This is a genomic window from Methylobacterium oryzihabitans, assembly GCF_004004555.2.
Taxonomy (GTDB): domain Bacteria; phylum Pseudomonadota; class Alphaproteobacteria; order Rhizobiales; family Beijerinckiaceae; genus Methylobacterium; species Methylobacterium oryzihabitans.
This window is the reverse complement of the sequence record NZ_SACP01000017.1, coordinates 1-55,284: the sequence shown is the minus strand read 5'-3', so window position 1 is coordinate 55,284 and position 55,284 is coordinate 1. Positions and strand designations below refer to the sequence as shown.

Here is a 55,284-nt window from a genome sequence, read left to right as displayed (position 1 = left end):
GGCGATGCTGTCGCGGATCGAGCGCGGCGAATCGAGCCCGACCGCACAGCTCCTCGGCAAGGTCTGCGGCGGGCTCGGCATCGCCCTGTCGCGGCTGTTCGCCGAGGCCGAGACGGCGGCGAGCCCCCTGCTGCGACGGGACGCGCAGCCGCTCTGGCGCGATCCCGGCTCGGGCTACCTGCGCCGGGCTGTGTCGCCGTCCGGAACCGGCTCGGCGGTCGACATCGCCGAGATCGTGTTTCCGGCCGGCGCCACCGTCGCGTTCGACAACCGGCGCCTGCCCGGCGCCGACCAGCACGTCTGGGTGCTCGACGGCACCCTGGAGGTCGACCTCGACGGCGAGCCCGTGAGCCTCGCGACCGGCGACTGCCTGCTGATGCGCTTCGACCGGCCCGTCGTGTTCCGCAACCCGACGGCGCAGCCGGTGCGCTACGCCGTCATCCTCAGCCACGGAGCCTCCCGACCATGACCGCCCAGGACACCATGATCCGGCCGGTGCCGGCGGAGGAGGCCGAGGCGCGGCTCGGCGACCTCGCGGAGATCCTGGTCGACGCCGTCGCGCACGGCGCCTCGGTCAACTTCCTGGCCGGCTTCGGTCCCGCGGAGGCCGAAGCGTTCTGGCGCGGCCAGTTGCCGGGCCTGCGCGACGGCGAACGGCGGCTCGTCGCGGCCTTCGACGGGGAGCGCCTCGTCGGCACCGTGGTGCTCGCCTTCGCGCCCCAGCCCAACGCCACGCACCGGGCCGAGATCGGCAAGATGCTGGTCCATTCGGCGCAGCGCCGGCGGGGGCTCGGCCGCCGCCTGCTCGCCGCCGCGGAGGCGCAGGCCCGGGCGGCCGGCCGCACCCTGCTGATGCTCGACACCGAGACCGGCAGCGCCGGGGACCGGCTCTACCGCGCCTGCGGCTGGGTTCCGGTCGGCACCGTGCCGGACCACGCCTACCGCCCGGACGGGCGCCTCGCGGCAACCACGGTGTTCTACAAGTCGCTGGCCTGAGGACCCGCTCCCGCGGCATCGAGGCCGCTCAGGGCCGCTTCCAGGCCGGCCCGCGACGCGGCCAGTTCCTCGTGCAGCCGGTCGCAGAGCTGCTGCATCTGGCACCGTTCCGGCGTGTCGCCGGCCACGAGGACGCGGGCGGCGGCGAGGCTCGCCTCGGCGTCGGCGTAGCACGTCAGGAGGCTGGCATGGAGTTCGGCGATGTGGCCGCGCCGCGAGCCGAGATCGACGCCGAGGCGGATCTGCTCGCCCATCTGCCGGACCACCTGCTCGCATTGCGCGAGATTCATGATCGGCCGCAGGACGCGGACCCGCTCGTCGCCCGCTCCGGTCGGCGAGGGCGCGACCGTCGGGGGGCGTCGGCGCTCCGCGGAGGGGTCGTCCGATAGCATCCGGATCCCGGACGTGCCGTCGCCTGCGGTGTTCCGCCACATGATCGATCCTTGGTCTGCTCGTTCCTCTACGTCATTCAAACCGCGCAACGTTAAGATTATCTGTCGCCGACGGGGCGTCGATGTCTTCCGGTGACGGCGCGATTTCAACCTTCAGACCCTGATGTGCTGAAAATCCCGCGGGGAAGGCAATCGACAGTTTTGGCGTGGATCGGACCCATGGTCGCCTCCCGCGCAGGGGCCCGGCCGGCGGCGCGCGGCCTCTCCGGAGGCCCGGAACGACGAAGGCCAGCCTCGCGGCTGGCCCCGGTCGTCGCAGGTCGGGACGTCGCGCCTACTCGGCGGCGCTGATCTCCGGCGAGAAGTGGCCGCACCAGTCGCCGGCCGAGACCACCGGCCACAGGCCATGATCCTGGGGTCCCGGCTGGCTCACCGGCGGGTTGAACCGGCACAGGCCCTCGTCGCCCTGCGCGGCGGCGCCGTTCAGCTTGTGGTCGTCGTAGAACCGGCAGCTCCGGCACTGGGCGCTGGTCGTGGTGGCCATCGGGCTCTCCTGTCGTGGCCGGCTGCTCCGCCGGCCTCAGTTGCGAATTAGAATGATTTGAAACTGCGAGTCAAGCGACGCGGCGAGCGGCCGCTCGCCGGCCGGGTCGGGCGGAGCGCAGCTTTCCCCCACTCCGGCGATCCTCTAAGCCGCAGGTCCGATTCCGCCGCCCGCTGCACCGGGCTTCCATTCCCGGCGCAGGGGTCGGCCCGCACAAGGCCGCCGATGGACCGTGACCCCGTCGCCTTCGCGTGGCGCACCGCACCGCGCCAGCACGCCGCCGCCATCGTGACGGCGGTCGGCCTCGGCGGGCCGCTGGTCGGGCTCGGGCTGATGCTGCTGCGCGACCTCGTCGACGACCTGCTCGGCGGCCGCGATCCGTCCGAGCGGGCGAACTTCCTGCACCTGCACCTGCCGCTGCCGGACCGCCTCGGCGGCGGCATCCTGACGCTCGTCCGCGGCTGGCCGCTCGCCGACGGGATGCTGGCGGCCTGGGCGCTCGGCGGGCTCGCGGCGATCGCGCTGGCCCTGGCGGGGCTCGGCTGGGTCGTCGGGCGGCTGTGCTTCGCCGCCCAGGGGCACGCCGTGCGCCACCTGCGCGAGCGGGCGACGGCGGCGATCCTCGGCTCGGGCCCGGCCGGGCGCGAGGAGGCGCGGGCGCTGGCGGCGCAGGTCGGCGAGGGACTGCGCAGCGTCGACGGGCTGCTGGCAGTCGGGATCCTGGTCCCGGCCCTGGCGGGCGGCGCGGCGCTGCTCGCTGCCGCGGTCGCGGCGGTGGTGGCGCCGCGGCTGGTGGCCGCCGCCGCGGTCGGGCTCGTCGCCATCACCCTGGCGCGCCTGCTGCTGCTCGCCCGCGGCCGGCGCCGGGCGACCCTGCGCGGCCAGGAGGCGGAGGCGATCGCGCTCGCCCTCGGCGACCTCGTGCGCCGGCTGCCGGCGGTGCGGGCGCACGGCACCGGCTCGTTCGAGACCGCGCGCCTCGGCCACGCCGCGACGGCGGCGCGGCGGGCGCTGGCGCGGGCCGAACTCGCCCTCGCCCGGGCACGCGCGCCGGCGCTGGCGCTAACCGTGCTGCTGCCGACCACCGTGATCGCCACCGCCCTGTGGCGGGGCGAGGGGCCGGGGGTCAGCGCCGGCGGCCTGGCGGCGCTGCTGGGGGCGCTGACGCTCGCCGCGAGCCTCATCGCGACGCTGCTGCGCCAGGGGGAGCTGCGGCAGGCCGCCCTGCCGGCGTTCCGGGAGATCGCCCGGCTCGTCGCCGCCCTGGAGGGCCGCGCCCGCAACGCCCGCCGCACCGGGCCGTTCCTTCCGCTGCCGGCCGAGGGCGCCCTCGTCCTGTCGGGGGTCGCCGCCTACGATCCGGCCTCCGGCGAGCGCCTGACCGGGCTTGACTTCGCCCTGACCCTGCCGGCCCACGTCGCGATCGTCGGCCCGCCCGGCAGCGGCGGCCGGGTGCTGGCGGCCCTGTTCACCGGACAGCTCGAACCGACGGTCGGCGCCGTGACCTATGCCGGGACCGACCTGCGCCGCACCGACCCGGCCGAGCGCGCCCGCCGCCTCGCCTATGTCGGCGGCGAGCCGGTGCTGATGGCCGGCAGCCTGCTCCAGAACCTGCTCTACGGCGACCTCGCCTTCGCGGACGGCACGGTGCCGGACGCCGCCGCGGAGGCGCCGCCGCCGCAGGCCGCCCACCTCGAGGAGCGGCTGGTCGAGGCGCTCACGGTGACCGGCCTCAACCGGCTGGTCTACGCCCGCGGCCTCGCCAACCAGGTCGCCCGCACCCTCGACCCGGCGACGGTGGCGGCGATCGTCGAGACCCGGATCGCCCTGCGCGAGGCCCTGGCGCGGGAGGGCGCGGCCCACCTGATCGAGTCGTTCGATCCCGGCCGCTACAACCGGCAGGCGACGGTGGGCGAGAACCTGCTGTTCGGCGAGCCGGTCGGCGCCACCTTCTCGGAGGCGCAGCTCGCCGGCCACCCCTTCACCCGGGCGGTGCTGGAGGCCGAGGGCCTGACCCGGCCGATGGCCGAGATGGGCCTCTCCATCGCCCGCGCCTCGGCCGAGATCTTCTCCGACCTGCCCGACGACCACCCGCTGTTCGAGGACTTCTCGCTGTTTCCGGCCTCGGAGCGCGGCTTCTTCGAGGATCTGGTGGCGCGCCAGCCCGAGGCGACCGGCTGGCGCCGGGGGCCGGCCGGGCAGCGCGACCGCGCCCGGCTGATCGGCCTGTCCCTGCGCTACAGCGAGATCCGCCACCGCTTCGGCCTCATCGACGACGCCTTCGAGGGGCGGCTGGTGGCGGCCCGGCGCACCTTCGCGTCGCTGCTGCCGGCCTCCCTGCGTCACGCGGTCGAGTTCTACGACCCGGATCAGGTCACCGCCGCGGCGAGCCTGGAGGAGAACCTGCTGTTCGGCCGCATCGCACAGGGCGAGGCCGGGGCCGGCGCGCGGGTGCGGACCCTGATGCGGCAGGTCCTCGCCGAGCGCGGGCTGGAGCGGACGGTCTACCGCCTCGGCCTCGCCAGCCGGGTCGATCCCCGCGCCGCCGAGAGCAGCCTCGCCACCCGCGAGGGCGCCTTCTCGCCGGCCGAGCGCGTGGCGATCGACATCGCCCGCTGCCTCGTGCGCCGGCCCGACCTCATGGTGATCGGCATCCCGCTCGAGGAGCGCGGCCCGGCGGAGATCCAGGCCGGCCTGACGCGCCTGCGCGCCGCCTGCGCCGGCCGCGGCCTCGTGGTGTGCCTGCCCGACGAGCGCGGCCTGCCGCCGGACCGGCCGTTCGACCTCGTGCTGCGCACCGAGCGCAACACCGTGGTGGGGACGGCGGACGCGCCGCCCGCCCGACCCGAGGCCGCACCCGGCGAGCCCCTCGCGGCGGCGGGCGGTGCTGCACTCGGCTGACGCGTCGCGGTCAACCCGACGCGGCCAGCGGCTCGGACAAGGCCGGCTCCTCCCCGTGCTGCGGCGTGTAGTAGACCATCGCCTCGCCGCGGCCGCGCAGCGGCGAGCGGCCGACCTCGCGCCACGACCCGCCCTCCGGCCCCGCCGCCGCCCGGGCGGCATGCGACGCCAGGATCGGGACGCCGTGGGCCTTGGTCGCCTGCTCCAGGCGGGCCGCGACGTTGACCGTGTCGCCGAGCACGGTGAATTCGAGGCGCGCGTCCTCGCCGATGATGCCGCAGAACAGCTCGCCGTAATGGATGCCGACCCCGATCCGGACCCCGGGATGGCGCGCGCTGCGGGCGCTCCAGCGAGCGACGACCGCGACGAGGTCGCGCGCGAAGGCCAGCGCCCGGGCGGCGTCGTCCGGCCGCGGCTCCGGCAGACCGAACACGATCAGGGCGCCGTCGCCGATGAACTTGTCGACCACGCCGCCCCGCAGGCGGGCCACGCGCATCACCCGGCGGCGATACGCGGTGAGGAAGACCGAGAGTTCCTGGGGGTCGAGCCGCTCGGCGAGGGTGGTCGAGCCCCGCATGTCGACGAAGACCACCGCCGCCTCCTGCCGCCGGCCGGTGCGCAGGCTGTCGTCCTCGTCGGCGAGGCGCCCGGACAGCTCCGCCGGCAGGAACCGCGCGAGGCTCGCCCGCCGGCCCGCCTCCCGGACCGCCGAGGCGGCGAGGATCACGAGGAGCATTACCACGGCCGCCACCACGCCCCAGATCGCCAGGGCGACGCGCGACACCGCCGCCTGCCGCGCGTCGAGCAGGTTCGCCTCGTGCGCCTCCATCTCGCGGATCAGGGCCCGGATCGCGTCCATCGTGCGCTTGCCCTGGCCCTCGCCGACGAGCCGGGCGCTGCCGGCCGCGTCGCCGGCCCGGCGCAGGGCGATGCTGACGTCGAGCTCGTCCTGGAACCGGGCCACGAGGACGCGCAGGCGCACCAGTTGCGCGAGCTGCTCGGGATTGTCGCGCACGAGATCGCCGAGGCGGTCGAGGCTGCCGCCGAAGGTCGCGCGGCTGTCGCGGTAGGGGCCGAGGAAGCTCTCGTCGCCGCTGATGACGAACCCGCGCTGCCCGGTTTCGGCGTCCTGGAGCGAGGACAGGACGCGGGCGAGCCGGGCGTCGACCTCGATCGTGTGGCGGACCGCGTCGCTACCGTGCTGCTGGTAGAGGAAGCCGGCGACGGCGATGGCGATCATCAGGATGAGGGCGCCGAAGCCGGCGCTCATCCAGGTGACCGTCCTCGACCGCAGGAGATTGAGCCGGCGCGTCATGCTGCGGAACACTCCCGGCCGCTCCATCCTGCGGCCGCGCGCCCCAGTCCGTCGACGATCAGGCGGGTGTGGCAAGCCACGAGGCATCAAGCGGCGCCGGGACGACCGGTTCCCACCGATGAGCGCCGTCGGTCCGAGCCGGAGCGTCGCGGGCGATACGTCCGGGGTCTTCCCCCGAACCGGACCCGCATGTGCGGTGCCGCACGTGCCGGACACGGCCGATCCCGGCAATGTCGCGGAGGTCATGCTGTCGCCGCGATCGCACATCCCCCTCCTCGGCAGCGTTTCGGGACACGGGAAGACCATGTCGAACGGCACCGTGACCTTCTGGATCGTCATCCTGGCGATCGGCGCCGCGTTCGGAGCGTTGCACGGCGCGCTGTTCAACGACGGTCCGACCCTGCCCGGGATCATCTACGGCGCGGGGATCGGCTCCCTGGTGATCGCCTACGAACGCGGCGTGTTCCTGGCCGGCTACCGCGACCGCCTGCGGCGCCTGCCGACCCTGGCCTATCTCGCCGCCGCCGCGGTCAGCTCGGTCCTGGTGATCGTCGTGGCGATGTCGGCGACCGGGCTTCTCGTCTGGGCGCTCGGCATCGCCGACAAGACCCTGGCGCAGGCCGTCACCCCGAAGCTGCCGACGATACCCTTCGCGATGGCGGTCTCGCTGGTCCTGGTCTCCGTCCTGCGCGTCCGGGACCTGATCGGCGCCGAGACGTTCGCGAACCTCATCCTCGGCCGCTACCATCGCCCGGTCAGCGAGGAGCGGATCTTCCTGTTCCTCGATCTCGCCGGATCGACGGCCTATGCCGAGACGCACGGCGACCTCGCGGCCCAGGACCTGCTGAAGGCGGTGTTCTCGGCGATCGCCGAACCGGTCCGGCGCCATCGCGGGCAGGTCGACGACTACGTCGGCGATCAGGTCATCGTCTCCTGGCCGATCGCCCGCGGCCTCGACGGAGCACGGTGCGTGGCCTGCGTGTTCGCGATCCGCCGGGCCCTCGACCGGGACCGGAAGCGCTGGATCGCGCGCTTCGGCCTGTTTCCCGAACTGCGCGCCGCCCTGCACGGCGGCACCGTGGTGACGGCGGAGGTCGGCGTCGACCGGCACAAGGTCGCGTATTTCGGCGACGTGATGAACGCGACGGCGCGACTGGAGGGCCTGTGCCGGGACACCGGGCGGTCCGTGCTGATCTCGGACGCCGTCCTCGCCCGGCTGCCGGCGCTTCCCGACGGCGTCGAGGCGGAAGCCCTCGGGGCGCACCGCCTGAGAGGGCGCAGCGAGATGATGGTGGTCCACGCGCTCACGGAGCGGCGCCGGCTGGCGCTGGTCGACGAGACGCGGCGGCGCGCCGAGGCCGAGCGGCGCTACGCCGTGGCGCGCGGGTAGGCCGGGCCCCGGCGGCCACCGGGGGCCGAGGGGCTCCCGAGCCCGGAGCGGACTACGCCGGCAGCACCACCACCTTCGTCTTGACCGGCGTGCGCGAGTACAGGTGGATCATGTCCTGGCTCAGCAGGCCGACGCAGCCGCTGGTGATGCCGCTGCCGATCGATTCGGGGTCACTGCTGGCGTAGATCGTGTAGAGCGTGTAGGCGCCGTTGCGGTAGAGATGCAGCGTGCGGGCGCCGAGCGGGTTGTCGAGGCCGCCCGGCATGCCGCGGGCGTACTTGGCCGTCTCGGGCTGGCGCTTGATCATCTCCCTGGGCGGAGTCCAGGTCGCCCATTCGGACTTGCGGCCGACATAGGCGTCGCCGTTCCACAGGAACCCGTCGCGGCCGACATTGGCGCCGTAGCGCGTCGCGTTGCCGTCGCCCTCGATGCGGTAGACGTAGAAGTTGCCGGGATCGACCACGATCGTGCCGGGCGCCTCCTTGGACTCGTAGCGGACCGTCCGGCGGTAGTATTTCGGGTTGACCTTGCTGACGTCGACCGCCGGGATCGGAAACTTCTCTTCCGGCACCGGCCCGTAGAGCTTGGTCGCCTCGGCGAGGAGCACCCCGTCGGAGGTCACGCAGCCGCCGAGCCCGAGGGCACCGAGGCCGGCGGCCGACCCGGCCAGGAACGACCGGCGGTCGAGCAGCCGCGCCCGCCGTCCGGTCGGCGCGGTCTGGTTGCGTCCGCCGGCATACCGATCATCGACCATCATGATACCGAACTTCCCGGGTCGCCCGCCCTGTCGCCCGCGGTCCGAAAGGGGACCGCGCCGACCGGCAGGCGTCGTTCCTGTCGGCCCGAGATTGTCGGGAACCGATCCGGCTGGCAACCTCGGCCGCGGACGCGCAGGTGCGATGCGCCCGCGACTGCGGCAGCGGCGACACAGGTGTGTCGGGAGACGCGCCCGACGGTCCGCGGTTCACGGGCCGTGGGGTGGAAGCCGGACCGCGACCTCGTTGCGACGCAGGAACGGCACCGAGAAGGGCGGATCGTATCCCATGAAGAAGGCCGGCTCCCCCGGCCGTCGTCCGCTTCCCTCGATCACCCGGACGAGGATCCCGGCCTGCGCCTGCCGGACCTCGGGCGTGGCCCGTCCGGAGAAGCGCAGGACCGCCAGCCGCTCCGGCGGGATGCGGACCAGCCGGACACCGGCTTCGGTCGGCGCGGGCGCTCCTGCCTCGGCGACGGCCCGCGGCAGATAGAACCGCATCGTTCCCCCGGTCCCCTGCTCGACCGGCACCGTCATGGCGATCAGGCGGCCGCCGGTCTCGACCGGCGCCGTCATGGCGATGCGGTCGCCGCCGCGATTCGCCCCGGTGATGTAGCGGAACAGGCGCCCGAACGCCTCGCCGTCCTGCCGGCCGCCGGCATCGGTCTCGACCGCCACGCGCGCCTCGTAGGCCCGGATCTCGACGCCGCGATCGAGGCGCTCGACCACCTCGTAGCGCGGCTGCTCGTAGGTGGCCCGGATGCCGACGACCGACAGCGCCGATTCGAGGAGGGTGACGAGGTAGTACAGGAACGTGTCCACGGCCCGCGATCCGATGCTCGGCTGACGAGCCCGCAAGATCGGGATTCGTCCGCCGCCGCAAAAGAGCCGGGCGGTCAAGGAACCGCATGGTGCGCGGACGCCGCATCGGGTTGTGTCGCGGACCGCCCGTCAGGAAAGCGACCATGGCCCACGTCCTCGTCATCGGTGCCAGCCAGGGCATCGGCCTGGAAACCGTGAAGGCGGCCCTGGCGGCTGGGCATCGGGTGCGGGCCTTCGCCCGCTCGGCCGCGGGCATCGCCCTGTCCGATCCCGGTCTGGAGCCCTTCGCCGGGGATGCCCTGAACGGCCGCGACGTCGCCGCCGCCCTCGACGGGATCGACGTGGCGGTGCAGGCCCTCGGGGTGCCGGCGAGGACCCTGCTCGGCCCGGTGACCCTGTTCTCGGACGCGACCAACCTGCTGGTGCCCGCGATGGAGAGGGCGGGCGTCCGGCGCCTCCTCGCCGTCACCGGGTTCGGCGCCGGCGACAGCCGGGACGCGATCGGCCTGCTCCAGCGCCTGCCCTTCCGCCTCGTGTTCGGGCGCGCCTACGACGACAAGGACGCGCAGGAGATGCGCATCCGCCGGAGCAGCCTCGACTGGACGCTGGTCAGGCCGGGGATCCTGACCAGCGGGGCGGCGACCGGGCGCTTCGAGGTCCTGGCCGATCCGGCCACGTGGCGGAACGGCCTGATCTCCCGGGCCGACGTGGCGCAGTTCATCGTCGGGCAGATCGACGCCCCGACCCATCGCGGGCAGGCGGTCGTGCTGGTCGGCTGATCCGGGACCCGCCCGGCCGGTCAGCCGCGCCCGCTCTCCAGCAGCCGCGACACCACCCGGGCGGTGAAGTCGACCATCGGGACGATGCGGGCGTAGTTGAGCCGGGTCGGGCCGATCACCCCGACGACGCCGACGATCTTCTGCTGGCCGTCGCGGAACGGCGCGGCGATCATCGAGGAGCCGGAGAGCGAAAAGAGCTTGTTCTCAGAGCCGATGAAGATCCGCACCCCCTCGCCGCCCTCGGCCCGGGACAGGAGGTCGATCACGTCCTTCTGGCTCTCGAGGTCGCTGAACAGCAGGCGCAGGCGCTCCAGGTCCTCGGCGGCGCGCAAGTCGTCGAGGAGGTTGGCCTGCCCGCGCACGATGAGCTGGCGCTCCTCGCTCGGGCCGACCGAGCGGGCGAGGCCGGCATCGACCAGCCGCTCGGTCAGGGCGTCGAGCTCGCGGGTCATCGCCTCGCGGGTGGCCTCGATCTCGGCCCGCAGCGCCCCGAGGGTGCGGCCGCTGATGCGGGCGTTGAGGAAGTTCGAGGCTTCCTGCAGCGCCCCCGCGGGCAGGCCCGGCGGCAGGTCGACGAGGCGGTTCTCGACCGAGCCGTCGTCGGAGACCAGCACCACCAGGGCCCGGCCGGCGTCGAGGCGCACGAACTCGATGTGGCGCAGATGCAGGGTCTGCTTGGTCGTCACCACCACCCCGGCGCCGCGGGAGATGCCCGACAGCATCACCGAGGCTTCGGTGAGCGCGCTCTCGAAGGTGTGGCGCGAGGCGGCGGCGCGCATCTGCGCCTCGATCCGCCCCTGCTCCTCCTGCCCGACGTCGCCGAGTTCGAGCATCGCATCGACGAAGAAGCGCAGGCCGGTCTCGGTCGGAAGGCGCCCGGCGCTGGTGTGCGGCGCGAAGATCAGCCCGGCCTGTTCCAGGTCGACCATGACGTTGCGGACCGAGGCCGGCGACAGCGCCATCGGCAACAGGCGCGACAGGTTGCGCGAGCCGACCGGCTCGCCGGTGGCGAGGTAGCTCTCGACGATCTGGCGGAAGATCTCGCGGGAGCGCTCGTTGAGTTCCGCGACGACGCGGGCCTGGCCGGTGCCGGTGACGAGGGGAGGGAAATCGCGACTGTTCATCGGTGCTGCGGCGGGACGGCAGGCCAGTGTGGGGGCTGCCGGCCGTGCGCGCAAGCGCGGGGCCGAGGGTGGGGCGATGCGGACGAACACCGAGGCCCTCAGCCCGCCGGAGCGCGCCGGCGCATCACGCCGCCCCGACGCGGATGCAGCGGGCGGCGTGGCCCGGGGCGAGGGCGACCCGCTCGGGCAGGCCGTCGTCGCAGGCCGGCACCGCCAGGGTGCAGCGGGGCGCGAACGGGCAGCCCGGCGGCGGGTCGGCGAGGTCCGGCGGCGAGCCCGGAATCGTGACGAGCCGCACGCCCTTGGGCGAATCCGGGGTGATGCGCGAGGCGAGCAGGCCGCGGGTGTAGGGATGGGCCGGGGCGCCGATCACCTCGCCGCTCGACCCGACCTCGACGAGGTGGCCGCCATACATCACCGCGACCCGGTCGGCGACCTGCACCGCCACGCCGACGTCGTGGGTGACGAAGATCACCGCCAGCCCGAGGTCGCGCTGCAGCTCGCGCAGCAGCAGCAGGATCTGGATCTGCACCGTGGCGTCGAGCGCCGTGGTCGGCTCGTCGGCGAGCAGCACCTTGGGCCGGCAGGCCAGCGCCAGCGCGATCATCGCCCGCTGGCGCATGCCGCCGGACATCTCGTGCGGGTAGTTGTCGAGGCGCCGCGCGGCGGAGGGGATCTGCACCCGCTCGAACAGTTCGAGCGCCCGCGCCCGCCCTTGCGCGTGCGAGGCGCCCTCGTGGCGCACCACCGCCTCGGCGATCTGGTCGCCGATCCGGTAGACCGGATCGAGGGCAAGGCCGGGATCCTGGAAGATCATCGCCACGGTGCCGCCGCGGAACGCCGCGAGGCTTTTTTTCCGCAGGGCCAGCACGTCCTGGCCGTCGATGCGCAGGGTGCCGCCGATGCGGGTGCGCTTCTCGGGCAGGAGCCGCATCAGCGCGCGCAGGGTGACGCTCTTGCCGGAGCCGGATTCGCCCAGCAGCGCCAGCGCCTCGCCGGCCTTGAGGTCGAGGTCGACCCCGCCGACCGCCCGGACCGGCTTGCGGCCGCCGAGGAAGTCGACCGTGAGGCCGCGGACATGGACGAGGGCCGCGTCGGCGGCCACCTCGGGATGGCGAAGGGGAGCGTTCATGGTCAGGCCGCCATCGGCAGGGTCGGGGCTTGCGGGTGGCCGGAGCCCTCGACCGCCATGTGGCAGGCGGCGAGGTGGGACGGCGCGACCGGGTCGAGCCCCGGCTCGCGGGTGCGGCAGAGGTCGGCGGCGAAGCGGCAGCGGGTGTGGAAGCGGCAGCCCGGCGGCGGGTTGATCGGGTTCGGCGGGTCGCCGGTGAGCGGCGCCTCCTCGATCCGGGCCGCGGGGTCGGTCGAGGGCTGCGAGGCGAGCAGAGCCGCGGTGTAGGGGTGGCGCGGCGCCTTGAGGATGTCGTCGGCCGGGCCGATCTCGGCGATCTTGCCGAGATACATCACCATCACCCGGTCGGACATGAACCGCACGACGTTGAGGTCGTGCGAGATGAACATGTAGGTGAGGCCGAAGTCGCGCTTGAGGTCGTCGAGCAGGTTGAGCACCTGCGCCTCGACCGACTTGTCGAGGGCCGACACCGCCTCGTCGAGGATCAGCAGGCGGGGCTCCAGGGCGAGCGCCCGGGCGATGTTGACCCGCTGGCGCTGGCCGCCCGAGACCTCGTGCGGGTAGCGGCCGCCGAAGCGGCGCGGCTCCAGCCCGACCCGGCGCAGGAGGTCGTGGGCCCGCGCCAGCGCCGCCCCCGCCGACAGGCCGTGCGCCTTCGGGCCGAACGCCACCGTCTCCTCGATGGTCAGGCGCGGATTCAGCGAGGCGTAGGAATCCTGGAAGACCATCTGCACCTGCCGGCGGTAGGTCTTCAGGTCGAGGGCCCGGGTGCCGAGCTTCTCGCCGTCGAACACGATGTCGCCGGCATCCGGCCGGTTGATCTGCATCAGCAGGCGGGCGGTGGTGGACTTGCCGCAGCCCGACTCGCCGACGACGCCGAGGGTCTCGCCCTTGGCGATGGCGAAGTCGACGCCGTCGACGGCGCGCACCACCGGGCCGCGGCCGAGCAGGCCGCCCTTGCCGCCGAAATGCTTGACGAGGCCGGAGACGCTGAGCAGGGGCTGGGCCGGGCCGCCGCGGTCGCGGGGATCGAGGGTCATTGCCGCACCTCCATCGCCGAGCGCAGGCCGTCGGACAAAAGGTTGAACGAGATCGAGGTGAGGAAGATCATCACCCCGGGCAGGGCCGCGACCAGCGGATTGACGTAGATCGCGGTGCGCAGGGTGTTGAGCATCAGGCCCCATTCCGGCTCCGGCGGCTTCACCCCGAGGCCGAGGAAGGACAGGCCCGAGGCCAGGATCATCGAGACCGAGATCAGGCTGGTCGAGTAGACGAAGACCGGGCCGAGCACGTTGCCGAGCACCTGCACCCGCACCACCGTGACCGGGTGGGCGCCCGAGACCCGGGCCGCCTCGACGTAGTCGCGGCCGCGGATCTGCACCGTGACGCTCTCGGCGACGCGGGTGATCTGCGGCACGAACACGACGGTGAGCGACACGATGGCGTTGAGGATGCCGGCGCCCAGCGCGCCCGACAGCGCGATGGCGAGCAGCACCGACGGGAAGGCGAAGAACACGTCGACCACCCGCATGATGAGGGTGTTGACCCAGCCGCCGGCATAGCCCGCCAGGATGCCGAGCCCCGAGCCGATGAAGAACGCGATGATGACCGGCAGCACGCCCATGAACAGCGACAGCCGGCCGGCGTAGAGCAGGCGGCTCAGCATGTCGCGTCCGAGCTCGTCCGAGCCGAGCCAGTAGGTCGCGTCGCCGACATGGCGCAGGCGGCGCACCATCGAGCCCTTGAACGGGTCCATCGGGGCGATCAGCGGCGCGAAGATCGCCGCCAGCACGATGCACAGGATCACGATCCCCGCCCCCATCGCGACGGGATCGCGGGCGAGGCGCGACAGGACGCTGCCCCAGTAGCCGCGCCCGGCCTGGACCGGTGCCGCCTCGGCGAGGTCCACCGGCGGCAGGGGAGCGCTGGCGGTGGCCTCGACCGGCGTGAGGGTCGTCGTCATGGCGGCTCAGGCCCTCTCGATGCGGGGGTCGAGGGCGGTCTGCACCACGTCGACCAGGAGGTTGAGGGTGACGAAGAACATCGCCAGCACGAGGATCGTCCCCTGGAGCAGGGGCAGGTCGCGCTGGAAGATCGCCGCGTTGAGCAGGAAGCCGGTGCCCGGCCACGCGAACACCGTCTCGACCAGGATCGAGCCGCCGAGCAGGTAGCCGAGCTGCAGGCCCATGATGGCGATGGCGGTGGGCGCCGCGTTCTTGACCACGTGGCGGAACACGCCGAACTCGGACAGGCCCTTGGCCCGGAGCGCCTGGACGAAGTCCTGGTGCAGGATGTCGCCGACCAGTGCCCGCACGGTGCGGGAGATCACGCCCATCGGGATCACCGACATCGTGACCGCCGGCAGCACGAGGTAGCGCAGGTGCTCGAGATCGGGCCACCAGTTGCCCGAGCCCTGCGGCCCGGCCCCGGTCGGCGGCAGCCAGCCGAGATTGGCCGAGAAGATGATGACCAGCACGATGCCGAGCCAGTAATGCGGCACGCTGACCCCGAACACCGCGACCGCCGAGGCGACCCGGTCGAGCCAGGAATCGCGGGCGTAGCCGGCGACGAAGCCGAAGAAGGTGCCGAAGGTGAAGCCGATCAGGGTCGCCGAGGCGGCGAGGATCAGGCTGTTGCCGACCGCCCGCGACACCTCGGCCAGCACCGGCCGTCCGGTGGCGATCGAGTTGCCGAGGTCGCCGTGCAGCACCTTCCAGAGCCAGATCCCGTACTGGACCGGCAGCGGCTTGTCGAAGCCGTAGGCGGCGCGCATCTGCGCCTGCATCTCGGCGGTGGCGTCGACCGGCAGGATCGCGCTCAGCGGATCGCCCGGGGCGAGGTGGACCAGCAGGAAGCACACGAGGCTGACCCCGAGGGCGACCGGGGCGGCGTAGCCGATGCGCTTGAGGATGAAGAGAATCATGGGATCAGCCCGGTTGCGGGACGCGGAACTTGCGCGGTCCGAACCCTCCCCTCTCTGCGGGGGAGGGTGGCGAACGGAGTGAGCGCAGCGGGACGACGTCCCGCCGAGAGGGGAACCACGCTTCCGGAAAGGTCGGAGCCTTTCTGATAGGCGCCACCTCCGGCACCGTCGCGTTCCCCTCTTGCGGGACGATCGTCCCGGCCCGCCCGGCATCCGCCGGGCACCCTCCCCCGCAGAGGGGGGAGGGTCATGATCGCGTCGGCCGCAGCGACGATCGTCGGCGCTACTTCGCCATCGTGATCGGCGTCAGGTCCTGGTACCAGCTCTGGGCCTGGACGAAGCCCTTCACCTTCGGGCTCATCGCCCGCGGGTTGACGTCGTGGGTGACCATCAGGAACAGCGCGTCGTCCACGAACTTCTCGTGGACCTTCTGCAGCACCGTCAGTTGCTCCTTCGGGTCGAAGGTGGTGCGGACCGCATCGAACAGCTTGTCCATCTCAGGGTCGCAGTAATAGCCCCAGTTGGTGCCGTTCGGCGGCGCGAGGTTGCACTGGGCGTGACGGATGAAGGCGGTGAACGGATCCTGGATCAGGTAGGAGTAGTTCATCGCCGTGCCGCCGCGGGCGGAATCGGCCTTGGCGCCGGCGCGCCAGATGTTGATGAGCGTGTTCCACTCGGTGACCTCGAACTCGACGTTGATGCCGACCTCGGCGAGGTTCTGCTGCAGGAACTCGTTCATCGGCAGCGGCTGCATCTGGCCCGAGCCCGAGGCCGAGATCAGCACCTTGGTCTTGATCGGCTTGTCGGGGCCATAGCCGGCCTCCTTCAGAAGCTTCTTGGCTGCCGCCGGGTCGTAGCCGAGCTTGAAGGTCGGCTTGCCGAACCACGGATGGCCCGGGGTCATGAAGCCCTGGGCCGGCGTCGCGAGGCCGCCGAGGAACTCCTTCAGCCCCTCGCGGTCGACCGCGAGGTTGGCCGCCTTGCGCACCCGGATGTCGTTCCAGGGCGAGCCCTCGGCCCGCGACAGGTGCCAGGTCCAGTTGTGCGGGTAGAGGTTGGTGACGATGACGAGCCCGGCGGCCTTGAGCGACGGCACCGCGTCGGGGGCCGGCGCCTCGATCCAGTCGACCTGCCCCGAGCGCAGGGCGGCGACGCGGGCATTGGCCTCGGGCAGCGGCACCAGCACGAGCCGGTCGAGCTTGGGCACCCGGTTCTTGTCCCAGTACTCCTTGTTGGGCACGAGCTCGGCCCGCTCGCGCGGCACGAATCCGGTCAGCTTCCACGGCCCGGTGCCGGAGGGCGCCTTGGCGACCGCGTCCCAGTTCTTGCCGAGCTTCTCCCAGTTGGCGGGAGACGACATCATGATCCAGGCGATCTGGTAGGGGAAGGTCGCGTCCGGGGTCTTGGTGGTGATCTCGACCGTCATCGGGTCGAGGGCCTTGTAGCCGGTGACGCCCGGGATGCGGATGCGCCCCTGCGCCGACTGGCGCGGATCGTATTGCGGGCTGTCGGTCTTGAGCAGCTTGTCGAGGTTCCACACCACCGCGTCGGCGTTGAAGGCGGAGCCGTCATGGAACTTGACGTCCGGGCGCAGGGTGAAGATCCACTTGGTCTTGTCGGCGTCGTCGGTCTTCCACGAGGCGGCGAGGCCCGGAATCAGCTCCGAGGCCTTGTCGGCGCTGCTGAGGTCCCAGTTGATGAGCGCGTCGTAGGCCGTGAAGCCCATGAATCGCATCCCCTCGCCGCCGTTGTCCGGCTGGCCGGTGGTGAGCGGGATGTCCGACGCCGTCATACCGATGCGGAGCACGCCCTGCGCGACCGCCGGGGCGGACAGGACCAGGGCGAGGGCGAGCCCCAACAGGGGGCCGCGGTGAACCTTGCGCATCGACGACAGCCTCGTTCGTGGTTTCAGGAACACCGTTCGCAAGAGGCTTGCCATCACGATTTCGCTTTTTTCGACAGTATCTTACGACTGAATTCGTGACGGCACGGCGACGACCGGCCGGCACCCGCCTATTCTGCAGGCAGATCCGGAAGCAGGTTGGCATCGCTGCCGCCGGATCGCGCATTGGCCCGTCCGTCCCTGCTTGCCGGCACGCGGGTCCGACAACCCCGTTCATGCACGACGCAGCGTTTCATGTCTTGAAACGGGGACAAGCGCTTAAAATTTCCTTAGAACTCCCCAATTAGTCCTCGCTGCATGCAGACTTTTCAGAGGTTAGGAGTTCGGTATGCTGGATTTCGGGAGGACTGCCCTTACGTCAGCCGGGATCCTGATTGCCTTGTCCGGCGTGGCGGCCGGCGGGAGCGAGAGCCTCAAGGCGCAGTACAGGCGGCCGGATACGATCCCGTTCCCCGCGGAGGCGCCCTACTCGCCGCAACTGGCGACGCTCGGAAAGATGCTGTTCTTCGATCCGCGCCTGAGCGGTAAGCAGAACCTCAGCTGCGCCAGCTGCCACAATCCGTCCTTCGGCTTCGAGGTTCCGGTCGCCGGGGCGATCGGCGCGACCAACACGCCCCTGGGGCGCAAGGCTCCCACCGTCCTGAACGCGGCCTGGATCCCGACCCTGTTCTGGGACGGGCGGGCGCCGACTCTCGAGATGCAGGCGATGGGCCCGATCACCGCCGAGGCCGAGATGGACGCCACGTTCCCGCAGATCGTGGCCCGGTTGAGCGGCGTGCCGGCCTACAGGACCGCCTTCGAGGCGATCTTCCCGCAGGAGGGCGTCACGACGGACACGATCCTCAGGGCGATCGCGACCTACGAGCGGACGGTGGTGGCCGGATCCGCTCCCTTCGACCGCTGGATCGACGGCGACGAGGCGGCGATTCCGGCGGCGGCCAAGCGGGGCTTCGTCCTGTTCAACGGCAAGGCCGGGTGCGCGGGCTGCCACACCGGATGGAACTTCACCGACAACAAGTTCCACGACCTCGGGATCGCGACCGCCGATCCCGGCCGCGCCACCTTCGAGCCCGACAATCCGCTCGCGCAGCATGCGTTCAAGACGCCGGGCCTGCGCAACCTGACCTACCGGGCTCCCTTCGGCCATGCCGGCCAGTTCTCCGATCTCGCGGCCATCGTCGCCTTCTACGAGACCGGCGGCCTGCCCCGGCCGTCGAAGTCGCCGCTGATGCGGCCGCTCGACCCCCGCTGCCGAGGAGCGGTCCGACCTCATCGCCTTCCTGCAGTCGCTGACGGCCGAACAGACCCGTACCGCCCTGCCCAACCTCCCGAACTGAACCGGGCCACGGAAGGTCTCGCGAGAAGGTCCCAGCATGTCGATCCGCTACAAGCTCCTGCTTCCGCTTCTCGGCTTCCTGATCCTGGCCGGCCTGCTGGCGGGTGCCACCGGGCTCGCCAGCTTCGAGGCACTCGACGACGTCGCGACGGTGGCCGAGCGGGCGGCCGAGGCGAACGAGTCCGGCCGCGCCGCGCGCGACCATTTCCGGCAGGCCGAGGAGATGGTCGCGCACGTCACCGCAATGACCGATCTCGCCGATCTGGCGCCGGTCCGTGCGCGCTTCACGCGATCGAACGACGGGCTGATGGTCCTGCTCGGGCGCCTGAACGCGGCGGCCTTGTCGGATCCGATGCGGAGCCTGGCGCAGCGGGCCGAGGCCGAGGCGCGCCGGTGGCGCGGCGATGCCGAGGTGCTGCTCGGGATCGGGAGCGCGCGGGAGGTCCCGACCCAGGAGCGGATGGCGCGGCAGAGCCGGAACGTGCAGCAGCGCTTCGACGAGATCGTGGCGCGCGCGGCGGAGGATGCGCGGATCCAGATGCAGGCGATGCGCAGCGCGACCGAGCGGAGGATCGGGGTGATGCTCGGCCTCGCCGCGGCGGTGGTGCTGCTCGGGTCGGCCACGGCATGGTGGCTCGCCGGAACCCTGGCGAAGCCGCTGGTCCGGCTGACCGACGACACGGCCCGGCTCGCCCGGGGCGATACCGGCGTGCAGCTCCCGGCGGCCCAGCGGCGCGACGAGATCGGCGACATCGCCCGCGCGGTCGTGGCGGTGCGGGACCGGTCGCAGACCGAGGCCGCGCGCCAGATCGAGGAGACGCAGGCCGCGCGCCGTCGCGAGCAGGAGGCGCGCCAGGCGATGCTGCGCGACCTCGCCGGCCGGTTCGAGCAGACCGTCGGCCTGATCGTCGCCGAGGTCGCACAGGCCGTCGACGGGCTCCAGGGCCACGCGGCGTCGATGCGCTCGGCCGTGGCGGGAACCGCCCGGCGCTCGGCCTCGGCGGCGGATGCGGCGCAGCAGACCAGCGCCAACGTCAATGCCGTGGCCGCCGCGGCCGAGGAGATCAACGCGACCGTCGGCGAGATCGGGCGGCAGGTCGAGCAGGCGAGCCGGATGTCGGACTCGGCCGTGCGCACCGCCGCCCGCACCGAGGAGATCGTCGCGGCGCTCGGCGACGCGGCGACGCGGATCGGCGGCGTCGTCGAGATCGTGTCCTCGATCGCCGGCCAGACCAACCTGCTGGCGCTGAACGCGACGATCGAGGCGGCGCGGGCCGATGAATCGGGGCGCGGCTTCGCGGTCGTCGCCGCCGAGGTCAAGGAACTCGCCTCTCAGACGACGCGGGCGACCGGGGAGATCGGCCGGCAGATCGACGCGATCCGGGCGGCGACGGTCGAGGCCGGGCAGGCCATTCAGGCGATCGCCGGCGAGATCCAGTCGATGAACGCCGTGACGACGGGCATCGCCGCGGCGGTCCAGGAGCAGAGCGCGACCACGCAGGAGATCGCGCGCGGCATGAGCGAGGCCTCGACCGGCACCGATGCGGTGAGCGCCAACATCGCGGCGGTCGCCCGCTCCGCGACGGGGGCTGGAGACACCGCGCAGGCGGTCGCGACCGCCGCGGCCGCCCTGGCCGATCGGTCCGGTGCCCTGCGCGGCGAGGTGGAGCAGTTCCTCGTCGGCGTCCGGGCGGCGTGAGCCCGGCGCCGGACGACGCCGGTTCGGTCCGTCACGGCCGCGCCAGGACCCCGCCGGTCATTTCGCGGCCGACCCCGGTGGTGCGCGGGAAGGTGATCGGCAGGCCCTGCATCGCGCGGACCGCCAGATGGGCGAAGGCCTGGGCCTCGAGATAGGCCGCCGACCAGCCGATGGCGTCGGCGGTCGTGATCTCGCAGCGCAGGTGGTAGTGGAGCTGGCGCAGCAACTCGCCGTTGCGGGCGCCGCCGCCGGCGACGATCCAGCGGGCGGGCGGCTCGGCGACGTGGTCGAGGGCGCGGGCGACCGCCCGGGCGGTGAAGGCGGTCAGGGTGGCGGCCCCGTCCTCGGTCGAGAGCTGGCCGGCGAGCTTGTGCGAGAACCAGTTGCGGTCGAGGGACTTCGGCGGCCGGCGGGCGAAGAACGGATGGATCAGCAGCCACGCCAGCAGCGCCTCGTCGGGCCGGCCGCGGGCGGCGGTGCGGCCGCCGTCATCGAGGGGCCGGCCGGTGCGCTCGCGCATCCAGTCGTCGATCAGCGCGTTGCCCGGCCCGGTGTCGAAGGCGAGGAGGTCGCCGTTCGACCCGATCAAGGTCGCGTTGGCGACGCCGCCGATGTTGAGGATGCCGAGGCTCTCGGTGAAGCCGGAGGCCCGGGCGAGCGCCCGGTGGAACACCGGCACCAGCGGCGCGCCCTGGCCGCCGGCCTCGATGTCGGCGAGGCGCAGGTCCGACACCACCGGGATGCCGAGGCGGCGGGCGAGCGCGGCGCCGTCGCCGATCTGCACGCTCATCTTCTGGTCGGGGCGGTGGACGACGGTCTGGCCGTGGAAGCCGATCACGTCGACGTCGCCGGGCGTCAGGCCGTTCTCGGCGAGGAACGCCTCGACCGCCTCGGCGTGCAGGCGCGTGACGAGGTCCTCCGCCGCCGGCAGGCAGCCCGGGCGCTCGTCGCGGGCGGTGATCGCCTCGGCGTCGGACAGCGCCCGGCGCAGCAGGTCCCGGTCGTCGTCGGAATAGGCCCGGTAGCCGGTCGGGCCGAGGGGTTCGAGGAAGCCGTTATGGCCCTGGACCACCCGGATCGACTCGCCGTCGGTCTCGATCAGCGCCACGTCGACCCCGTCGAGGGAGGTGCCGCTCATCAGTCCGATCGCCCGCACCATCCGCCGCCCCCGTGCCTTTCCGGGCCGGCGCTGCTATGAGCCGGCCCATCGTCCATGCGGAGCTAGCATGTCGGCCCGGGGCCTGTCGCCTCGGCGCCCCTCCGCCGCGGGAGACCGAACCAGACCCATGGCCGCGCCCCTCGACTTCACGCCGCGTTCCGACTTCCTGAGGATCCTGTCCGAGCGCGGCTACCTGCACCAGTGCTCGGATTACGAGGGCGTCGACGCCGCCGCCCGCGAGGGCCGCCTGACGGCCTATGTCGGCTACGACTGCACCGCGGCCTCGCTGCATATCGGGCACCTGCTCTCCATCATGATGCTGCACTGGCTCCAGGCGACCGGCGGGCGGCCGGTGGCGCTGATGGGCGGCGGCACCACGCGGGTCGGCGACCCCTCCGGCCGCGACGAGAGCCGCAAGATCCTCACGATCGAGCAGATCGAGGAGAACAAGCAGGGGATCAAGAAGACCTTCGACCGCTTCCTGCGCTTCGGCGACGGCCCGCAGGACGCGATCATGGCCGACAACGCCGAGTGGCTGACCAAGCTCAACTACATCGAGATGCTGCGCGACGTCGGGCGGCACTTCTCGATCAACCGCATGCTGACGATGGACAGCGTGCGGATGCGGCTGGAGCGCGACCAGGAGCTGTCGTTCCTGGAATTCAACTACATGATCCTGCAATCCTACGACTTCACCGAGCTGAACCGGCGCTACGGCGTGACGCTGCAGATGGGCGGCTCCGACCAGTGGGGCAACATCGTCAACGGCATCGACCTCGGCCGCCGGCTCGGCACGCCGCAGCTCTACGCCCTGACCTGCCCGCTGATGACCACGGCGTCCGGCGCCAAGATGGGCAAGACCGCCGGCGGCGCGGTCTGGCTCGATGCCGGGATGCGCTCGCCCTACGAGTACTGGCAGTTCTGGCGCAACACCGAGGACGCCGATGTCGGCCGGTTCCTCAAGCTGTTCACCCTGCTGCCGCTCGACGAGGTCGCCCGGCTGGAAGGGCTCGGGGGGGCCGAGATCAACGAGGCCAAGAAGGTGCTGGCGACCGAGGCGACGGCGCTGATGCACGGCCGCGAGGCGGCCGAGGCCGCCGCCGAAACCGCCCGGCGCACCTTCGAGGAGGGCGCGCTGGCCGAGACGCTGCCGAGCGTCGAGGTGGCGCGCGCCGCCTTCGAGGTCGGCCTCGGCGTGCTCGCCGCCTTCGGGCCCGACCACGCCGCCCTGGTGCCCTCGACCAGCGCCGCCCGGCGCGAGATCCGGGCCGGCGGCCTGAAGGTCAACGACGCCGCGGTCAGCGACGAGAAGGCGGTGATCGGCCTGTCCGACCTCACCCCGGAGGGCGTGGTGAAGCTGTCCTTCGGCCGCAAGCGGCACGTGCTGCTGCGGGCGGTGTGAATCGGGGCCTGGCTGCGACGCGCGACCGGAGGCGCCGGCGGGACCGTCGCGGGCCGTGGTCCGGCCCCCCGCCGGCCCCGACGGGGGACGGCGTCCTCCCTCGGACAGGTGTCCGGCCGGATCGGCGGGGATCATCCCCGCGGCCGCCGTTGCCGGACGGTCACGCCCGGCCTACCTAACGCGCGGGTCCTGCGCCGCCGCGCGACCGACGTCGCGCGGACGAGCCCCAAGACTGACGAGCCCCAAGACTGGAGAGTCCCGATGGCCTTCACCCTGCCCGAACTGCCCTACGCCTACGACGCGCTCCAGCCCTACATGTCCAAGGAGACGCTGGAGTTCCACCACGACAAGCACCACAAGGCGTATGTCGACACCGGCAACAAGCTGCTGGAGGGCTCGGAACTGGCGGGCAAGAGCGTCGAGGAGGTGGTCAAGGCCTCCTACGGCCAGAACCAGCCCCTCTTCAACAACGCCGGCCAGCACTACAACCACATCCACTTCTGGCAGTGGATGAAGCCGAACGGCGGCGGCGCCATCCCGGGTGCGCTGGAGAAGAAGATCGCCGAGGATCTCGGCGGCACCGACAAGTTCAAGGCCGACTTCATCCAAGCCGGCGTGTCGCAGTTCGGCTCCGGCTGGGCCTGGCTCGCGGTGAAGAACGGCAAGCTCGAGATCATGAAGACCCCGAACGGCGAGAACCCCCTCGTCCACGGCGCCAAGCCGATCCTCGGCGTCGACGTGTGGGAGCACTCCTACTACATCGACTACCGCAACCGCCGTCCCGACTATCTCAAGGCGTTCATCGAGAACCTCGTGAACTGGGAGCACGTCGAGAAGATGTACGGCGAGGCGATCGCCTGATCGGCGTCTCACGCAGCCGAACCCTCCCCCCGCTGCGGGGGGAGGGCTCAGAAGGGTCGCGCCACCAGCCTGAACCGCTCCCGCGCCAGGAACTCGGGAAAGCGCGGCGAGGCGAGATAGGCGAGTTCGAGCGGCCGGCTCTCCACCACCGGATCGAGCGCCCGTACCTCGTCGTCGACCTCGCCCGGGTGGCACATCACCACCGGCGCCGGCCCGGGCCGGGCGAAGGCGCGCTCGAAGGCGTCGGGGACGCTCCCGCCGGGGGCGAAATCCGAAAAGCCCGAAAAGCCCCGGTTGGTCGGAAACCCCGCCCGCGCCGCCGCGGCGGCGAAGCCGGCCGCCAGCCCGGCCACGAGGGCGGCCTTCGGCGCCGACGGCCGGGCGAGCAGCACGCCGGGCCGGTCGGACGGGTCGCGCAGCCAGATCCGCCCCGACAACCGGCGCTCGGCTAGCACCGCGAGCAGCGCGCCGCGGATGCCCGGCAGGACGTGGACGTGCTGGTGGCCGTCGACGAAGTCCGGCGGGCGGCCGACCGCCGCCGTGAAGGCGTCGCACTGGCGCGCGATCTCGGCCAGGATCTCGGCCCGGTCGAGCCGCCCCGACAGCGACAGCGCCATCAGCCGCCCCAGGGACGGCAGCCGGCCGTCCGGCGCGAGGCGCGGCATCGGCCCGAGCGGTGCGCCCGCGGTGAGCGTCAGGTGCAGCCCGAGCCCGACCGTGCCGGCGAGTTCCTTGAGCGCCGGGGCGCCGCGGCGGAAGCCCGGCAGGTTGGTCATCGATCCGGTCGCCGACAGGCGCCCGGCGCGCGCCAGCCGCAGGATGCCGCGGTTGACGCCGTCGCCGAGGCCGAAATCGTCGGCGCACAGCACGATCGGGCGCCGTTCAGGTGACATGGCCTAGATCCCCGCTTGTACCGCCGGGCGAAACCGGCTCCTGATTTACGCGCCGGCACCGTGCCGGCCGTCAGACGAGGGACAGCAGGTGGAGCTGTTCAGACCCGCCGGTCCGGTCGGCCTCAGCGTCGTCCTACCGGTCTACAACGAGAGCGCCAATATCGGCCCGCTCCTCGACCGGCTGCTGCCGGTGCTGGAGCGCATCACCGAATCCTACGAGGTGGTGTTCGTCGACGACGGCAGCGCCGACGCGACGCTGGCGGCGATCGCCGGCCACCACGCCCGCGAGCCGCGGGTCGGGGCGGTCTCGTTCAGCCGCAACTTCGGCAAGGAGATCGCCATCGCGGCCGGGCTCGACCACGCCCGCGGCGACGCGGTGGTCATCATGGATTCCGACCTCCAGCACCCGCCGGAGCTGATCGAGACCTTCGTGGCGCACTGGCGCGAGGGCAACGTGATGGTCTACGCCCAGCGCCGCGACCGCGACGACGAGACCGCGATGCGCCGCGGCTTCGCCCACCTGTTCTATCGCCTGTTCGCCCGCTTCGGCGAGATGCCGCTGCCCGAGGGCGCCGGCGACTTCCGGCTCATCGACCGCAAGGGCGTCGAGGTGCTGCGCTCGCTGCCCGAACGCGCCCGCTTCTCCAAGGGCCTGTATTCCTGGATCGGGTTCCGCTCGGTCGGCGTGCCCTACACCGTCGAGGAGCGCGCCCACGGCAGCTCGAAATGGAGCTTCCGCAAGCTGTTTCGCTTCGCCTTCGACGGCATGACCTCGTTCTCGACCGTGCCGCTGCGGGTCTGGACCTATGTCGGCGGCGCGGTCGCGACCCTGGCGCTCGCCATGGCGGTGTACTTCATCGCCGAGACCCTGCTGCGCGGCCCCGACGTGCCGGGCTACGCCTCGCTGATCGTCTCGGTGATGTTCTTCTCCGGCGTGCAGCTGATGTCGCTCGGCATCATCGGCGAGTACATCGGCCGCATCTTCGCCGAGGTGAAGCGCCGCCCGCTCTACGTCGTCGCCGACCGCGTCGGTCCCGCCGCCCTGGGCCGGACCGGGCCGGTGCGCGAGGAGCGCACCGGACGCGCGGGCTTCACCGGCGCCATCTGAGCGGCGTTCTGCCGGCGGTTCACGACCGGTGCCGGAACGGTCAACGTTTCGGCGGCGAGAACGATGCGAGAGCAACGATCCAGGCAGAGTCGCCCTGTGCGCCTCCGCCGAGGGTCGATAACCGGGCAGCTCGACCGTGCGAGGGGATGCTGTCGGCCTCGATGGCCCACGACCGCCGGCGGCTTCCCCCCGAGCGTTCGCCGCGCCGCCGATCGGAGTTCCGTCCCGAGAGGAGGCAGGAGCAGCTTGACGCGACCGACACCCCGCCTGCATCATACAGCGCCTAAAAAGACAGCGATGCAGGTATGGTGACAACCTGCGGTCTCCTCGGAGACAGTCACGCTTGAGCGGGTGATGCCGCTCTTGGCCATGGCCGGACACAGCGAAGGCAGAATCCTTCGCTCGTGATCGGTCGTGGTCGCGTCAGCCGCAGCCGGTCCGTGTCCGTTCCTCGAACGGAAAGGGACGACCGTGAAGCTGAACCACATCAACCTCTACAGCCGCGACACCGAAGCCGATCGTGCGATGTTCGAGCGGTATTTCGGTCTGCATACGCTCGTGGCACGCGGGACGACGATGGCGATCATGCAGGATGACGACGGCCTGGTGCTGATCGTCAACCGCTTCGAGAAGAAGCTGGACGGCTTCGAATATCCCAGGGAACTCGACGTCCTGCACATCGGCTTCATCCAGGAATCGCGCGAAGCCGTCGACGCCCTGCATGCCCGTCTGACGGCGGACGGCTGGGAGATCCCGGCGGCGCACAACGCGCATGGTGCGTGGTGCTTCTACTTCCGGGCCAAAGGCGGCTACTTCATCGAGGTGACGACGTCGACCCCGGTCCATCCCGCGGAAGCGTATCGAGGTCACCAGCAATAGCCTCGATCCCGGCCGGTGGAGCCGTCCGCCGGCCCGTCCGGTTCTCCTGGTCGTTCGGGGACCGCTCGCCGCACGGCCCGAGGGCGGTTGTCTGCGCAGCCGTACCGGAACCGGACAGGTCGGTTTCCACCCTGAACAGCCGCCGGACCGTCAGGCCGGTCGGGTTTGGACCCTGGACAATCCGCCGCCGGACCCCGAACGGTTCCGCGCATGATTCGCAGCATCCTCTCGGTCGGCGGCTGGACCCTCGTCTCCCGGGTCACCGGGTTCTTCCGCGACGTCGTGATGGCGGCGGTGCTCGGGGCGGGGCCGGTGGCCGACGCTTTCGTTGTCGCCTTCCGCCTGCCCAACCACTTCCGGGCGATCTTCGGCGAGGGCGCGTTCAACGTCGCCTTCGTGCCGACCTATGCCGGGCTCGACGGCTCCGGGGATACCCAGGCGGCGCGCGCCTTCGCCGACCGCGCCTTCACGCTGATGCTGCTGGTGCAGGTGGCGCTCCTCGCCCTCGCCCTGCCGCTGATGCCGTGGATCGTGCGGGCGCTCGCCCCGGGCTTCGCCGACGAGCCCGAACAATTCGCGCTCGCGGTGGCGCTGACCCGCATCACCTTTCCGTACCTGCTGTTCATCACCCTGGTGACGCTGCTCTCGGGCGTGCTCAACGCCCGGCGCCGCTTCGCCGCCGCCGCGGCGGCGCCGGTGCTGCTCAACCTGTCGCTGCTCGCCGCCTTCGCGCTGGCGTTCCTGTTCCCGAACGCCGCCTACGCGGCGGCCTGGGGCGTGGCGGTCTCGGGCGTGCTGCAGTTCGGGCTGGTCTGGGCCGACGCCCACCGCGCCGGCCTCGGGCCCCGCCTGCGCCGCCCGACCCTGCGCGACGCCGGCATGGTGCGGTTCTTCCGCATGCTCGGCCCGGCGGTGATCGGCTCGGCCGGGGTGCAGATCGCGATGTTCGCCGACACCATCCTGGCGTCGTTCCTGCCGACCGGGGCGGTGTCGTCGCTGTGGTACGCTGATCGGCTGTACCAGTTGCCGTTCGGGGTCATCGGCATCGCCGCCGGCACGGTCCTGCTGCCGGAGATGAGCCGTCGCATCGCCGGCGGCGACGTCGCGGGCGCCCACGCGGCGCAGAACCGCGCCATCGGCTTCTCGCTCGCCCTGTCGGCGCCGTTCGCGGTGGCGTTCCTGCTGGTGCCGGAGCTGACCATGACCGCCTTGTTCCAGCGCGGCGCCTTCGACGCCGAGGCCGCGGCGCGGGCCGGGGCGGTGCTCGCCGCCTACGGGCTGGCGCTGCCGGCCGCCGTGCTGATCCGCAGCATGGTGGCGAGCTTCTACGCCCGCCAGGATTCGCGCACGCCGGTCATGGCCTCCCTCGGGGCCGTCGCGGTCAACGTCGCGCTGAAGGTCGTGCTGACCGGACCCTTCGGCGTCGTCGGCCTCGCGCTGGCGACGGCGGCCGGCACCTGGGTCAACGTGCTGGCGCTGTTCGTGCTCGCCCGGCGCCGGGGCTGGACCGCGCCGAGCCGCACCCTCGTGGTCACGGCGGGCGGGGTGCTCGCCGCCTGCGCGGTGCTCGCCGCCGGGACCCTCGGCGGCCTGCCGCTCCTGGAGCGGCTGATGCCGGCGCTGCCGCGCTTCCGCGAACTCGCGATCCTGGCCGCCCTCGGGATCATCGGCGTCGTCGCCTATGGGGCGACGCTGCTCCTGGCGCTGCGGCTGTTCGGGGTGCGGCTGCGGCGGGTGTAGCCGGTCATCGCAGGTCGATCGGGTAGGCCCGGCGCACGCCACGGGCGATCAGCGCGGCGACCACCGCCTTCACCACGTCGCCCGGGACGAACACCGCACTCCCGAGCGCCGCCTTCGACAGGCCCATGCCGGTGACCGCGGCGAGCCACGGGATGCCGAGGGCGTAGACCGCGCCGATCCCGCCGAGGAGGCAGGCCAGGACCGCGAAGGCGGTCTCGCGCCAGCCCCAGGGGCCGGGGGCGAAACGCCGGACCAGCGCGCCGGTGACGACCGCGCCGAGGAACCAGCCGAGCAGGAATCCGCCGGTCGGCCCGACCACGACGCCGAAGCCGCCGCGCCCGCCCGACAGCACCGGCAGGCCGAGCACCACCAGCAGCACGACGAGCGCGACCGCGAGGCCGCCCCGCACCGGGCCGAGGATCAGCCCGGCCAGCATCACCCCGAGGGATTGCGGGGTGATCGGCACCGGCAGCGCCCCGACCGGGATCGCGGGGATCAGCCCCAGCGCCACGATCAGGGCGGCGAACAGCGCGGACAGCACGAGGTCTCGGGTCGTCATCGGGGCGTTGTGTCCTTCTCCGGCGGGTAGGAACGGGCCTCGATCGCCTCCGCCACGGCGTCGGCCCGGATCAGCGTGCGCACGATCAGCGGCACGATCAGCGTGACGGGGTTGGCGCGCAGGCCCCGCGCGGCCTGGGCCTCGCGCAAGGCCGCGGCCTGCCCGGCGATCTCGGGCACGAAGCGCAGCACCAGCGCCACCGCGAGGCCGACCCGGTCGGCGCGCAGCCAGCCGCGGCGCTCCAGCGGCGCCAGCGCCCGCTCCAGGGCGTCGAGCAGGTCGCTCGCCCGCGTGGTCAGCGTGACGGCGAGCGCCGCCAGGACCAGGGCGAGGAGGCGCAGACCCGCCGCCGCGGCCTGATGCGGCCCGTCGAGGACAGCGGTCGCCGCGACCACGACGCCGAGCACCCAGGCCAGCCCGGTGACCTGGGGGCGCAGGGCGCGCAGCGGCGCGCCGGTCGCCCGCACCAGCCCGGCCCCGGCGAGGGCCGCCCCCGCGAGGACCGGCAGCGAACCCGTCAGCACCAGCGCGATGCCCGCGGCGGCGAGCGCGGCGAGCTTGAGCCCGGCCGGCGCCCGGTGCAGGCGCGAGGTGCCGGGCCGGTAGAGCGAGGGCGTCACGACAGCCGGTCCACGTACCAGCGCAGGGCCGGGGCCGGGGCGTCGTCGGCGACGATCCGGCCCTCGTCGACCACCAGCACCCGGTCGAAATCCGCGATCAGGTCGAGGTCGTGGGTGACCACCACCGCGGCCTGGGCGAGGCCCGCGATGGCGGCGCGCACCCGGTTGCGCTGGCGCAGGTCGAGGAGCGTCGTCGGCTCGTCGAACACCACGAGGTCGGGCTCCATCACCAGCACGGCGCACAACGCCACGAGCTGCTTCTCGCCGCCGCTGAGGCCGTGGCTCGGCCGCTCGGCGAGGTGGGCGAGGCCGAACCGGTCGAGCACCGCGGCGGCCCGCCGGGCGGCCTCGGCCTTCGGCAGGCCGAGGTTGCGCGGCCCGAAGGCGAGGTCCTCGGCGACCACCGGAAACACGATCTGGTCGTCGGGATTCTGGAACACGAAACCGACCCGCCGGCGCACCGCCCGGGTCTGGGTGCGGGTGTCGAGGCCGCAGACCCGGACCCGGCCGGAATCCGGCAGCAGCAGCCCGTTGAGCAGCCGGGCGAGGCTGCTCTTGCCCGAGCCGTTGGGGCCGACGATGCCGACGCGGCGCTGCGGGATCTCGGCGCCGAGCCCGTGCAGGACCGGACGCCCGGCGCGGGACGCGCTCACCGCCTCGAGGACGATCGCCATGGCGGACCGGCGCGCCGTCAGACCCGGAAGCGGGCGGCGTGGCTGCCGATCTCGTCGAGGGCGGCGGCCGGCGCCCCGGCGCGGGCGAGGTCATCGCGAAAAACCGCCGGCGCGACGCTGCCCGGCACGGCGACGAGCTGGCTCAGGCCGCCGCCGGCGCCGGCGCTCGCCACCACCTCGGCCCCGGCCTCGGCCAGGACGGCGCGGGCGCCGTCGTGCCAGCGCTCGAACCGGGCGGCGTACAGCACCCAGTCGCGCTGGGCCGCGCTCGGGTCGTCGAGGGGGCGGGCGACGACGAAGACCGGCGTGCCGGCCGGATGGCCGGGCCGCTCGATGAAGGGCAGCCGGGCGATGACCTTCGGGCGGCCCTCGCCCGACAGGCTCTCCCACCACGGCCCGGCGGTGACGCCCTGGTCGAGGCGGAAGATGCCGAGGTCGCCGCGGGAGGCCGCGACCGCCGCGATCACCGCCGCGGCGCTCGGATGCGGCCGGTACGGCACCGTGAAGCCGAAGTGGAACCGGGCCGAGTCCCGCATCGGCGGGTCGCCGCCCGAGATGTCGGCATGGACCGCGAACGGCGCCTGGACGTAGGTGAAGGTCGCGATGATGACCCGCCAGATCCCCTCGACAGTGTCGAGCGGCAGGATGCCGGCATGGCGCTCGGCGATCATCCGCATCATCGACGCCTCGCGGCCGGGGCGGAAGGCCGAGCCCGAGGCCGAGGTCTTCTTCACCGCGATCAGCCGGTCGATGATCCGCCCGCGCTCCATCAGCAGGTCGTGCATCGCGGCGTCGATGCGGTCGATCTCCGCCCGCAGGCTGGCGAGGTCGGGGGTCGGCGGTGGGGCGGTCATCGGCGGCCGGGGCGTTGGGGACACGGGTGGCGGGTGTCATACGCCGCGAGGCGGCGGAAAGTCAGCACCAACCGATCGCCCTCCGTATGCGGCGCCTCCCCGTTCGGGGTGGTCGGCGACCGTGCGGGCTACCCTGGCTTGGCCGGATCGGCTCGGCAGGCCGCGGTCAGTTCAGGCGGTTGGACGACGATCGGATGTGGACGACGAGCCAGTTCACGATCGAGATCGATGAGGTCCACGGCGATATCGTCCTGGCTCGCATCATCACGCCAGCCGGTCGGTTGGAGATCCTGGCCAGGGTCGAGTTCCATGGGCGGGCGCTGCATGTCACAACCGCCCATATCGAAGGACTGTCACCGGGCGTCCTCGGACGCGAGGGCCTCAACTGCCTCGGCCGCAAGATTCTGGAGACCTGCGATGTCGACAGCCTCTCCGTTGAGGGAGCGTCTCGGACGACCGGTCGAAATCCCGGGCGACCGCCCAAGCCCTTCCGGTATCCGCGCCGTCGTCGAGCTTCGCGCGATCCGGGAGATCCCTGAGCCGGTCACCCTCGCCCGCGCTCTCCGGCGGTTCGGCCTCGACCTGACCGAGACGCACCGTGTCGTCACGGCCCTGGTCGATGGACAGACGGCGCGGGCCGAAGGTCACCTGACGATCGACAACACCGTCCTGGCCGCGATCAGCGAACTGGGCGTCGTGATCGTCATTCAGGTCGGCGAGCGTCCGGCCGGGGCCGGTCCTGCGTATCCCCCAAATGGCGACGCGCACCAGAAGCGGGCCTGACGCCCCCCGCCGCTCCGCCCCGGCTTGACCCCCGTCGGGGATCGGCCTACCTCCCTCGTCCGATCAAGCGGATTTTTCGGCTGCTTTAGCGGCCGGTCCGGTCTGAAGAACGTCGCAGCGTCGGAACTGCGGAGCCGCCCCCGGGCGGACAGGGCGGGGATCCGTTCAAGCTCATGGCCACCTTGCTGCTGAAACCCGGCCAGGACGTCACGCCGCAGGCGGTCGAGCCGGCGAGCCCGGTCGCGCTGTTCGGACCCGACGAGCCGCTGCCGATGGATGCCGGCGGGGCGCTGGCGCCCTGGCAGATCGCCTACCAGACCGCGGGCACGCTCAACGCCGCGCGCAGCAACGCGGTGCTGATCTGCCACGCGCTGACCGGCGACCAGCACTTCGCCCACCGCCATCCCGTCACCGGCAAGCCGGGCTGGTGGGAGAGCCTCGTCGGGCCGGGCCTGCCGGTCGACACCGACCGCTACTTCGTGATCTGCGCCAACGTGCTCGGCTCGTGCATGGGCACCACGGGACCGGCCTCGGCCAACCCGGAGACCGGCCGCGCCTACGGGCTCGACTTCCCGCTCGTCACCATCCGCGACATGGTGCGGGCGCAAGGGCGGCTGCTCGACCGCCTCGGCATCCCCGACCTGTTCCTGTGTATCGGCGGCTCCATGGGCGGCATGCAGGTGCTGCAATGGGCGGCGAGCTTTCCCGACCGGGTCTTCGCCGCGATGCCGATCGCCACCGGCCCGCGCCACTCGGCGCAGAACATCGCCTTCCACGAGGTCGGCCGGCAGGCGGTGATGGCCGATCCCGACTGGCACGGCGGGCGCTACCTCGAGGCCGGCACGCGCCCGGCCAAGGGGCTCGCCGTCGCCCGCATGGGCGCCCACGTCACCTACCTCTCGGAGATGGCGCTGCACCGCAAGTTCGGCCGCAGGCTCCAGAACCGCGACGAGCGCACCTTCTCGTTCGATGCCGACTTCCAGATCGAGAGCTACCTGCGCCACCAGGGCAGCACCTTCGTCGAGCGGTTCGACGCCAACGCCTACCTCTATCTCACCCGGGCGATGGACTACTTCGACCTCGCGGCCGACCATGGCGGCGTGCTCGCCAACGCCTTCCGGGGCACCCGGACGCGGTTCTGCGTGATCTCGTTCACCTCCGACTGGCTGTTTCCGACCGCCGAATCGCGCGCCGTCGTCCACGCGCTCAACGCCACCGCGGCCCCGGTCGCCTTCGTGGAGATCGAGAGCGACAAGGGCCACGACGCCTTCCTGCTCGACGAGCCGGCGATGGTCTCGGCCGCCCGCGGCTTCATCGCCGCCGCCGCCCGGGAGCGCGGCCTGTGAGCGCCGTCGACGCCACCGTCGCCCCGGCCGACCTGCCGCAGGAGCCCGGCCTCGGCCAGGGCCGCATCGACCACCTCGTGGTGCTCGGCCTCGTCGAGCCCGGCGCCCGGGTGCTCGACGTCGGCTGCGGCGACGGCTCGCTGCTGGCGCTGCTGCGCGACCGGCGCGGGGTCAGCGGCCGCGGCATCGAATTGTCGCGCGAGGGCGTCAACGCCTGCCTCGCCCACGGCCTGTCGGTGATCCAGGGCGACGCCGACACCGACCTCGCCGCCTATCCGGACGACGCCTTCGACTACGTCATCCTGTCCCAGACGATCCAGGCGACGCGCCACCCGAAGGTGGTGCTGGAGCACCTCCTGCGCATCGGCCGGCGCGCCATCGTGTCGTTCCCGAATTTCGGCCACTGGCGCATCCGCACCGAGTTGCTGCTGCGCGGCCGGATGCCGGTGACCGAGTACCTGCCCGACACCTGGTACGAGACGCCCAACATCCACCACTGCACGATCCGCGACTTCGTCGGCCTGTGCCGGCTGGTCGGGGCCAGGATCGAGAAGGCCACGGCGCTCGACGCGAGCGGCCACCCGATGCGGTTCTCGCTGCCGTGGTGGGCCTGGAACCTCGCCGGCGCGCAGGGCGTGTTCCTGCTGCGGCGGGGCTCGGGCCGGTAGGTCTGCGCCGCCGGTGCGCCGGCGCACGCCGGACCGCACCGCCCGCCCGGCCGGCCCGGATCGGCGTGCGCGCCCGCACCGCGCCGCCTCCTCCCACGTCCGATGGATGACACCCGTCGCCGGCCGCTCCATAGCGCCGGCCGGATCCACCAGCCCCCCGCGGGGGTTACGGACATCGGGAGCGGACCATGGCCACGGGAACGCGGTTGACGGGCACCGACGGCGCCGAGAGCCTCGGCGGCGGCGCCAACGACGACACCCTCAAGGGCGCCGGCGGCAACGACACCCTCTACGGCTACGCCGGCAACGACTGGATCGACGGCGGCGCCGGCGACGACACGCTGAAGGGCGGCGGCGGCGCCGACACCCTGGTCGGCAGCACGGGCATCGACACCGCGAGCTACTTCGACTCGGCGAGCGGCGTCACCGTCAACCTCGAGACCGGCAAGGGCGGCGGCGGCGACGCCGAGGGCGATACCCTGACGGGCATCGAGAACGTCCAGGGCAGCAGCTACGCCGACATCCTGATCGGTGACGCCGGCGCCAACAGGATCCAGGGCCTGAACGGCAGCGACATCCTGAAGGGCGGCGGCGGCGCCGACACCCTCGACGGCGGCGCCGGCATCGACACCGTGAGCTACAGCAATGCCACCGCGGGCGTCGCGGTGGACCTCGGCACGGGCCAGGGCACGGGCGGCGACGCCGAGGGCGACCGCTACATCGGCATCGAGAACGCGGCCGGCAGCGCCTTCGACGACACGCTGATCGGCGACGGCAGCGCCAACACGCTGTCGGGCGGAGCCGGCAACGACACCCTCAAGGGCAGCGGCGGCGCCGACAGCCTCGACGGCGGCGCCGGCATCGACACGGCGAGCTATCGCCTCGCCAGCGAGGGGGTGAAGGCCAACCTCGCGACCGGCAAGGGTACGGCCGGCGAGGCCCAGGGCGACGTCTATGTCGGGATCGAGAACCTCCAGGGCAGCGCCTATGCCGACTGGCTTCAGGGCGATGCCGGCGCCAACAAGCTCGAGGGCTTCAACGGCAACGACACCCTGAAGGGCGGCGGCGGCGCCGACACCCTCGACGGCGGCGCCGGAACCGACGTCGTCGGCTATCTCGGCTCGACGGCCGGGGTGACCGTCGATCTCGCCACCGGCCGCGGCAGCGGCGGCGAGGCCGAGGGCGACGTGCTCGCCGGCATCGAGAACGTCGTCGGCAGCGACCACGACGACAGCCTCATCGGCGATGCCGGCGCCAACCTCCTGTCGGGCCGCGAGGGCGACGACACGCTGCGGGGCGGCGCGGGCGCGGACCAGCTGGTCGGCGGCCTCGACACCGACACCGCGAGCTATGCCGGGTCCGCGGCGGCCGTCGCCGTCAGCCTGCTCACCGGCACCGGCACGGGCGGCGACGCCCAGGGCGACACGCTGCAGGAGATCGAGAACCTGACCGGCAGCGGCTTCGACGACGTGCTCACCGGCAACGCCGCCGCCAACCTGCTGTCGGGCGGGGCGGGCAACGACGTCCTGACCGGCGGCGGCGGTTGGAACGGCGACACCCTCGACGGCGGCGCCGGCAGCGACACCGTGAGCTATGCCGGTGGGACCTGGGCGACCGTCGACCTCATCAACGGCCGCGGCGGCGCCAGCGGCCTGGGCTGGGACACCCTGGTTTCGATCGAGAACGCGGTCGGCACCGAGACCGGCGACACCTTCATCGCGAGCGCCGCCGCCAACACCCTGGACGGTCGCGGCGGCACCGACAGCGTCAGCTACTACGGCTCGACCGCGGCCGTCGTGGTCGACCTCGGCACCGGCACCGGCGCCGGCGGGTACGCGGCCGGCGACCGTTACGCCAACATCGAATCCGTGACCGGCTCGAGCTTCGCCGACACCCTGCGCGGGAGCGCGGGCAGCGACAGCTTCCAGGGCGGCGCCGGCGCCGACGTGATGATGGGGCGCGGCGGCAACGACACCTACGAGGTCGACGATGCCGGCGACCGGGTGATCGAGCGCGGCGGCGGCGGCGACGACACGGTGCTGGCGCGAACCAGCTACACGCTGGAGGCCGGCCAGGAGATCGAGCATCTGGTTGGGTATGAAGGCCGCTACCGCGATCGCGCAGCGTACGCGCTCACCGGCAACGAGTTCGCCAACGAGATCATCGGCGGGCGATACAACGACCGATTGAACGGACGCGGCGGCGCCGACACGCTGACCGGCGGATACGGTGTCGACACCTTCGTGTTCGACACCGCGCTCGTCACCGGCGGGATCGACCATATCACCGACTTCGTCTCCGGCAGCGACAAGGTCGAGCTGTCCTCGGGCGTGTTCGCGGCCCTGCCCAAGGGCGCCCTCAACGCCGCCGCGTTCAAGGACCTCTCGGCCGGGCCGGTCGATGCCAGCGACCGCATCCTGTACGACCGCGCCAGCGGCGGCCTGTTCTACGACGCCGACGGCTCGGGCGCCGGTGCCCGGACGCAGTTCGCGATCCTCGACGGCGCCCCCGCCCTCGTCGCCGGCGACTTCCTAGTCGCCTGACGCCGGCACGGCCCGATCCGCCGCCGCGGGACCCGTTCCCGCGGCGGCGCTTCTCGATCAAGATGCCGCTGCGGCGCCGGTCCGCCCGCGGTCGGGGACCGCGCGTCGCGCGAGGGGGAGTTGATGGCCGACGATGCAGCCCTAGCCGCCGCCTCCGCGGGCCCGGAGACCGGGCCGCCGCCGTTCCGCCTGTGGCGGCCCGACACGCCCGCTGCCGCCCTCGGCCTCGCGGTGAGCCACCTGATGACCAAGCCGGTCTTCGCCAGCCTACGCTTCGGCGAGTGGTCGCGGGTGCTGGTCGGGCAGGTCAATCGCGGCCATTACTGCTTCGCGGTCGACCCCGCCGGGCAGGTCCAGGGCTTCGCCGGCTGGGCGCTGACCACGCCGGACAAGGCCGAGGGCTGGGTCACGGGCACCCGTCCCCTCGCCTTCGAGGATTGCCTCCAGGGCGACTGCCTCGTGTTCAACGCGTGGTCGGCCAACTCCACCGCCGCCCACCGCTTCCTGGTCGGACAGGCGCGGCTGTTCGGGCACCGGGCCCGGATGATGTATTTCCGCCGCTACTACCCGGACGGCCGGGTGCGCCCGGTCCGCCTCCCGGTCAACGAGTTCGTGCCGGGCCACATCCGGCGCGGCGCCGGCTGACGGCCGGCAGGGTGCAGGGTCGCAGGGTGCAGGGTCATGGCAGGGTTTCGCCGCGGCGGGTGGCCGGCGGGGACGGGGCGGCCATATGCCCGGTCCGGGGCCCGGAAAGGGTCCGCCGCCGGCAGCGGCGGCCGGGCCTTCCCGAGAGGCCCCGCATGCGCCCCGCCCGCATCGTCCCCCTGGTGGTCGCCACCGCCCTGTTCATGGAGAACACCGATTCGACGGTGATCGCGACCTCGCTGCCGGCGATCGCCGCCGATATCGGCGAGGATCCGATCGCGCTGAAGCTCGCGCTGACCGCCTATCTCGTCAGCCTCGCGGTCTTCATCCCGGTCAGCGGCTGGGCGGCGGACCGGTTCGGCGCCCGCACGGTGTTCCGCTGGGCGCTCGCGGTGTTCATGGCCGGGTCGCTCGCCTGCGCGGCGGCCGATTCGCTCGCGTGGTTCGTCGCCGCCCGCTTCCTCCAGGGCCTCGGCGGCGCCATGATGGTGCCGGTCGGCCGGCTGGTGCTCCTGCGCAGCGTGCCGAAGGCCGAACTGGTGGGGGCGCTCGCCACCCTGACGATCCCGGCGCTGGTCGGCCCGGTGATCGGGCCACCGCTCGGCGGGCTCATCACCACGACGCTGAACTGGCGCTGGATCTTCGTCATCAACCTGCCGATCGGGCTCGCCGGGATCTGGCTCGCCACCCTCTACATCGGCGACCTGCGCGAGCCGGAGCGCCCGCCCCTCGACGTGACCGGCTTTCTCCTGTCCGGCACCGGGCTCGCGAGCCTGATGCTCGGGCTCGCCTCCGGCGGCCGCCACCTGCTGCCGGGATCGGTCTCCCTCGGCTGCGTCCTCGCCGGCCTCGTCCTGGTCGGGCTCTACCTACGCCACGCCCGCCGGGTCGAGACCCCGCTGATCCGGCTCGACCTCCTGCGCCATCCGACCTTCCGGGCGGCGATCACCGGCGGCAGCCTGTTCCGGATCGGCACCGGGGCGATCCCGTTCCTGCTGCCATTGATGCTCCAGCTCGGCTTCGGGCTCGACCCGCTGCAATCGGGCCTCGTCACCTTCGCGGCCGCGGCCGGCGCCCTGTTCATGAAGACGGTCGCCGCCCGCATCCTGCGCGCCCACGGCTTCCGCACCGTGATGACGCTCAACGCGGTCGTCGCCGCGCTGCTTCTGGCGGTCAACGGCCTGTTCACCGCCGCGACCCCGCACGCCGTGATGGTGGCGGTCCTGCTCGTCGCCGGCTGCTTCCGTTCGCTCCAGTTCACCGCGGTCAACGCCATCGCGTATGCCGACGTCGAGTCGCGGGAGATGAGCGCGGCGACGAGCCTCGCGGGCGTCGCCCAGCAGCTCTCGCTCAGCGTCGGCGTCGCCTTCGGGGCCTTCGCGCTGGAGACCGCCGCCGCGTGGCGCGGCGGCCCGATCGCGGCGGAGGATTTCCGCCCGGCCTTCCTGGCGGTGGCGGTGGTGTCAAGCCTGTCGGCGCTGGTGTTCCGCCGCCTGCGCCCGGAGGCCGGCGCCGCGGTCTCGGGGCACCGGGCTCTCGGTGTCAAGCCGGCGGATGCGGCGTGATTCAGGCCGCCTGCGGCTTCGTCACCCGGGCCTCGATCGCGTTCCAGACCGCGACCGCGAGGTCCGGCCCGCCGAGGCGCTTGATCGCCCGGATGCCGGTCGGCGAGGTGACGTTGATCTCGGTGAGGTTGCCGTCGATGACGTCGATGCCGACGAGGATCAGGCCGCGCCGCTTCAGCTCCGGGCCGATCGCCGCGCAGATCTCGCGCTCGCGCGGGGTCAGGGCGGTGGCGCCGCCGGTGCCGCCGCGTACCATGTTGGAGCGGATGTCGTTGGCCGCCGGCACCCGGTTGACCGCGCCGAGGGGCTCGCCGTCGACCAGGATGATGCGCTTGTCGCCCTCCGTGATCCGCGGCAGGAACCGCTGCACCACCCACGGCTCGCGGAAGGTCGCGGAGAACAGGTCGACCATCGAGCCGAAATTCGGGTCCTCCGGCAGCACCCGCAGCACCGCGGCGCCGCCATGCCCGTGCAGGGGCTTCATCACCACCGCGCCGTGCTCGGCCCGGAACGCCTCGATCTCGGCCTTGTCGCGGGTGATGAGCGTCGGCGGCATCAGCTCCGGGAAGTGGGTGACGAACAGCTTTTCCGGGGCGTTGCGGACCTCGGACGGGTTGTTGACCACCAGCGTCGCCGGATGGATGCGCTCCAGCATGTGGGTGGCGGTGATGTAGGCCATGTCGAAGGGCGGGTCCTGGCGCATCAGCACCACGTCGACCTGCGACAGGTCGAGGCGCTCGGGCGCGCCGAGGCTCGCATGGGCCCCCTCGACGTCCTGCACCCGCAGGGGCTCGACCGGGGCGGTGACGCGCCCGTCGCGCATCGTCAGCCGGTCGGGGGTGTAGTGCAGCAGCTGGTGGCCGCGGGCTTGGGCCTCCAGCAGCAGCGAGAAGGTGGTGTCGCCGGCGATGCGGATCGCCTGGATCGGGTCCATCTGGACCGCGACGGTGAGGGCCATGGCAAGACTGTGCTCCGGTCGCGGCGGTTATCGGGCCGGGCTCCCGCGAAGGCAACCGGCGCGCGCGCCGGCCCGGCCCTGCACCGGACGACGGCAGATGCCGCTGAGGCAGGCAGACGAAAAAGTACCCCGCCCGGCTGGGCCGGGCGGGGCGTGATGAGTACGGGGAGGAAACGCCCATGTGGGCCCCCTCCCCTCGCAAGTCCGGTGCCAAGGTTCGCACGGACTCCGCCGGCTACGCCGCCTTGCGGTTGACCCGGCTCTCGGCCAGGGCCGTGAGCTTGCCGTCGGTGGCCTTCTCCTCGGCGAGGGTCTGCTGGAGCGGCGCCACGGCGGCGTCGTGCCCGAGCTGGCGGGCATAGGCGATCAGGGTGCCGTAGCGGGTGATCTCGTAATGCTCGACCGCCTGGGCGGCGGCGAGCATCGCGGCGTCGCGGACCTCGGGGTCGCCGGTCTCGCCGATGATCTCCTCGGCCTCGGCGATGATGCCGTCCATCGCCGCGCAGCGCACGCCCTTGGCCGGCAGGCCGAGCGCCTGGAACACCTGTTCGAGCCGCCCGATCTGTGTTTCCGTCTCGCGCAGATGGGTCTCGAACCCGCTCTTGAGCTGCGGGTCGCCTGCCTTGGCGATCATCTTCGGCAGCGCCTTGGTGATCTGCTGCTCGGCGTAGTAGATGTCCTGCAGCGTATGCTGGAACAGGTCGTCCATCGTCTTGATGGGGGTGGAGAACAATCCCATGGCAGCCTCCTCGGTCCGGCGCGAAAGCTGGGCTGACGCCTGCCCGCGCCGTCTGCCGGGGGAACGCCGCCTCGCCGGGCCCGTTCCCGAGAAACTTCCCCCCAGTATCGTTCCCGACCGATCAATCGTGATCCGGGTCCTCCGCCGGCCACGCCACGATCCGGTCGAGGAGCTCGTCGGTCGTGAACTCCTCCTCGGTGCCGCTGACCCGGCCGCGGACCGAGATCCCGGCCTCGTGCACGGTGCGGCGGGTGCCGGAGACGAGCGGGTGCCACCACGGCAGGTCGCGCCCCTCCTCGACCAGCCGGTAGGCGCAGGTCGGCGGCAGCCAGCTCAGGCTGCGCACCGCCTCCGGCGTCAGCCGGACGCAGTCCGGCACCCGGGCCTGCCGGCGGGAATAGTCGCCGCAGCGGCAGGCATGGGCGTCGAACAGCGTGCAGGCGACGTCGGTGTGGTGGATCTCGCCGGTGTCGTCGTCCTCGAGCTTGAGCAGGCAGCAGCGGCCGCAGCCGTCGCACAGGCTCTCCCACTCCTCGGGGGTCATGGCGTCGAGCCCCTTCTCGCGCCAGAACGGCGTCGCGGCGGGCGGGGTCGTCTTCGGGGCGGATCTGGCCACGCTGGCCCTTTCGAAACGGCGGATCGTCGGGGAACGGCCCCGAAGGCGGCGCTGCGCGGTCCTCGCGGTCTCGCGCCGGTCGATCCGGTGTCCTATCACGGAAGTGGGGACGGGGAAGGAGCCGTGCCACCCGCTCGGGCGTTGTCGCCCCGGCCACGCCGGCGGTCCCGCCACTGCGCCGCGGCTCCGGCGCCTCGCGCGGCCGGGCGAGACTTGCTAGACTGACCAACCGGGATGCGGGCCGCCGCGCCGCCCCGCCGAGGACGATCCGACGTGCCCCTGAACTGGCTCACCGCGCTCCGGTCGCGCCTCTCCCGCGCCGCCCTCGGCTTCGACGCCTGGATGAATGCGGGGCTCTACGACGGCGGCCGGTCGTTCGGCGACGCCTACGAGCGCTACGCGGAGGTGATGCGCCGCCGCTTCACGGTGCGAGGCGCCAAGCGGCTGGTGTTCGACCTCGCCAGCGAGGGCGTGACGCTCGGCGTCGGCGGCGCCGTGGTGATGCTGATCCTGGCCCAGCCGGCCTTCAACCAGACCAGCGAGAACTGGCTCAAGGCGCAGGACCTCGCCGTCACCTTCCTCGACCGCTACGGCACCGAGGTCGGGCGCCGGGGCATCAAGCACGACGATTCGCTGCGCATCGACGAATTTCCCGACGTGCTGGTCAAGGCGCTGATCTCCACCGAGGACCGGCGCTTCTACGAGCATTGGGGCATCGACCCGATCGGCACCCTGCGGGCGGTCACGGTCAATGCCCGCGGCGGCCACGTCCAGGGCGGCTCGTCGCTGACCCAGCAGCTCGCCAAGAACCTGTTCCTCACCAACGAGCGCTCGCTGGAGCGCAAGATCAACGAGGCGTTCCTGGCCCTGTGGCTCGAATTCCACCTGTCCAAGAACGAGATCCTGAAGCTCTACCTCGACCGCGCCTACATGGGCGGCGGCACCTTCGGGGCGGCGGCCGCCGCCGACTACTATTTCGGCAAGAACCTGAAGGACATCTCGTTGTCCGAGGCGGCGATGCTCGCCGGCCTGTTCAAGGCGCCGACGAAGTACGCCCCCCACGTCAACCTGCCGGCCGCCCGCGCCCGCGCCGCCGACGTGCTGCGCAACATGGTCGAGGCCGGCTACCTCACCGAGGGCCAGATCCAGACCGCCCTGCGCAACCCGGCGACGCCGGTGACGCGCTCGCGCGACATCAGCGCCGACTACTACCTCGACTGGGCCTTCGCCGAGATCAAGCGGCTCGCCGACGACGGCAAGCTCGGCCGCGAGCGGGTGCTGGTGGTCAAGACGCCCCTCGACCTCGACATCCAGCGCCGGGCCGATCAGGCGGTGGAGACGGTGCTGCGCCAGTACGGCGACGCCTTCGACGTCGAGCAGGCGGCCCTGGTGACGATGGACCCGGACGGAGCCGTGCGGGCGATGGTCGGCGGCGCCGATTACGGCCAGAGCCAGTTCAACCGCGCCACCGACGCCCTGCGCCAGCCCGGCTCGTCCTACAAGCCCTACGTCTACGCCGCGGCGCTCGCCACCGGGCAGTGGCGGCCCGACAGCCGGGTCGTCGACGCGCCGGTCTGCATCGGCAACTGGTGCCCGGCCAATTACGGCCGCTCCTTCGCCGGGGCGATGCCGCTCTGGCTCGCGGTGGCGAAGTCGATCAACACCATCCCGGTGCGGTTCTCGATCCAGATGGGCCGGGCGCTCGGCGAGACCCATGACGGCCGGGCGGCGAAGCTCGGCCGGGCCAAGATCATCGAGATCTCCCACAAGATGGGCATCACCAGCAACCTCGTCGATTCGGTGTCGCTGCCGATCGGCTCGGCCGAGGTGACGGTGCTCGATCAGGCCGCCGGCTACGCGGTGTTCGCCAACGGCGGCAAGCGGGCCAAGCCCTACGCGGCGAGCGAGATCCGCACCTCCGGCGGCGAGGTGATCTACCGCCACGACACCAGCGAGGCGCCGCCCGAGCAGGTGCTCTCCACCCGCGTCGTCGCCGACATGAACTACATGCTCAACAAGGTCGTGGAGGAAGGCACCGGCCGCAAGGCGCAGGTCGAGGGCGTGAAGACCGCCGGCAAGTCCGGCACGACGAACGCCTACCGCGACGCCTGGTTCGTCGGCTACACCGGCAACCTCGTCACCGCGGTCTGGTACGGCAACGACGACCATTCCTCGACCAAGAACATGACCGGCGGCTCGCTGCCGGCGATGACCTTCCACGAGGTGATGAACCCGGCCCACCAGGGCATCGAGCTGAAGCCGATGCCGGGGCTGGAATCGGAGAAGACCATCGCGGCCAAGGCCGCGGCTCCGGCCCCGGCCCCGCCGCCCGGGGCCCCCCCCGGCGCGCTGTCGCGGCGCTCGTTCGAGGTGCTGAACGGCATGGTCGGGCTGTTCCGCGCCGCCGAGGCGCCGCCGCCCGGCAAGGCGGCGTTCAACACGCTGGGGGACAAGACCGGGATGCGGTGAGCCGGCGCGCGGGCGCGCCTCGCCCCGCAGGGTCGCGATCGTCTGCGGCGGGCGGATCCTCGGCGGCGCCCGCTTCGCCGACGAGCCGGTCCGCCACAAGGCGCTCGACCTGATCGGCGATCTCGCCCTCGCCGGCCGCCCGATCCTGGCGCGGTTCGTCGCCAACTGCCCGACCCACGCCCTGACCCACGCCTTCCCGACCGGGCTGATGCGCCATCCACAAGGCTAGGAGGTGGTGGCGACGACCGAGCCGCGGCCGCCCTGCCGACCGGCCAACCATCGGGATCCGCAACTTGATTTGGCCGCAAAGCGGAGCGATCGAGTCGCGGCCGGTCCCCGTGCCGCGTCGCGCCAGGACGGCAGGAGCCCCCTCCCCGCCTTGCTCCCAAGCTGAGGCGTCAGTACGGTCCCGGCCCATCGCTGCCATGCCGTGGCCGTTCTCCCGTCCGGTCGGAAGACCCTGAAGCTTGCGCATCGCCTCCCTCGTCCTCGTCTGCCTCGCCGCGCTCCTGGCGGTGATCCTGCCGGTCCCCGCGGCCCGTGCCGTCGAGGCGGTGCGGGTCGGCCTCGATTCCCAGGCCATCGATCTCACCCCGGCGATCGAGCGCTACCGCTCGGACGGCGACCTGATCCAGATCTCGACCGCGCCCGGCAAGGACGGCATCGTGCGCCGCATCGCCGTGAAGGCGCGCGAGACCGGGGCGCGGCCGGACTGGATGGTGTTCGCGCTCACCAACGACACCGACGAGCAGATCGACCGCCTGCTGGTGGCGCCGCATTTCCGCCTCGTCGGCTCGGGCGTAGTCTGGCCCGACCTCGGCGGCTCGCGCATCGCCGCGATCACCGCGAGCCAGGGCATCCGCCCGGAGCGCGACGAGAGCCCGGACGCCGACCAGTTCGTCATCACGCTCGATCCCGGCACGACGGTCACCTTCGTGGCCGAGCTGCGCACGCCGAACGTGCCGCAGGTCTACCTCTGGGACCAGGACGCCTACCGCAAGAAGGCGACCGGGCTGACGCTCTACAAGGGCATCATCATCGGCATCGCCGGCCTGCTGGCGCTGTTCCTGACCATCGTGTTCGTGGTCAAGGGCGCGATCATCTTCCCGGCGGCGGCGGCCCTGGCCTGGGCGGTGCTGGCCTATGCCTGCATCGACTTCGGGTTCTTCCAGCGCATCTTCCCGGTCACCGAGACCGCCGAGCGGATCTACCGCGCCTCGGCCGAGGCGGTGCTCGGCGCGACCCTGCTGGTGTTCCTGTTCGCCTATCTCAACCTCGCCCGCTGGCACGTCCGCTATAGCCACGTCGCCCTGCTGTGGCTGGTCTTCCTCGCCGGACTCGTGGCGCTCGCGGTGGTCGACCCGCCGGTGGCGGCGGGCGTCGCCCGGATCTCGATCGCGACGGTCGCCGGGGTCGGGCTGCTGCTCGTCGTCTACCTCGCGGCCCATAACGGGTACGACCGGGCGATCCTGCTGATCCCGACCTGGCTGCTGCTCACCGCCTGGGTGGTGGCGGCGGGCTTCGCGATCACCGGGCAGCTCCGCAACGACCTCGTGCAGCCGGCGCTGATCGGCGGCCTCGTGCTGATCGTGATGCTGATCGGCTTCACGGTGCTCCAGCACGCCTTCTCGGGCGGCGGGCTGACCAGCAGCCTCGTCTCGGACACCGAGCGGCGGGCGCTCGCCCTCACCGGGGCCGGCGACGTGGTGTTCGACTGGGACGTGCCGGGCGACCGGGTCTTCGCCGGGCCGGAGATCGAGGGTCAGCTCGGCCTCAGGCGCGGCGCCCTGGAGGGGCCGGCGGCGAACTGGCTCGCGCTGCTGCACCCGTTCGACGTCGACCGCTACTCGGCCGCCCTCGACACCGTGATCGAGGAGCGCCGCGGCCGCATCCTGCAGGATTTCCGCCTGCGCTCGGCCGCCGGGCCGTATTACTGGTTCCGCCTCAAGGCCCGCCCGGTGATCGGCGCCGACGGCGAGGTGATCCGGGTCGTCGGCACCATCGCCGACGTCACCGAGATGAAGACTGCCGAGGAGCGGCTGCTGCACGACGCGGTGCACGACAACCTCACCGGCCTGCCCAACCGCGAGCTGTTCCACGACCGGCTCGACGCGGCCCTCGCCCTCGCCTCCCAGGACCCGCGCCACAAGCCGACGGTGCTGGTCCTCGACATCGACCGGTTCAAGCAGGTCAACGACGCGATCGGGCTGTCGGCCGGCGATTCGATCCTGCTCACCCTGTCGCGCCGCCTCGGGCGGCTGCTGCGGCCGCAGGACACGCTGGCGCGCACCGCCGGCGACGAGTTCGCGGTGATCCTGCTCTCCGAGCGCGACCCCGACCGCATCCTCGCCTTCGCCGACATGATCCGGCGCCAGATCACCACGCCGATCACCTACGCCGACCGCGAGATCTTCCTCACCGCCTCGATCGGGCTCGCCCTCTACGAGACCGGCACCAGCCCGAAGCGCGACGAGGTGGCCAAGAACGCCGAGATCGCGATGGTCAACGGCAAGCGCCAGGGCGGCGACCGCATCGAGGTCTACCGGCCGACGATGCGGGCCGAGCGCGGCGACCGGCTGATGCTGGAGGGCGACCTGCGCCGCGCGATCGAGCGCAACGAGATCAAGGTGCTTTTTCTGCCGATCGTGCGGCTCGAGGACCGCACGGTGGCGGGCTTCGAGACCCTGCTGCGCTGGGACCACCCGAAGCACGGCCGCGTTCCGGCCCAGACCTTCCTGCCGATCGCCGAGGAGACCGGCCTCGTCGTCGACCTCGGGATCTTCGCCCTGGAGCGCACCGCGGCCGAGCTCGCGGCGTGGCAGGCGGCCCTGGTGGTCGAGCCGCCGATCTTCGCCACCGTCAACATCTCGTCGCGCCAGCTCCTGCGCCACGATCTCCTGCACGACGTGAAGACGGTGCTCGCCCGCACCGGCGTCGCGCCGGGCTCGCTCAAGCTCGAACTGACCGAGAGCCTCGTGATGGAGAACCCGGAATACGCCGCCCAGATGCTCGCGCGGATCCAGGAGCTCGGGGCCGGGCTGTGCCTCGACGATTTCGGCACCGGCTACTCGGCGCTGGCCTATCTCCAGCGGTTCCCGTTCGACACGATCAAGATCGACCAGTCCTTCGTGCGCCAGATGGCGAGCGGCCGCTCGACGATCCTGCGCTCGATCGTCCGGATGGCGCGGGAGATCGGCCTCGAGGTCGTGGCGGAGGGCGCCGAATCCGAGACCGACGCCGTGGCGCTCGCCGAGTTCGGCTGCGACTACGCCCAGGGCTACGCCTTCGGCGAGCCGATGTCGGTGCTTCAGGCGCGCCAGCTCGTCGGGGCGGCGCCCGAGGCCGCCTGAGGCGGCGGCTCGGCGGCGCCCGCCAGCGGCCCGGCCGACAGGTCGGCAAGGGTTCGGATCAGCCGGTCAGCCGCGACCGGCTTGGAATGGACCGGCAGGTGCGGCCACGCCGCCCGCATCGTCCGCGGCAGCACCCCCGCGGTGCAGATCAGCACGGGGATGCCCTCGTCGATGAGGCGCCGGGCGGTCGGGGTCGCGTCGCCGTCGGCGAGGTTGAGGTCGAGCAGTGCGACGTCGACCGCCTCGCGGTCGAGCAGGGCCAGCGCCTGGCGGTTCGAGCGCGCCGGCCCGACCACCCGCCCGCCGGCATCGGCGACGAGGTCGCCGAGTTCCATGGCGATCAGGGTCTCGTCCTCGACGATCAGAACCCGCCGGCCGTTCAGCATCACGATCCCCGCCCGGCCCGCCCTCTGCGGCGCCCGCGGCGCGCGGCGGCCCGGGGCGAATCGGGTCGGCCAACCCTGGGCCGCGGGACGGACGTGGTCAACCTAGCGTCACTTTGCCCGGTCGGCTTAAGACCCCCTTAACCATGCGCTCGCCATGATGCCGGCATCGAAGCGGAGCGGGCCCGGGGCCGAGCGACGGGGCTTCGGCAGGAGGGGCGGATGATGGCGGAGGCAGCCTACAGGTTCGCGCGCGAGGACGAGGCTATCGGCGACTCGCCCCTGCTGCGTCGGCTGCTGGTTCGCCCGTCCGACCGCCTGCGGCCGCGCTCCGCCGAAGCGCCGCCGGCTCTCCCCGCCGGCCCCGATCCGCTGCTGGCGCGCCTGAGCGCCGAGAACCGGGTCATCAAGGCGGCCCTGCGCTCCGAGCGGGCGGTCGCGGCGGAGCTGCGGGCGAGCCTCGCGGCCCTCGGCCGGCCGGAGGGCGGTGACGCCCGGTCCCACACCGTCCTCTGACCCTGCCCCCGGTCCGGCGCAGCCCGGACCGGCACGGAGACGGCCATGCGTCCGCGCTTCTCGCTCGTCGTCAACGGCAAGACGGTTCCCGTATCCACGGGCGACACGCCCGGCGAGGCCGTGCCGTCGGTGGCGAACCGCGACGGCGGCGCCGTCGACCACGTCCCGCGGCTCCAGACCACCAGCCGCACCCGCCCGCTCCTCGGCGAGGCGGTGGCCCGGCCGGGGCCCGTTCCCTCGCCCCTGTCGGCGCTCAAGACCGCCAAGCGGGCCGGCACCCTGCTGTCGGTCACGCCGCTCGGCGGGGCGGTGATCGAGGTCGTGGTGACGATCTCCCGCGCCCTGTCGGTGCTGCCCGGACAGCACGTCGAGGCGACGTTCCCGGGTCTCGAGGGGCGCCTGCTGTGCCCGACCCAGCGGATCGAGGGCACGACGGAACTCAACGAACTCGTCTTCCACCTGCGCCGCGACAGCACGCTGGGCGCCGCGGTCGCCGCGATGGCGGCCGGCGGCGTGCAGGCGGAGCACGCGGTGCGGGTCCGCGGCCCGGCCGGCGGCAGCCCGTACCGCACCGGCCGGGGCCGCCTCGTCCTGGTCGCGTCGGAGACCGGCTTCGCGCCGATCTGGGCCATCGCCCGTGCCGCCCGCTACCAGGAATCGTCGCGGGAGGTCGTGGTGGTGGCCGGCGCCCGGGACGCGGGCGACCTCTACATGCGGCCGGCCTTCGACTGGCTGCGGACCACCGGCGTGCAGCGCCTCGTCCTCGCCGCCTCGCGCGAGCGGCTCTCGGCCGCGGACGTGCGCCCGGGGCCGATCACCGCCCACCTGCCGCCGCTGCGGCCGGACGATTGCGTCTACGCCGCCGGCGCGCCGGAGATCGTGCGGGCGGTCGGGATGCTGTGCGAGAGCGCCGGCGCGACCTGCATCGGCATCCCGTTCCTGCGCGCCCGCAGCCGCGCCCGCCGCCTCGTCGCCCCGGGGCCGGAGGAGGCTCAGTTCGGGCTCTGATACGACTTTCGGACGCTTCGTTCCGAAAACCGTGTCACCAGCCCGCGCGGTGGAGCCGAAGGCTCCACGCGCTTGAGCGATGACGATTTTCGCATCGCTCGAAAACCGTACGGGGCGCGTGTCGCGGAATCGGGCTTCAGCCGATCGCCTCGGCCACCGCCTGTCCGCAGGCGGTGGTGTCGGCGTTGCCGCCGAGGTCGCGGGTGCGCAGGGTGCGCTCCGCCAGCACCCGCTCGATGCCCGCCACGATCTCGGCGGCGGCCTCGGCCTCGCCGAGATGCTCCAGCATCATCGCACCCGACCAGATCTGGCCGATCGGGTTGGCGATGCCCTGCCCGGCGATGTCCGGCGCCGAGCCGTGGACCGGCTCGAACAGCGAGGGCAGGTCGCGGTTCGGGTTGATGTTGCCCGAGGGCGCGATGCCGATCGTGCCGGTGCAGGCCGGCCCGAGATCCGACAGGATGTCGCCGAACAGGTTGGAGGCCACCACGACGTCGAACCAGTCCGGATGCAGCACGAAATGCGCCGTCAGGATGTCGATGTGGTACTTGTCCCAGCGCACCTCGGGGTAGTGCTCGGCCATCGCCACCACCCGCTCGTCCCAGAACGGCATGGTGATCGAGATGCCGTTCGACTTGGTGGCCGAGGTGAGGTGGCGCTTGGGCCGCGACTGCGCCAGCTCGAAGGCGAAGCGCAGCACCCGGTCGGTGCCGTGGCGGGTGAAGATCGACTCCTGGACCGCGAATTCGCGCTCGGTGCCCGGGAACATCCGGCCGCCGGTGGAGGAATACTCGCCCTCGGTGTTCTCGCGCACGACCCAGAAGTCGATGTCGCCGGGCTTGCGGCCGGCGAGCGGCGACGGCACGCCGGGCATCAGCCGCACCGGGCGCAGGTTGACGTACTGGTCGAACTCGCGCCGGAACAGCAGCAGCGAGTTCCACAGCGACACGTGGTCGGGAATTTTTTCGGGCCAGCCGACCGCGCCGAAGAAGATCGCGTCGTGCCCGCCGATCTGCGCCTTCCAGTCCTCCGGCATCATGCGGCCGTGCTTGGCGTAGTAGTCGTAGGACGAGAAGTCGAACCAGTCCTGCTGCAGCGTGAAGCCGTGGCGCTTGGCCGCCTGCTCCAGCACCCGCACGCCTTCCGGCACCGTCTCCTTGCCGATGCCGTCCCCGGGGATCACCGCGATGCGGTACTGGCGCTGTCCTGCGGCCATGGCGCGTCTCCTCCCGCGAGGATTTCCGATGCCTCGCATGGGTGCCGGGGTCGCGCATCGGGCGGGCGGGGTCAAGCCGCGGCAGGGCGAGTTTCCTGCTCCTTCGGCGCGCGATCTGATGCTCCGGCCGAAATTCAAGGCAGGCGACTTGGCGTCGTACCGGTCATGGCTTGATCTTTCCCGGCCCGGCTTCGTCCCGTACATGCTGGATGAAGATTGATCTTGAGTTCAGTTGAGAGATTCGGCCGATCGTCGATCTGTTGCTCGTGTCCGATCATTCAGTATAAAATCCCACTACTTGACCCTCAAAACCGATGCCTGTACCCGTTGGAGCCTGTGAGGCTGCGCCGTGCGAGCACCGAAGATGAAAATTATTGCCGCGACCCGCATTCTGGATGAAGCCGATATTGTCGAAGCTTTCATACGCCATTCTGCGCATTTCGTGTCACATCATATTTTGATCGACAACGGCAGCAACGATGGAACCGTCGAAATACTGAAGAAACTGGCCGAAGAAGGATTCGGCATTACAGTCTATCAGAATCGATCGATCCACTACAGCGAGAGATCATTCAATACATTCATGTATCGCAAAGCCATCGAAGAGTTCGGAGCGGATTGGATCGTTTTCCTGGATGCCGATGAATTTCTTGATGACAGGAAACTCGGAACGGGGCTCGGACCCTATCTGCAAAATCTCTCGACGTCACAGCCCAATCTTATCGCTGTGAAAATCCCGATGGTCAATTACAATTATACGAGACAAGACAACAAAGAAGAAATCATTGTTCCACAGCGTACCACAAAGAGACAGGAACCAACCACATCCTATAAAATAATAGCGCGTGCGATGCCTGATTTGTCAATGATCACCATCGACAACGGCTCGCATGATGTTCTGATCGACGGCGTGCAAACTGATAAGAGCATCATCGAAAATAATCTATGGCTGGCACATTACTCTGAACGGCACCCGTTGCAGATCGTCGCAAAGTTTTTCAAGGGTTGGGCCAAGGTTCTTGCCGCAGGGCAGACGCAGGTCGACTCGGGAGTTAGCTGGCACTACAAAGGTCCTTTTTATATGATACTTCAGGACCCAGCGACACTTTTGCGAAATGAATGGTTCATGACCAGAAAGAACGAGTCGCCAGATCTCATCGAAGATCCGATCGCCTACAAGGGCGGTGCGCTGAAATACACGGCGGTGCCCGAGACCGAAATGATCGTCGCGAAAAGCCTCGCCGGCTACATCCATGACATCGCCGTTCAGCACGGCAGGCTGATGGAAGAAAGTCCCGACGCGAGACGCCTCGTCGATGAATGGGCGTCCCAACAAGTGAAGATCATCTAATCTCATTCGTTGCCAGCGCAGAGACGAGACCTGAACTCACCGCCGGAAGCGAGAAGAGAACTTCATGCGACTGAGAAAGTGGTATTTCGCCACCAATGCCCACGGCCTTCAGAAGTATTGGGAGCAGTTGCAAGTCTCCGTTCTGTCGGCAAGACGCCATACCAACCTGGAGCCATATTGTCTCCTAGACAAGGATGGGCAATTTTCCGAGATCGAAGATCGCATCCAGTCGCTGAAGAATCATGGAGTCAATATCATCCACCACCAGTCATCGATCTATCCGATCGTGAAAAATCACTTCAAGATGGACCAGGACATTTATAGCGGTCACTGGCTCAGGTTGGACATTCCCAACATCGAAGCCGAAGACGACTTCATTCTATACACCGATATCGATGTGATGTTCCGTGGGCCGATCGCCGAGGCGATGGAACCGTCCTACATCGCGTGTGCTCCCGAACACCGTCGCGACGATTTCACGTATTTCAACAGCGGCGTGATGATCATGAACACCAGAAATCTTCGATCGACGTGGGGCCAGTTGCGGCAGACCGTCATCGACCGGCTCAACGAGATGCAGCCCCATGACGACCAAGGCGCCTTGAACGTCTGCTATCGTGATCGCTACGACCGCTTGCCGAACGAATGGAACTGGAAACCGTATTGGGGCCCGAATCAGGAGGCCGTGATCACCCACTTCCACGGACCGAAGCCGTTCCAGATCAGAGACATCCTGACCGGAATCCCGGAGAAGAGACCGATCGATGAACTGGTCGACATCTATCATCGGAGCCCTGAAGGCTACGATTTCTTCCTGAAGGAGGCCGATCGATATCGCATCCCGATCGAGCGATGACCTTGGACGACTCCGATCGATCCGGTTCGCCGACGCCGGCGCCGATCACGAAACCCGTCCCATCCCTGTCGGGCACCCCGTGCCGCACCCGGGTGTGCGGCGTTCTCGCACGCCGTCCCGGTCGAACCGCGTTTCCCGACGAAGCGGAATCCACTACGTCGGGGAATGCTCTGGAGAGTCGCGCATGGATGGCGGAGATGGCAACATGGCGGACGTCTCAGACGAAATCCGGATGATCGCTTCAGGCGATCCTGGCGGATCGCATTCGCGACGCGGATTTCGACTCCGCTCAGGTGCCGCGCGGGCTGGTGATACGGATTTCGGAACGGATCGTCCGAAATCCGTATCACGGCATCCCGACGCCGGTCGGACACCGGACGGCCGCGAGCCCGATGCGTCCTGAACCATGAACACGACCGCGAAGACGTCCCGTATGACGGGCATGATTCGGGGCATGCCGTCGCCGGCCGCGATGCGTCGCCCTCGTGTTCGATCCCGACCGTCTGGCCGCACCACCACCGTCGCCCTCGTCCTCTACGCCCTGCTGCTGGGCGCCGGGCTCGGGCTCGCCAGCGCCAACTGGGCGACGCGGGGGCGGTATCCGTTCGGCGGGGTGGCGCTCGGCGCCTGGACGGCGTGGCCGCGGATCGGCTCGCGCGACGCCGACCCCTATGCCCGCGCCATCGACGCCCGCACAGGCGAGGTCCCGCTGGCGCTCGGCGAGGGGCTGGTGCTGACCGCGACGCAGGACGAGGCCGGGCAGCGGCTCGATCCGGGCTGCCGCTACACGATCTCGGGCACCACCCCGCCGGCCCGGGCCTGGACGCTCACCGCCGAGCGCCGGCATCCCGCCCCGGTCGCCGCCGACGCGGCGCCGGTGCCGCGCACCGGCTTCACCTCGACCGAGATCCTGCGCGACCGCAACGGCGGCTTCGCCATCGCGCTCGGCCCGACGGTCGAGCCCGGCAACTGGCTGCCGGTGCCCTCCGGCGAGGGCGCGCTGCGCCTCGTCCTGCGCCTCTACGACACCCCGGTCGCCGCCAGCACCGGCGTGCTGGAGCGCGAGGGCGTCCCCGCGATCACCCGCCTGGGCTGCACGCCATGACGCCGTTCGGACGCTTCCTCCTCGCCACCCTGAGCGGGCTGGTCCTCGCCGGGCTGGTGCATCTCACGGTCGTGCTGGCGATCCCCTACCTGTCGGGCCGCGACGCCCTCACGCGCTCGCGCTCGACGCTCAGCAACGACACCTCGGTGCTGGTCCACCCGGCCCGGGTCGGCGGGCCGGTCGAGGCGGCCGGCGACTGGCTGCCGCCGCAGGATCCCGCCGCGGCGATCGGGGTGTGCGCCTACGACCTCGACGACGGCCCGGTGCGGGTCACCGCCGAGACCGGGCCGCTGCTCGAATCGCTCTCGCTGCACGGGCGCGGCGGCGCCTACTACGCCGTCACCGATCAGGCGGCGGTCCGCGGGACCCTCGAACTCGTCATCATGACCCGGCGCCAGTTCGACGAGGCCCTGGCCGAGGCCGGCGAGGACGAGCGCAACCGCGACGTGCGGGTGGTGGCGCCCGGCCGCGAGGGCTACGTCGTGGTGCGGGTCCTCGCCGCCCTGCCGAGCCAGCAGGCGATGGCCAACAAGGCCGCGGCCTCGGTCTCCTGCACCATCGACGGGCCGGACGAGTAGAGCCCTCAGCCCTTGCGCACCAGCACCGCCCCGGCGGCCACCCCCTCCCCCACCGGCACCAGCCCGCAGCGGGCTTCCGCCTCCGGCGGCACCAGCGGGTCGAGCAGCCGGCGGCGGGCGTCGAGGAAGCCGAGGGCGCGCTCGGCCGCCACCGCCTCGTCGCCCGGAACCTCCAGCATCAGGTGCTCCAGGGCGTAGCGGTAGCTCGCCGAGCGGGCGGCGGTCTCGATCCGGACCCAGGCGACGAGGCAGCGGTTCTCCGCCACCCGCATCGCGGCGTTGCGCACGTCGGCATCGTCGAGGGTGCGGATGAACGGCAGGCTGCCGAGCCGGGCCGCGTCCGCCCGCACCACCCGGGCGGCGGTCTCGGCGAAGGCCGGGATCAGGCGGCCGTCGGCGATCAGGTCGTCCGAGAGCCGCCGGTAGCGCGAGACCGGCGAGCGGAACGGCTCGCCCGTCACCGCCTCGAAATAGGCCGCCGGGTCGGAGGGGCGCCAGGCCACCGGCAGCACCCGGGCGCGGGTGAGGTTGGCCAGCGCCGCCTCGAACAGGCTGCGCTCGCGCGCCGGCATCAGGAAGCGCCAGGCGCGGTCGCGCAGGGTGCGCTCGTCGTCGGTGTAGGGAAACAGCGAGGCCGGCTCGCCGCGCTCGCGGGCCGCGACCTCGCCGGCGGCATCGATGAGGCCGTTCCAGGCACTCGGCGCCGGGCGTCCGAAATCGCCCATCTGGGCGCAGGCCCCCGTCAGCGTCAGCGCCAGCAGCACGGCGATCCGGCCCGGGATGGCGGCCATGCCGGGCTAGCCCTGCCGGCGGCGGTCGCCGGCGCGCTGCGGCTCGGCGACGTCCGGCCGGCGCTCGTAGCGCACGCCGGTATAGAGCAGGATCCGGCCGCGGGGCTCCGCCTCGGCGAGGAGCCGCCGCGGCGGTCGCGCCTCCGGGCCGGGAAACGCCAGAAGGTCCGCGCCGGGACGATGCGTCGAGCCGTTCATGCCTGCCTCCGAAATCCGTCCCTCCGCGGGAGCGCCGCACGCTCAAGCTCGGGCGTGCGAGGAGGAGCCAATCACGACATGGTTAACGGAAGCTTTCGCGGGGGCCGCGTCCGGACACGGCGTAAACCCTTCGTGACCGGCTCAGCCCCCCGTCCCCGCTATCCCCAGGCCGACGGGGGCGATGGCCCCGCACGCTTAAGGTTCGATTCACGACACCGTTCGCATCCTGGGGGCCGTCTCGTACTGCGTAACCGGTCCCATGCCACGCTCCGCCGCCGGCACCCTGTCCGACCTCATCGAGTTCGCCCGGGATCGCCGCCTCGACATCAAGCCCGTCCTGCTGCGGGTCCAGACCGACCTGTTCGTCTCCGCCCCGGTCCGGGACGCTGCGAGCCTGCGCGACTTCGAGGCCCTCGCCTCCGGGCTGATCCCGATGGTGGACGCCGCGACCGCGGCGATCGTCGCGCAGAAACTCGCGCCGCTCGCCGACACCCCGCAGGCGGTGCTCGAGGCGCTGGCCGCCCGGGGCGGGGCGGCCCGCGAGGCGGTGCTGTCGCTGAGCCCGCGCCTGTCGCTGCCGGTGCTCGACGCCGCCGAGAACGGCCCGGTGCCCGACCCGGCGATCGCCCGGCGCGCCGACCTCAGCCGCGCCCTCGTCGACGACCTGTCGCAGCGCGGCGACCCGGCGATCGACCGGGCGCTCGCCGGCAACGCCGCGATCACCCTCGCCGGGCCGGTGCTGGCGCGCCTCGTCGCCCGCGCCCGCGACCGGGCCGACCTCGTCGCGCTCCTGCTCGGCCGCGCCGACCTGCCGGCGGGCGACCTCGCCCCGCTCTTCCTG

Annotated in this window: 53 protein-coding genes and 1 pseudogene (1 of these 54 only partly in view); 29 read left to right on the top strand and 25 right to left on the bottom strand. The window is 71.9% G+C overall.

The annotated features are described in order from the left end of the window. Positions 1 to 469, top strand: partial view of a helix-turn-helix domain-containing protein gene (locus EOE48_RS17570; protein WP_127731493.1) — the 3' portion only. Its footprint begins 107 nt before the window's first position; 469 of the gene's 576 nt are visible here — the last part of the coding sequence; its start codon lies beyond the left edge, outside the window; the stop codon is at positions 467 to 469. Next, entirely contained in the window at positions 466 to 996 is a 531-nt protein-coding gene (locus EOE48_RS17565; RefSeq protein WP_127731491.1) for a GNAT family N-acetyltransferase, read from the top strand. The genes EOE48_RS17570 and EOE48_RS17565 overlap by 4 nt, the downstream gene beginning before the upstream one ends. Here the strand turns inward: EOE48_RS17565 and EOE48_RS17560 are convergent. Together EOE48_RS17560 and EOE48_RS17555 are read right to left on the bottom strand one after the other, a co-directional pair. Continuing rightward, complete coding sequence (locus tag EOE48_RS17560; protein WP_127731489.1) at positions 978 to 1,388, bottom strand: hypothetical protein; 411 nt, start codon at positions 1,386 to 1,388, stop codon at positions 978 to 980. The genes EOE48_RS17565 and EOE48_RS17560 overlap by 19 nt on opposite strands. 334 nt (positions 1,389 to 1,722) lie before the next feature. Further along, positions 1,723 to 1,932, bottom strand: a complete 210-nt coding sequence (locus tag EOE48_RS17555) for a hypothetical protein (RefSeq protein ID WP_127731487.1) — start codon at positions 1,930 to 1,932, stop codon at positions 1,723 to 1,725. Positions 1,933 to 2,157: 225 nt separating this feature from the next. Between EOE48_RS17555 and EOE48_RS17550 the strand changes: the two genes are divergently transcribed. Further along, positions 2,158 to 4,833: an ATP-binding cassette domain-containing protein gene (locus EOE48_RS17550; RefSeq protein ID WP_127731485.1), complete on the top strand. Its 2,676-nt coding sequence runs from the start codon at positions 2,158 to 2,160 to the stop codon at positions 4,831 to 4,833. 10 nt (positions 4,834 to 4,843) lie between these two features. Here EOE48_RS17550 and EOE48_RS17545 read toward each other — a convergent pair whose 3' ends face one another. After that, positions 4,844 to 6,103, bottom strand: coding sequence for an adenylate/guanylate cyclase domain-containing protein (locus EOE48_RS17545; RefSeq protein ID WP_127731483.1), 1,260 nt, complete (start codon positions 6,101 to 6,103; stop codon positions 4,844 to 4,846). Between the two features lie 349 nt (positions 6,104 to 6,452). Between EOE48_RS17545 and EOE48_RS17540 the strand changes: the two genes are divergently transcribed. Then, positions 6,453 to 7,538 (top strand): adenylate/guanylate cyclase domain-containing protein, encoded by a 1,086-nt coding sequence (locus EOE48_RS17540; RefSeq protein ID WP_127731481.1) that lies wholly within the window; start codon positions 6,453 to 6,455, stop codon positions 7,536 to 7,538. 52 nt (positions 7,539 to 7,590) lie between these two features. Here the strand turns inward: EOE48_RS17540 and EOE48_RS17535 are convergent, their stop codons facing one another. Further along, on the bottom strand, positions 7,591 to 8,295 hold the full coding sequence (locus tag EOE48_RS17535; RefSeq protein WP_127731479.1) for a L,D-transpeptidase: 705 nt from the start codon (positions 8,293 to 8,295) through the stop codon (positions 7,591 to 7,593). 207 nt (positions 8,296 to 8,502) lie between these two features. Next, the gene (locus tag EOE48_RS17530) at positions 8,503 to 9,114 is read right to left on the bottom strand and encodes an SOUL family heme-binding protein (protein WP_127731477.1); all 612 of its coding nucleotides are present in this window, start codon (positions 9,112 to 9,114) and stop codon (positions 8,503 to 8,505) included. Between the two features lie 143 nt (positions 9,115 to 9,257). Between EOE48_RS17530 and EOE48_RS17525 the strand changes: the two genes are divergently transcribed. Continuing rightward, entirely contained in the window at positions 9,258 to 9,893 is a 636-nt protein-coding gene (locus EOE48_RS17525; protein WP_127731475.1) for an NAD(P)-dependent oxidoreductase, read from the top strand. 20 nt (positions 9,894 to 9,913) lie between these two features. Here EOE48_RS17525 and hrcA read toward each other — a convergent pair whose 3' ends face one another. The 6 genes from hrcA to EOE48_RS17495 all read right to left on the bottom strand — a co-directional run bounded on the left by hrcA (position 9,914) and on the right by EOE48_RS17495 (position 16,957). Beyond that, complete coding sequence (hrcA, locus tag EOE48_RS17520) at positions 9,914 to 11,017, bottom strand: heat-inducible transcriptional repressor HrcA (RefSeq protein ID WP_127731473.1); 1,104 nt, start codon at positions 11,015 to 11,017, stop codon at positions 9,914 to 9,916. A gap of 124 nt (positions 11,018 to 11,141) precedes the next feature. Continuing rightward, the gene (locus EOE48_RS17515; RefSeq protein WP_127731471.1) at positions 11,142 to 12,149 is read right to left on the bottom strand and encodes an ABC transporter ATP-binding protein; all 1,008 of its coding nucleotides are present in this window, start codon (positions 12,147 to 12,149) and stop codon (positions 11,142 to 11,144) included. 2 nt (positions 12,150 to 12,151) lie between these two features. Further along, complete coding sequence (locus EOE48_RS17510) at positions 12,152 to 13,189, bottom strand: ABC transporter ATP-binding protein (RefSeq protein ID WP_127731469.1); 1,038 nt, start codon at positions 13,187 to 13,189, stop codon at positions 12,152 to 12,154. Then, a complete protein-coding gene (locus EOE48_RS17505) occupies positions 13,186 to 14,112 on the bottom strand; it encodes an ABC transporter permease (protein ID WP_127731467.1) in 927 nt (308 codons plus the stop codon). Before EOE48_RS17505 ends, EOE48_RS17510 begins: the two co-directional genes overlap by 4 nt. Positions 14,113 to 14,118: 6 nt before the next feature. Continuing rightward, positions 14,119 to 15,072, bottom strand: coding sequence for an ABC transporter permease (locus tag EOE48_RS17500; protein WP_127731465.1), 954 nt, complete (start codon positions 15,070 to 15,072; stop codon positions 14,119 to 14,121). A gap of 283 nt (positions 15,073 to 15,355) precedes the next feature. Next, complete coding sequence (locus tag EOE48_RS17495; protein ID WP_127731463.1) at positions 15,356 to 16,957, bottom strand: ABC transporter substrate-binding protein; 1,602 nt, start codon at positions 16,955 to 16,957, stop codon at positions 15,356 to 15,358. A gap of 346 nt (positions 16,958 to 17,303) precedes the next feature. On the opposite strand from EOE48_RS17495, the pseudogene EOE48_RS29950 reads away from it, so the two are divergent. Beyond that, positions 17,304 to 17,834, top strand: a pseudogene (locus tag EOE48_RS29950) (cytochrome-c peroxidase); the annotation flags it as partial. A 514-nt stretch (positions 17,835 to 18,348) separates the two neighbouring features. Continuing rightward, on the top strand, positions 18,349 to 20,010 hold the full coding sequence (locus EOE48_RS17485) for a methyl-accepting chemotaxis protein (protein WP_127731461.1): 1,662 nt from the start codon (positions 18,349 to 18,351) through the stop codon (positions 20,008 to 20,010). A 31-nt stretch (positions 20,011 to 20,041) separates the two neighbouring features. Here the strand turns inward: EOE48_RS17485 and EOE48_RS17480 are convergent, their stop codons facing one another. Beyond that, positions 20,042 to 21,169, bottom strand: coding sequence for an anhydro-N-acetylmuramic acid kinase (locus EOE48_RS17480; protein WP_127731459.1), 1,128 nt, complete (start codon positions 21,167 to 21,169; stop codon positions 20,042 to 20,044). Positions 21,170 to 21,296: 127 nt separating this feature from the next. On the opposite strand from EOE48_RS17480, the gene tyrS reads away from it, so the two are divergent. Next, the gene (tyrS, locus tag EOE48_RS17475) at positions 21,297 to 22,571 is read left to right on the top strand and encodes a tyrosine--tRNA ligase (RefSeq protein WP_127731457.1); all 1,275 of its coding nucleotides are present in this window, start codon (positions 21,297 to 21,299) and stop codon (positions 22,569 to 22,571) included. Between the two features lie 261 nt (positions 22,572 to 22,832). After that, complete coding sequence (locus EOE48_RS17470) at positions 22,833 to 23,432, top strand: superoxide dismutase (RefSeq protein WP_048429540.1); 600 nt, start codon at positions 22,833 to 22,835, stop codon at positions 23,430 to 23,432. Positions 23,433 to 23,479: 47 nt separating this feature from the next. On the opposite strand, the gene EOE48_RS17465 is transcribed toward EOE48_RS17470, so the two are convergent. After that, positions 23,480 to 24,325 carry a ChbG/HpnK family deacetylase gene (locus EOE48_RS17465; protein WP_127731455.1) on the bottom strand — a complete coding sequence of 282 codons (846 nt, stop codon included), beginning with the start codon at positions 24,323 to 24,325 and terminating at the stop codon, positions 23,480 to 23,482. An 88-nt stretch (positions 24,326 to 24,413) separates the two neighbouring features. On the opposite strand from EOE48_RS17465, the gene EOE48_RS17460 reads away from it, so the two are divergent. The 3 genes from EOE48_RS17460 (at position 24,414) to murJ (ending at position 28,052) form a co-directional block, all read left to right on the top strand. Further along, a complete protein-coding gene (locus tag EOE48_RS17460) occupies positions 24,414 to 25,433 on the top strand; it encodes a glycosyltransferase family 2 protein (RefSeq protein WP_127731453.1) in 1,020 nt (339 codons plus the stop codon). A 471-nt stretch (positions 25,434 to 25,904) separates the two neighbouring features. Further along, complete coding sequence (locus EOE48_RS17455) at positions 25,905 to 26,312, top strand: VOC family protein (protein WP_127731451.1); 408 nt, start codon at positions 25,905 to 25,907, stop codon at positions 26,310 to 26,312. A gap of 210 nt (positions 26,313 to 26,522) precedes the next feature. Beyond that, positions 26,523 to 28,052: a murein biosynthesis integral membrane protein MurJ gene (gene murJ, locus EOE48_RS17450; protein ID WP_127731449.1), complete on the top strand. Its 1,530-nt coding sequence runs from the start codon at positions 26,523 to 26,525 to the stop codon at positions 28,050 to 28,052. A 4-nt stretch (positions 28,053 to 28,056) separates the two neighbouring features. Here the strand turns inward: murJ and EOE48_RS17445 are convergent, their stop codons facing one another. The 5 genes from EOE48_RS17445 to EOE48_RS17425 all read right to left on the bottom strand — a co-directional run bounded on the left by EOE48_RS17445 (position 28,057) and on the right by EOE48_RS17425 (position 31,085). Further along, entirely contained in the window at positions 28,057 to 28,611 is a 555-nt protein-coding gene (locus EOE48_RS17445; protein ID WP_127731447.1) for a biotin transporter BioY, read from the bottom strand. Continuing rightward, positions 28,608 to 29,231 carry a CbiQ family ECF transporter T component gene (locus tag EOE48_RS17440; RefSeq protein ID WP_127731445.1) on the bottom strand — a complete coding sequence of 208 codons (624 nt, stop codon included), beginning with the start codon at positions 29,229 to 29,231 and terminating at the stop codon, positions 28,608 to 28,610. Before EOE48_RS17440 ends, EOE48_RS17445 begins: the two co-directional genes overlap by 4 nt. Next, complete coding sequence (locus EOE48_RS17435; protein ID WP_127731443.1) at positions 29,228 to 29,905, bottom strand: energy-coupling factor ABC transporter ATP-binding protein; 678 nt, start codon at positions 29,903 to 29,905, stop codon at positions 29,228 to 29,230. Before EOE48_RS17435 ends, EOE48_RS17440 begins: the two co-directional genes overlap by 4 nt. Before the next feature lie 17 nt (positions 29,906 to 29,922). Continuing rightward, positions 29,923 to 30,759: a chorismate mutase gene (locus tag EOE48_RS17430; RefSeq protein WP_127731441.1), complete on the bottom strand. Its 837-nt coding sequence runs from the start codon at positions 30,757 to 30,759 to the stop codon at positions 29,923 to 29,925. A gap of 128 nt (positions 30,760 to 30,887) precedes the next feature. Continuing rightward, positions 30,888 to 31,085, bottom strand: coding sequence for a hypothetical protein (locus EOE48_RS17425; RefSeq protein WP_127731439.1), 198 nt, complete (start codon positions 31,083 to 31,085; stop codon positions 30,888 to 30,890). A 91-nt stretch (positions 31,086 to 31,176) separates the two neighbouring features. Here EOE48_RS17425 and EOE48_RS17420 point away from each other — a divergent pair, with 91 nt between their 5' ends. From EOE48_RS17420 to EOE48_RS17395, 6 genes are all read left to right on the top strand, one after another. Beyond that, positions 31,177 to 31,542: a hypothetical protein gene (locus EOE48_RS17420; RefSeq protein ID WP_127731437.1), complete on the top strand. Its 366-nt coding sequence runs from the start codon at positions 31,177 to 31,179 to the stop codon at positions 31,540 to 31,542. A gap of 173 nt (positions 31,543 to 31,715) precedes the next feature. Next, positions 31,716 to 32,888: a homoserine O-acetyltransferase MetX gene (metX, locus tag EOE48_RS17415; protein WP_127731435.1), complete on the top strand. Its 1,173-nt coding sequence runs from the start codon at positions 31,716 to 31,718 to the stop codon at positions 32,886 to 32,888. Then, positions 32,885 to 33,556 (top strand): methionine biosynthesis protein MetW, encoded by a 672-nt coding sequence (gene metW, locus EOE48_RS17410; RefSeq protein WP_127731433.1) that lies wholly within the window; start codon positions 32,885 to 32,887, stop codon positions 33,554 to 33,556. Before metX ends, metW begins: the two co-directional genes overlap by 4 nt. A gap of 188 nt (positions 33,557 to 33,744) precedes the next feature. Beyond that, positions 33,745 to 36,099: a beta strand repeat-containing protein gene (locus tag EOE48_RS30270; protein WP_127731431.1), complete on the top strand. Its 2,355-nt coding sequence runs from the start codon at positions 33,745 to 33,747 to the stop codon at positions 36,097 to 36,099. A gap of 123 nt (positions 36,100 to 36,222) precedes the next feature. Continuing rightward, positions 36,223 to 36,744, top strand: coding sequence for a toxin-activating lysine-acyltransferase (locus tag EOE48_RS17400; protein WP_127731429.1), 522 nt, complete (start codon positions 36,223 to 36,225; stop codon positions 36,742 to 36,744). 155 nt (positions 36,745 to 36,899) lie between these two features. After that, positions 36,900 to 38,309 carry an MFS transporter gene (locus EOE48_RS17395; protein ID WP_127731426.1) on the top strand — a complete coding sequence of 470 codons (1,410 nt, stop codon included), beginning with the start codon at positions 36,900 to 36,902 and terminating at the stop codon, positions 38,307 to 38,309. Position 38,310: 1 nt separating this feature from the next. Here the strand turns inward: EOE48_RS17395 and gshB are convergent, their stop codons facing one another. The 3 genes from gshB to EOE48_RS17380 all read right to left on the bottom strand — a co-directional run bounded on the left by gshB (position 38,311) and on the right by EOE48_RS17380 (position 40,622). Then, positions 38,311 to 39,267, bottom strand: coding sequence for a glutathione synthase (gshB, locus tag EOE48_RS17390; RefSeq protein WP_127731424.1), 957 nt, complete (start codon positions 39,265 to 39,267; stop codon positions 38,311 to 38,313). A 235-nt stretch (positions 39,268 to 39,502) separates the two neighbouring features. Beyond that, entirely contained in the window at positions 39,503 to 40,006 is a 504-nt protein-coding gene (locus tag EOE48_RS17385) for a YciE/YciF ferroxidase family protein (RefSeq protein ID WP_127731422.1), read from the bottom strand. 121 nt (positions 40,007 to 40,127) lie between these two features. Next, positions 40,128 to 40,622: a YcgN family cysteine cluster protein gene (locus EOE48_RS17380; RefSeq protein WP_281292782.1), complete on the bottom strand. Its 495-nt coding sequence runs from the start codon at positions 40,620 to 40,622 to the stop codon at positions 40,128 to 40,130. Positions 40,623 to 40,895: 273 nt separating this feature from the next. Between EOE48_RS17380 and EOE48_RS17375 the strand changes: the two genes are divergently transcribed. The 3 genes from EOE48_RS17375 (at position 40,896) to EOE48_RS17365 (ending at position 46,441) form a co-directional block, all read left to right on the top strand. Continuing rightward, a complete protein-coding gene (locus tag EOE48_RS17375) occupies positions 40,896 to 43,091 on the top strand; it encodes a transglycosylase domain-containing protein (protein ID WP_246154560.1) in 2,196 nt (731 codons plus the stop codon). 37 nt (positions 43,092 to 43,128) lie between these two features. Continuing rightward, on the top strand, positions 43,129 to 43,320 hold the full coding sequence (locus tag EOE48_RS17370) for a UDP-3-O-acyl-N-acetylglucosamine deacetylase (RefSeq protein ID WP_425463673.1): 192 nt from the start codon (positions 43,129 to 43,131) through the stop codon (positions 43,318 to 43,320). A 244-nt stretch (positions 43,321 to 43,564) separates the two neighbouring features. After that, on the top strand, positions 43,565 to 46,441 hold the full coding sequence (locus EOE48_RS17365) for an EAL domain-containing protein (RefSeq protein WP_425463672.1): 2,877 nt from the start codon (positions 43,565 to 43,567) through the stop codon (positions 46,439 to 46,441). Here the strand turns inward: EOE48_RS17365 and EOE48_RS17360 are convergent. Then, on the bottom strand, positions 46,399 to 46,827 hold the full coding sequence (locus EOE48_RS17360) for a response regulator (RefSeq protein ID WP_127731415.1): 429 nt from the start codon (positions 46,825 to 46,827) through the stop codon (positions 46,399 to 46,401). The genes EOE48_RS17365 and EOE48_RS17360 overlap by 43 nt on opposite strands. A gap of 222 nt (positions 46,828 to 47,049) precedes the next feature. On the opposite strand from EOE48_RS17360, the gene EOE48_RS17355 reads away from it, so the two are divergent. Both EOE48_RS17355 and EOE48_RS17350 read left to right on the top strand, forming a co-directional pair. After that, complete coding sequence (locus EOE48_RS17355; protein ID WP_127731413.1) at positions 47,050 to 47,340, top strand: hypothetical protein; 291 nt, start codon at positions 47,050 to 47,052, stop codon at positions 47,338 to 47,340. Between the two features lie 45 nt (positions 47,341 to 47,385). Continuing rightward, on the top strand, positions 47,386 to 48,348 hold the full coding sequence (locus EOE48_RS17350; RefSeq protein WP_127731411.1) for a ferredoxin reductase domain-containing protein: 963 nt from the start codon (positions 47,386 to 47,388) through the stop codon (positions 48,346 to 48,348). 136 nt (positions 48,349 to 48,484) lie between these two features. On the opposite strand, the gene EOE48_RS17345 is transcribed toward EOE48_RS17350, so the two are convergent. After that, the gene (locus tag EOE48_RS17345; protein ID WP_127731409.1) at positions 48,485 to 49,564 is read right to left on the bottom strand and encodes a tartrate dehydrogenase; all 1,080 of its coding nucleotides are present in this window, start codon (positions 49,562 to 49,564) and stop codon (positions 48,485 to 48,487) included. Positions 49,565 to 49,601: 37 nt separating this feature from the next. Here EOE48_RS17345 and EOE48_RS17340 point away from each other — a divergent pair, with 37 nt between their 5' ends. The 5 genes from EOE48_RS17340 to EOE48_RS17320 all read left to right on the top strand — a co-directional run bounded on the left by EOE48_RS17340 (position 49,602) and on the right by EOE48_RS17320 (position 53,454). Continuing rightward, entirely contained in the window at positions 49,602 to 49,784 is a 183-nt protein-coding gene (locus tag EOE48_RS17340; protein ID WP_127731407.1) for a hypothetical protein, read from the top strand. A 144-nt stretch (positions 49,785 to 49,928) separates the two neighbouring features. Continuing rightward, complete coding sequence (locus EOE48_RS17335; protein WP_127731405.1) at positions 49,929 to 50,915, top strand: glycosyltransferase family 2 protein; 987 nt, start codon at positions 49,929 to 49,931, stop codon at positions 50,913 to 50,915. A 64-nt stretch (positions 50,916 to 50,979) separates the two neighbouring features. Further along, the gene (locus EOE48_RS17330) at positions 50,980 to 51,771 is read left to right on the top strand and encodes a glycosyltransferase (RefSeq protein WP_127731403.1); all 792 of its coding nucleotides are present in this window, start codon (positions 50,980 to 50,982) and stop codon (positions 51,769 to 51,771) included. A 454-nt stretch (positions 51,772 to 52,225) separates the two neighbouring features. Continuing rightward, on the top strand, positions 52,226 to 52,876 hold the full coding sequence (locus tag EOE48_RS17325) for a DUF1214 domain-containing protein (protein ID WP_246154558.1): 651 nt from the start codon (positions 52,226 to 52,228) through the stop codon (positions 52,874 to 52,876). Further along, positions 52,873 to 53,454: a DUF1254 domain-containing protein gene (locus EOE48_RS17320; RefSeq protein WP_127731399.1), complete on the top strand. Its 582-nt coding sequence runs from the start codon at positions 52,873 to 52,875 to the stop codon at positions 53,452 to 53,454. Before EOE48_RS17325 ends, EOE48_RS17320 begins: the two co-directional genes overlap by 4 nt. Before the next feature lie 5 nt (positions 53,455 to 53,459). On the opposite strand, the gene EOE48_RS17315 is transcribed toward EOE48_RS17320, so the two are convergent. Further along, positions 53,460 to 54,245, bottom strand: a complete 786-nt coding sequence (locus EOE48_RS17315) for a hypothetical protein (RefSeq protein WP_127731397.1) — start codon at positions 54,243 to 54,245, stop codon at positions 53,460 to 53,462. A 6-nt stretch (positions 54,246 to 54,251) separates the two neighbouring features. Beyond that, positions 54,252 to 54,443 carry a hypothetical protein gene (locus EOE48_RS17310; RefSeq protein ID WP_127731395.1) on the bottom strand — a complete coding sequence of 64 codons (192 nt, stop codon included), beginning with the start codon at positions 54,441 to 54,443 and terminating at the stop codon, positions 54,252 to 54,254. A 259-nt stretch (positions 54,444 to 54,702) separates the two neighbouring features. Here EOE48_RS17310 and EOE48_RS17305 point away from each other — a divergent pair. Continuing rightward, positions 54,703 to 55,284, top strand: a 582-nt coding sequence (locus EOE48_RS17305) for a DUF2336 domain-containing protein (protein WP_127731393.1), incomplete at its 3' end; no start/stop codon positions are given.

Excerpts from the sequence above, each read along its gene's own strand:
- EOE48_RS17565 (WP_127731491.1), top strand. The coding sequence starts at position 466 with ATGACCGCCCAGGACACCATGATCCGGCCGGTGCCGGCGGAGGAGGCC.
- EOE48_RS17560 (WP_127731489.1), bottom strand. The coding sequence starts at position 1,388 with ATGCTATCGGACGACCCCTCCGCGGAGCGCCGACGCCCCCCGACGGTC.
- EOE48_RS17555 (WP_127731487.1), bottom strand. The coding sequence starts at position 1,932 with ATGGCCACCACGACCAGCGCCCAGTGCCGGAGCTGCCGGTTCTACGAC.
- EOE48_RS17550 (WP_127731485.1), top strand. The coding sequence starts at position 2,158 with ATGGACCGTGACCCCGTCGCCTTCGCGTGGCGCACCGCACCGCGCCAG.
- EOE48_RS17545 (WP_127731483.1), bottom strand. The coding sequence starts at position 6,103 with ATGAGCGCCGGCTTCGGCGCCCTCATCCTGATGATCGCCATCGCCGTC.
- EOE48_RS17540 (WP_127731481.1), top strand. The coding sequence starts at position 6,453 with ATGTCGAACGGCACCGTGACCTTCTGGATCGTCATCCTGGCGATCGGC.
- EOE48_RS17535 (WP_127731479.1), bottom strand. The coding sequence starts at position 8,295 with ATGATGGTCGATGATCGGTATGCCGGCGGACGCAACCAGACCGCGCCG.
- EOE48_RS17525 (WP_127731475.1), top strand. The coding sequence starts at position 9,258 with ATGGCCCACGTCCTCGTCATCGGTGCCAGCCAGGGCATCGGCCTGGAA.
- hrcA (WP_127731473.1), bottom strand. The coding sequence starts at position 11,017 with ATGAACAGTCGCGATTTCCCTCCCCTCGTCACCGGCACCGGCCAGGCC.
- EOE48_RS17515 (WP_127731471.1), bottom strand. The coding sequence starts at position 12,149 with ATGAACGCTCCCCTTCGCCATCCCGAGGTGGCCGCCGACGCGGCCCTC.
- EOE48_RS17510 (WP_127731469.1), bottom strand. The coding sequence starts at position 13,189 with ATGACCCTCGATCCCCGCGACCGCGGCGGCCCGGCCCAGCCCCTGCTC.
- EOE48_RS17505 (WP_127731467.1), bottom strand. The coding sequence starts at position 14,112 with ATGACGACGACCCTCACGCCGGTCGAGGCCACCGCCAGCGCTCCCCTG.
- EOE48_RS17500 (WP_127731465.1), bottom strand. The coding sequence starts at position 15,072 with ATGATTCTCTTCATCCTCAAGCGCATCGGCTACGCCGCCCCGGTCGCC.
- EOE48_RS17495 (WP_127731463.1), bottom strand. The coding sequence starts at position 16,957 with ATGCGCAAGGTTCACCGCGGCCCCCTGTTGGGGCTCGCCCTCGCCCTG.
- EOE48_RS17485 (WP_127731461.1), top strand. The coding sequence starts at position 18,349 with ATGTCGATCCGCTACAAGCTCCTGCTTCCGCTTCTCGGCTTCCTGATC.
- EOE48_RS17480 (WP_127731459.1), bottom strand. The coding sequence starts at position 21,169 with ATGGTGCGGGCGATCGGACTGATGAGCGGCACCTCCCTCGACGGGGTC.
- tyrS (WP_127731457.1), top strand. The coding sequence starts at position 21,297 with ATGGCCGCGCCCCTCGACTTCACGCCGCGTTCCGACTTCCTGAGGATC.
- EOE48_RS17470 (WP_048429540.1), top strand. The coding sequence starts at position 22,833 with ATGGCCTTCACCCTGCCCGAACTGCCCTACGCCTACGACGCGCTCCAG.
- EOE48_RS17465 (WP_127731455.1), bottom strand. The coding sequence starts at position 24,325 with ATGTCACCTGAACGGCGCCCGATCGTGCTGTGCGCCGACGATTTCGGC.
- murJ (WP_127731449.1), top strand. The coding sequence starts at position 26,523 with ATGATTCGCAGCATCCTCTCGGTCGGCGGCTGGACCCTCGTCTCCCGG.
- EOE48_RS17445 (WP_127731447.1), bottom strand. The coding sequence starts at position 28,611 with ATGACGACCCGAGACCTCGTGCTGTCCGCGCTGTTCGCCGCCCTGATC.
- EOE48_RS17435 (WP_127731443.1), bottom strand. The coding sequence starts at position 29,905 with ATGGCGATCGTCCTCGAGGCGGTGAGCGCGTCCCGCGCCGGGCGTCCG.
- EOE48_RS17430 (WP_127731441.1), bottom strand. The coding sequence starts at position 30,759 with ATGACCGCCCCACCGCCGACCCCCGACCTCGCCAGCCTGCGGGCGGAG.
- EOE48_RS17425 (WP_127731439.1), bottom strand. The coding sequence starts at position 31,085 with ATGCAGCGCCCGCCCATGGAACTCGACCCTGGCCAGGATCTCCAACCG.
- EOE48_RS17420 (WP_127731437.1), top strand. The coding sequence starts at position 31,177 with ATGTCGACAGCCTCTCCGTTGAGGGAGCGTCTCGGACGACCGGTCGAA.
- metX (WP_127731435.1), top strand. The coding sequence starts at position 31,716 with ATGGCCACCTTGCTGCTGAAACCCGGCCAGGACGTCACGCCGCAGGCG.
- EOE48_RS30270 (WP_127731431.1), top strand. The coding sequence starts at position 33,745 with ATGGCCACGGGAACGCGGTTGACGGGCACCGACGGCGCCGAGAGCCTC.
- EOE48_RS17400 (WP_127731429.1), top strand. The coding sequence starts at position 36,223 with ATGGCCGACGATGCAGCCCTAGCCGCCGCCTCCGCGGGCCCGGAGACC.
- EOE48_RS17395 (WP_127731426.1), top strand. The coding sequence starts at position 36,900 with ATGCGCCCCGCCCGCATCGTCCCCCTGGTGGTCGCCACCGCCCTGTTC.
- gshB (WP_127731424.1), bottom strand. The coding sequence starts at position 39,267 with ATGGCCCTCACCGTCGCGGTCCAGATGGACCCGATCCAGGCGATCCGC.
- EOE48_RS17385 (WP_127731422.1), bottom strand. The coding sequence starts at position 40,006 with ATGGGATTGTTCTCCACCCCCATCAAGACGATGGACGACCTGTTCCAG.
- EOE48_RS17360 (WP_127731415.1), bottom strand. The coding sequence starts at position 46,827 with ATGCTGAACGGCCGGCGGGTTCTGATCGTCGAGGACGAGACCCTGATC.
- EOE48_RS17355 (WP_127731413.1), top strand. The coding sequence starts at position 47,050 with ATGGCGGAGGCAGCCTACAGGTTCGCGCGCGAGGACGAGGCTATCGGC.
- EOE48_RS17350 (WP_127731411.1), top strand. The coding sequence starts at position 47,386 with ATGCGTCCGCGCTTCTCGCTCGTCGTCAACGGCAAGACGGTTCCCGTA.
- EOE48_RS17345 (WP_127731409.1), bottom strand. The coding sequence starts at position 49,564 with ATGGCCGCAGGACAGCGCCAGTACCGCATCGCGGTGATCCCCGGGGAC.
- EOE48_RS17340 (WP_127731407.1), top strand. The coding sequence starts at position 49,602 with ATGGGTGCCGGGGTCGCGCATCGGGCGGGCGGGGTCAAGCCGCGGCAG.
- EOE48_RS17335 (WP_127731405.1), top strand. The coding sequence starts at position 49,929 with ATGAAAATTATTGCCGCGACCCGCATTCTGGATGAAGCCGATATTGTC.
- EOE48_RS17330 (WP_127731403.1), top strand. The coding sequence starts at position 50,980 with ATGCGACTGAGAAAGTGGTATTTCGCCACCAATGCCCACGGCCTTCAG.
- EOE48_RS17325 (WP_246154558.1), top strand. The coding sequence starts at position 52,226 with ATGCCGTCGCCGGCCGCGATGCGTCGCCCTCGTGTTCGATCCCGACCG.
- EOE48_RS17320 (WP_127731399.1), top strand. The coding sequence starts at position 52,873 with ATGACGCCGTTCGGACGCTTCCTCCTCGCCACCCTGAGCGGGCTGGTC.
- EOE48_RS17315 (WP_127731397.1), bottom strand. The coding sequence starts at position 54,245 with ATGGCCGCCATCCCGGGCCGGATCGCCGTGCTGCTGGCGCTGACGCTG.
- EOE48_RS17310 (WP_127731395.1), bottom strand. The coding sequence starts at position 54,443 with ATGAACGGCTCGACGCATCGTCCCGGCGCGGACCTTCTGGCGTTTCCC.